Here is a 57,548-nt window from a genome sequence, read left to right as displayed (position 1 = left end):
ACTTTCTCTTTCTTTGATATTGGTCGTGGGAGGTATAGTGGTCGGAGGCGAGGCCGCTGCCTTCGTGAACCTGCCGTCCATGCTGATAACCATAGGCGGAACCATGGGGGCCGTGATAATGGCGAACCCGATGGATCGTATCAAAAAACTGGGAAAGATCACCAGGGTCGCCTTTTTCTCCCAGACTCCTGATTTGGTCTCGTTGGTTCAGACCATAGTCAGCTTTGCCGAGAAGGCCAGGCGAGAGGGGCTGCTGGCCCTCGAGGCCGACGCCTCCGAACTGGACGACGAGTTCCTGGCCAAGTCCATTCAGCTCGTCGTGGACGGCACCGATCCCGAGCTGGTCAAGGCTATCCTCGACACGGAGATCAGCGTTTTGGAGGAGCGACATGCATCCAACAAGGGAATGTTCGACACAATGGGAGAGCTGTTCCCCGCTTTCGGTATGTTGGGAACGCTCATAGGTCTCATAGCCATGCTCAGAAACCTGGACGACCCGGGCTCTCTCGGGCCGGGGATGGCGGTCGCCCTCATAACGACCTTTTACGGTTCCTTCATGGCCAACATCTTCGCTTTGCCTACATCGGCCAAGCTGGCCGCCAGGTCCTCGGAGGAGACGGTGGTCAGGGAACTTATGGTCGAGGGGGTCCTGGCTATTCAGGCCGGAGAGAACCCCAGAATAGTGGAGGAAAAGCTCAAGGTCTTCCTTCCTCCGGAGCAGCGGAAAGAGCTTGAGGAACGGCACGATAACGAAAAGGGCGGAGAGGAATAGCCCATGGCTAGAAAAAAGAGGCGGAAAGAGGAGAAAGGCGGCGCCGGATGGCTTGCGACTTACGGAGATATGGTTACCCTGCTCCTTACCTTCTTCGTCCTGCTTTTCGCTTTTTCGTCCATAGATGTGGAGAAGTTCAAGAAGATGATGGTCTCCTTCCAGGGCGCATTGGGGGTCTTGGACGGAGGTAAATCCCTTCAGGAGGACCCCTTGCCTTACGGAGGTTCCTCCGGCTACGACGCCGGAGAGGAACGTCGTCAGACCCAATCCACGTTCCAGGTGGACAGGGAGCTCCGTTCCTTTTTGAAGGATCAGGAGATGGAGCAGGATGTGTCGGTGATAGTTGACCAAAGAGGCGTAACCGTGTCTCTGTCGGATCAGCTTCTGTTCCCTCTGGGAGGGGTCGATATACGTCCCGAGGGCAAGCGTCTGCTCGCTAAGCTGGGTGAGTTCCTTAAAGGGAGGATTCCCGCTCTGGCGGTAGAGGGACACACCGACGACAGGCCTCTTAGAGGCGGTCCCTACAGGGATAACTGGGGGCTTTCCGCCATAAGGGCCGCTATAGTGGCCTCCTATCTGGTGGATGCCGCCGGAATCTCCCCTTCGATAGTGCAGGCGGTAGGCTACGGTCCTTTCCGTCCGGTGGTACCAAACGACAGCGATGAAAACAGGTCCAGAAACAGACGGGTGGACCTGGTTATTCTCTCTAAGTACCCTAAGCAGTGACGGCGGGGGAGAAGGAGGTCTATATGCTCAAGAGGATTTTATTGATAGCGGTCATAGCCTTGATCGCCCTCGCCCTGGGTGCCGGGGGAGGTTATTTCATGGGGCTTCGTTTCGGTGCCGAGGAGCGGAGCGTTACCGGGGTCTCAAAGGATCTTGAACGTCCCGGGCCCATAGTCGATTTTGGCGATTTCGTCATAAACCTGGCGGACAAAGAACCCCATCTGGTAAACTTCGAGCTGGCCCTTGAGGCGTCCGGCACCAAGGCGGAGACTATCCTGACCGATGGAGGCTGGAGAAGCCACATCAGAAACGAAGTGCTCCTTACGGTGAAAGACCACATCGTCGACGATTTCAGGAGTGCAGAGGGAATCATGGAGCTCAGCGACGACATGAAGCGCCGTGTCAACGCCATACTGCCGTCGGTGGATGGCAAGGTCGCGGTAAGAAGGGTTCTTTTCAGAAAGTTCGTCACTCAGTAGTCCGTGGTCCGTTATGCTTGAAAGGTGGTGAGATCCGGTGACTCCCGATGTACTGTCTCAATCGGAGATAGACTCCCTATTGGACGTCCTTACCAGCGGAGAGGTCGATTTCGAGGAGATATCCCAGGCTTCGGCGGAAAAGAACGTCAAGGGTTACGATTTCCGTCGTCCCGACAAGTTCAGTAAGGACCAGCTCAGGGCTATTCAGATGATTCACGAGTCCTTCAGCAGACAGCTCACCACCAGTCTGTCGACCATGGTCCGCTCTATCGTGACCTGCGAGGTCGCATCGGTGGATCAGGTCGCCTACGAGGAGTTCGTGCGCTCCATGGTTCAGCCCACCGTAATGGGCGTTCTGGAGATGTATCCTCTTGAGGGCAACGCCGTGGTGGAGATGAATCCCAACCTGGTTTTCGCCATAATCGACCGATTGCTGGGCGGAAAGGGAGAGGTTTTCGGAAAGCCAAGGGATCTGACCGATATAGAGTCCACCGTTATAGAACGGGTTTTCATGAGGATGCTGGAGCTCCTCGAGGACAGCTGGAGCACCGTCATAGACGTTCGCTTCCGTTTCGAGAGCATGGAGAGCAATCCCTTCTTCGTCCAGATCTGTCCCGGCACCGACATGGTTTTGCTGGTTACCTTGAGGGTCAGCATAGGCGATGTGGAGGGTATGGTCAGCCTCTGTATACCCTATTTCGTCATGGAACCGGTTATGGATAAGCTCAGCTCTCAGATCTGGTTCGCATCCACCGGCAAGAACAAGGACCAGGATCATAGAGGGTTCCTTACCGCAAGTCTTGGAACGGTGAAGGTTCCGGTCCATCTGGAATTAGGAGACACGGTTTTATCCCTGTTCGATGTCATGAGGCTTCGAGTCGGCGACGTTATTCGTTTGGATTCGATGTTGGACGATCCCGTCATGGTTCGAGTCGGGAGCAGGATCAAGTTTACCGGACGTCCGGGAACCGTTGACGGACGTTATTCCGTGGAGGTTATCGAGGTGGCGGACGACGGCTCGAGCGAGGAAGAGGAGGAGTAATCATGTCTGACGAACTGCTCAGTCAAGACGAGATAAACGCCCTGTTGGAGGGCTCTTTGGGCGGAGACTCCGACGGCGGAGGAGGAGGTGGCTCCCCCGGTCTGACCCAGGCCCAGCTCGAGGCTCTGGAGGATTTGGCCGGGATGTTCTCCGACGCCACGACCGGGGTTATAGGTATGTTGGCCGGACGGGAAGTCTCCGTTCAGATCTCCGAGATAGGCGAAAAGGCTCAGTCCGAGGTGGTGGAGTCCATCGGAGGAAATCGAAACCTGCTCTTCTCCGTCCGTTGCGACGGTTTCGACGATGCTCCGGTATCGGTCGTCATGAACGAGGGCGGGGTAGTTCTTCTCGCCGATCTCATGATGGGAGGCGAGGGCAAGGACCTTCCCGATGAGGCGAACGAGCTGTTCGTCAACGCCGCTCAGGAGGGACTCAGCCAGGTGGTGGGCTCCGCCATGACTTCCCTCAGTGGAAAGCTCAAGGGACGAAAGGCCATTCCCACCGATCCCGCCTCGGAGGTTACCGAGGACGAGTGGCTTCTTTTCCCGAACCTGGAGGGAGATGTCCCCGTTTGGTACGTTTCCATGGAGGTTACCATAGAGGGGCTGGACAGTTTTAAAAGCTTTATCTCCGTTCCGTCGGTTCATGCTTCTGCCTTTGCCGATGCTTTGATTGGAGAGCCGGAGGCTCCTGCTCCTTCTGCCTCTCAGCCCTCTCAGGGAAGCCCGACGGAAGCGCCGACTCAGAGACCAGCTCAACAGCAGGCTCCTCAGCCCTCCGGAAGCGGTGGAGCAGGGATGTCTCAGCCTCCCTCGGGAGAGGCGTCGCCTCCGGTCGACGTTCGTCCCGCTCAGTTTTCTCCGCTTCAGCCTGCCGCCGCCGATTCTTCGCTGCCCTCGAATATCGGCCTCATAGCCGATATTCCCGTCCGGGTTACGGTGGAGCTGGGAAGAACTAGAAAGAGCGTAGGCGAGGTTCTGTCATTTGCTCCCGGTTCCGTGATAGAATTGGACAAGATGGCAGGAGAGCCGGTAGATGTTTTGGTTAATGGAAAGTTGATCGCTAAGGGAGAGGTCGTCGTGATCGACGAAAACTTCGGTGTAAGGGTCACGGAGATATTGAACGTGGGAGAGAAAATCCAGTCGATCGGATCTTGATCTGAAAATGTCTTGAATAGACGAACAGGAGGGGCATTATGGCTACAGTCCTTATTGTCGATGACGCCGCTTTCATGAGGATGATGTTGAAGGATATCCTCACGAAAAACGGTTTCGAGGTAGTAGGAGAGGCGGAAAACGGTCAGGTAGCGGTTTCCATGTACAAAGACCTCAATCCCGATATCGTCACGATGGATATCACCATGCCTGAGATGAACGGAATAGAGGCGGTCAAGGCCATAAAGGCCGTCAATCCCGGCTGTAAGATCGTCATGGTCAGCGCCATGGGACAGCAGTCCATGGTAATAGAGGCGATCCAGGCCGGAGCCAAGGATTTTATCGTCAAGCCTTTCCAGCCTGACCGTGTGGTAGACGCTTTGTCCAAGGTATTGGGCTAATCGAAGTCCCTTGCGCGGAAGATCTATTCTCGTTGCGTCGTTTTTTTCCTTGTCTCTGTCCGTATGCTTTCTCTGCGGGCCGGCCTGGGCCGATGCGTCGTCTTCGATCGAGTCTTATCTGACAAAGATGATCCTAGCCGTCGCCCTTCTAGGAGGCGTCGGCTTTCTCCTCGTCCGTTGGGGGCCGAAGCGCGTGAGGTCCTCTAGAAACGGGCTGGAGGTCCTGACGTCTCTGTCCTTGGGCAGAGGCGTTCTTTATGTGGTGCGTTGCGGCACCGACGTACTCCTCTTGGCGGAAAGCAAGGAGGGTATATCGTTGCTTCGGCGCTATCCTGGTGATGTATGGGAGAAGTTCGATGAAGCAGAACCTGAAAATAGCGATCCTCATTAGTCTGTCGGTCTTCTTCCTGTCGTGCGGGGGTGCTTTGGCCCAGCCGAACCAACCGGAACTCCCTGTGCCGGCTTTGAGGGTCGCGGTAGAGGGGGCGACATCTCCTCAGGATGTCTCCACCTCGCTCCAGATAGTGGCTCTGTTGACCGTCTTGAGCGTGGCCCCTGCGATACTCCTCATGGTAACCTCTTTCACCAGGGTTTTGGTAGTACTGGGATTCGTACGAAACGCCCTGGGACTCCAGCAGACTCCGCCCAACCAGGTCATAGTAACCCTGGCCCTCTTTCTGTCTCTCTTCATAATGGCCCCTACCTGGGACGTGATGTACAGTCAGGGTCTATCTCCCTACATGGAGGGCCGCATCGGTTCGATGGAGGCGCTGGAAAACGTCACGACTCCTCTGCGCCGGTTCATGTTGAGCCAGACGAGGGAGGAAGAACTGTCCCTTATGGTCTCCATGTCGGGGTTGGATAGGCCTTCCAGCGCCGACGACATCCCCAACAAGATCCTTCTTCCCGCCTACATGCTCAGCGAGCTGAAATCCGCCTTTCAGATGGGGATAGTGATATACGTTCCTTTCATAGTGGTGGACATGATAATATCCAGTGTCCTGATGAGCATGGGTATGATAATGCTCCCACCCATGATGATCTCCTTGCCTTTCAAGGTGCTGCTTTTCGTTATGGCCGACGGATGGAATCTGGTGGTTGTCAGCCTTATCAGGAGTTTCCAGTGATGTCTAGAGGGAGGTCTTAGAGATGGAAGCCTTCAGCGTCAGCGATATGTTGATGGAGGCGATCAAGGTTTCTTTGATGGCCTCTTTGCCCATACTTATCGTCGCCATGGTGGTGGGACTTATCGTCGGTATCCTCCAGACCGCCACATCCATTCAGGAGCAGACCCTTTCCTTCGTCCCCAAGATAATCGCCATAATGGGGGCTCTCGTGGTCATGGGACCATGGATCTTCGGGGTGGTCAGAAAGCTGGCCGTGGACCTTCTAGGACAGCTGGATCGTTTTGTAAGATGATGGATTTAAACGCCCTTTTTCGCGTTGTTCCTCTATATATGCTCGTATCGATCCGGTTTCTCGGGATCATCTTCACCGCTCCTGTCTTTCTGGCCTCTTCGTTTCCCATCCCCTGTCTTTACTTTCTGTCCTTCTTCTTCGCCCTTATAACCGTTCCTCAGCTGGGTGGAGTTCTCCCTGAGGTGCTGTTTTCCGGGGTCCTTCCCTTTTTGCTCGCCGCGCTTCGGGAGCTTCTCGTAGGGGCCTCCATAGCCTTCTTGGCCTCCGCTCCTTTCTATGCCCTCCAGATAGCGGGACGGATGATAGGTACCCGTATGGGGTTGGCCATGGTGAGCGTGTTGGACCCCATATCCCAGAGTCAGGACTCCATAATAGGACAGCTTCAGATCCTTATCGGCCTCTGGTTTTTTCTCTATTGGAACGGCCATATACTTCTCGTTAGAGCGTTGATGGAGAGTTTCAGGCTTTTACCCCTCGGAGAGATGGGGCTGACCGTATCGTCCGATCTGGGATTGGCGGAGTGGCTCGGAAAGCTCTTCGTCATGGCATTCAAGTTTGCCATCCCGTTTTACGGGGCTCTGCTTCTGGCGGATATCGGTCTTGGTTTCCTGGCTCGTACCGTTCCCCAGATGAACGTCTTCATCTTGGGGTTGCCTCTTAAAATAGGTCTGGGACTTTTTCTGCTCATGGTCGTCCTGCCTATGACGGTGGACATAATGCACGATCAGATAGAGCCCTATCTTCGAGCGGCTTTGGGAAGTCTGGCGGCATGGCGTTAATATTTAAAACTTTTCGACTTCAGTTTTTCGCCGAGGAGAAGACCGAACCTGCCACTCCCAGAAAGAGGCGTAAGGAGCGGGAGGAGGGGCGAGTCGCCAAGAGCCAGGACCTGGGGGCCTCGGCTGTCATAATAGCCGGTTTAATAGCCGTAATTTTGTTCGGAGGATGGATCTTCGACGTTATACTGTCTTTTATCCGGGAGTGCTTGTTCTTTATCGGAGGTGGAACCTTGGGGCGGACCGGGTGGTTCCACTCTTTGACGATGAGGTCCATATCGGCCTACGGTATGGCCATAGTCCCTATGGTGGTGGGGTGTTTTCTCGCCGCCTTCTTCGTCTCTGTGGCTCAGGTCGGCTTCGTCATGACGTCTAAGCCGCTGATCCCTAAGATGAACAGGTTCAACCCTATATCGGGGCTCAAGAAGGTCATATCCCTGAGGTCCTTGGTAGAGATGGTAAAGGGGATCCTCAAGGCTCTTATACTGGCTATAGTTCTCTATTCCGCCCTGAGAGGGGATCTCGCCGATATGGTGCTTGCCGTAAGATATCCCATCGGTCCTGCCGTTTCCCTCTTGCTGTGGCGAATATGGCTGTTGTGCGTCAAGATGACCTTTTTGCTTTTGGTCATAGCGATCTTCGACTGGTCCTATCAAAAATGGGAGTTCGAGAAGAACATAAAGATGAGCAAACAGGAGATAAAAGAGGAGTACAAACAGATGGAGGGGGATCCTCAGATCAAGCAGAAGATCCGCCAGAAGCAGAGGGAGATGGCTAAGCAGAGAATGATGGCCGACGTTCCTCAGGCGGATGTAGTCATAACCAACCCGACGACATTGGCCATAGCCCTTCAATACGATAGAGAAAAGATGGACGCTCCGGTTGTCCTTGCCAAGGGAAAGGGTTTGCTGGCGCGGAGAATCAGGGAGATTGCCGAGGAAAACGACGTGCCGGTGGTGGAAAACAAGCCTCTGGCCTGGGCTCTCCACGATTCCGTGGAGGTCGGCGAATCCATCCCCGAGACGCTTTACAAATCTGTGGCGGAGGTACTGGCTTTCGTCTATGGTATCGGTAAAAAGAGGTCTTAGTTCTCTGGAAGGGCTCCTTGGTTTCTGGTAAAGTTCTGGAATATCGAATTCATCATCTGATGCAAAACGAGAGGACGCGTGAGTATGGCAGAGGAACGGATGACTATGGTAGAGAGGATGCTTCGCTTTGCAGACGTAGGCGTGGCGGCCCTGATGGTTTTGGTCGTGGTCATGATGATCATACCTCTGCCCACCTGGCTGTTGGACATTCTCCTTACCCTGAACATAACCTTCGGCGTGGTGGTCCTTCTGGTGACCTTCTACGTCAACAGAGCTCTCGAGATATCGTCGTTTCCTTCCATCTTGCTAATAGTAACCCTTTTCCGGTTGGCACTGAACGTATCCACCACTAGGTTGATACTGCTCAAGGGTAACGCGGGGAACATCATCTCCTCTTTCGGCAATTTCGTCGTCGGAGGAAACTACGTCGTCGGAGCGGTGGTATTCCTCATATTGGTCATAATCCAGTTTCTCGTCATAACTAAGGGGGCTGAACGAGTCGCCGAGGTCGCAGCCAGGTTTACACTGGACGCCATGCCGGGAAAACAGATGGCCATAGACGCCGACCTCAACGCCGGTTTGATAGATGAACTTGGCGCAAAGGAAAGACGAAGGGATATCCAGAGGGAGGCTGATTTCTATGGATCGATGGACGGTGCCTCCAAGTTCGTCAAGGGAGACGCCATCGCCGGTCTGATCATAACCATAATCAACATCCTCGGAGGTCTCGCCATAGGTGTCTTTCAGCGAGGATTGTCCCTCGGTCAGGCAGCCGGTGTCTACAGTCTCCTAACGGTTGGAGACGGGTTGGTGTCTCAGATACCGGCTCTGCTATTTTCCACCGCTACCGGCATAATAGTCACCAGGGCCGCCGGTGACTCCAACCTTGGTCGGGACGTGTTCTCGTCCTTTATAAGGTATCCCAGGCCCCTTATGATAGGGACAGCTTTGCTATTCGCCTTCGCCATGGTACCAGGGCTTCCTACATTCCCATTTGTATTCCTCGGGATTTTCCTTGGATTCATGGCCTACGGGGTCTACCGGGAAGCTAAGACCCAGGAAGGGCTGTCCGGCGAGCCCAGGGAAGGTAAGGGCAAGGGGGCCTCTCCTGCAGGGGGAGAGGGAGACCACCCTGCCTCTCAGACTCCCACCTCTCCGGAAGATGTCATGAAACTTCTGGCGGTGGACCCCATGGAAATGGAGATAGGCTATGCGGTGATCCCTCTCGTCGATCCCGCTCAGGGAGGGGACATGCTGGACCGCATCAGTACCATAAGGAAGCAGATGGCCATGGACATGGGACTGGTGGTCCCATCCATCAGGATAAGGGACAACATCCAGCTGAAACCCTCGGAGTATCTCATAAGGGTCAAGGGAGCTCTGGAGGGACAGGGAGACCTCATGCCGGAACACTATCTCGCCATGGACACGGGAAACGTCACAGAGGAGGTCGTAGGTGTTCCCACCACCGAGCCCGCCTTCGGCCTTCCCGCCCTCTGGATATCTCCGGAGCTTCGGGACAAGGCGGAGGCCAGCGGCTACACCGTCGTGGACGCTCCTTCCGTGCTGGCCACCCATCTGTCGGAGGTCATAAAGTCTCACGGTGCCGATCTCATAACCAGACAGGAGGTCCAGAAACTTACCGACATGGTCAAGGAGAGCAACTCCGCCGTTACCGAGGAGATGCTCAGCGTTCTCGGCCTTGGGGACATCCAGAAGGTCCTTCAGAACCTGGTTGCGGAGCATATCCCTATCAGGGATCTGGTGACCATTTTCGAGACCTTGACCGATTACGGAAGGCTCTCTACCTCGGTGGATTATCTGACCGAGAGGGTGAGGGAGAGCTTGGCCCGTATAATCTCTTTGAGGCTCAAGGAGAACGACGTCATAACCGTGTCTACCCTTTCCCCTACCTGGGAACAGAAGATAAGGGACGCCCTGGAGGGCGATCTTGCCAAGGGATGGCGTCTCAACATGGATTCCAGGGAGATTTCCAAGCTGGTTACCTCCGTGTCGGCTAAGTCCGAGGAGGCCATGCTTCAGGGATTCTCTCCCATTCTGCTTGTGAGTCCCGACGTCAGGCTTGTCGTCCGTCGAGTTCTGGAATCCTCGTTGCCCGGTCTGTTCGTGGTGTCTTATAATGAAATAAGCCATGGTATAGATATCAAGTCGTTGGGGATGGTGGAGTAGAGAATGAGGGTTGTCCAACAGATCACCTTTGAGGCTAAAGACGATGCCGAGGCCATAAGGATCGCTGCCGACCGACTGGGCAGAGATGCTGTGGTGCTTTCGACCCGCCCGGTCAACAAGGGGGGCTTCCTGGGGTTGTTCGGAAAGCCCGCTCTGGTCGTGACGGCAGGTATCCTGGAGGAAGACGAGCCCAAGAAGAAGGAAGAGCCTATAGGAGATAGGGTCCGGGCCTTTCAGCAGCTGCTGGAGGGGAAAAGGGACAGTTTTCCTGTCGTCCCTCCGGAGGGACGACCGTCGGGTAAAAAGGAGACCGACGAATCTTCCGTCGGAGAAAGCGAGGATAGGCTTGAGCTTTCCTCGTCTGTGGCAACAGCCTCCCGTCCTTCCATATCGAGGGAGAAGGTTGCCCAGGCCTACGGAAAGGATCCTAATCCCGTAGAGGAAAGGGAGAACAAAAATCTCTCCGATGACGTGGAGAGAATTCAGCGTACATTGTCCTCCGTACTCGAACGGCTGGACCGGGCTTCCGTGTCAGACGATGGGACAGAGAAGCCTCCTGAGCCAAGGTTGGCTCCTTCGTCCAGGGACGATTGTCGGGAGCGTTGGCGTCATATGCTGCTGGAGATAGACATGACCGAGTCCTTCGTGGATACCCTTCTAGAACGCTACGGTGGCTCTCTGGACGATCGTTCTTTTGTTGGTTGGCTAAAGGACTCCATAAGGGCTCCTTTCCGGGACGTCATAAGCGCGTTGGGCGGATCCAGGGTGATGTTTATAGGTCCCACCGGGGTCGGCAAAACCACAACCATAGCCAAGCTGGCGGCGGCCAACTCCCTATGGGAGGACCGAAAGGTCCTCCTTGCGACCGCCGATACCTATCGTATAGCGGCGGTCGAGCAGCTCAGGACCTATGCCAAGATCCTGGGAGTTCCCGTCGAGGTGGTCTTCGACCCTCAGGATCTCAAGGGAATCAGGGAGAAGAGGGACGTGGAGCTTATTCTGCTTGACACTGCCGGGAGAAGCCAGAGAGACTCTCGTAGGCTGGACGAGGCCAAGGAGCTTTACGAGGCTTTCGCTCCCGAGAGCGTCCACCTCGTCATATCCGCCAGTTCCAAATACAGGGACATGCTCGACGTCATAGAGAGGATGGGGAATATGCCCATATCCCACCTCATCTTTACGAAGCTCGACGAGACCCTTACCCTGGGACCGGTGCTTGAGATAGCCCTCAACTTCGATATTCCCATATCCTTTCTGACCGTAGGTCAGAACGTTCCCAACGATATAGAGGTGGCGTCTCCGGATCGTCTCGTGAATATGGCATTAGGCGGTGGATACGGTGATTGATCGCAAAGCTTCCGTGACCGACCAGGCCTCCGACCTGAGGCGTATGGTCGCTTCCATCTCGGAGGAGAAAAAGAACATCAGACGGCCCGGTTTTCTCCGTTCCATAGCGGTCGTGGGAGGAAAGGGCGGTGTCGGAAAGAGCAATATCTCCGTAAATCTGGCCCTGGCTTTGGGAAAGATGGGCCAGAAGGTGACACTCCTTGACGGAGATCTCGGACTGGCCAACGTAGATATTCTAATGGGTATCCAGGCTCCATATAACCTGATCCACCTCGTCAGAGGAGAGAGGTCTCTCGACGAGATCCTGTGCGACGTTGGAGACGGAGTGTCCTTGATACCTGGAGGAACCGGCATAGAGGAGCTGGCCAACCTGGATGAATCTGCCCAGTCTGCCCTGATAAACGCCTTGGCTGAACTGGAGTCCTTCTCCGATATCATGGTGGTCGATACCGGTGCGGGCATCCACAGAAACATGATATCCTTCGCTCTTTCCGTCGATACGGTTATACTTGTTACTACGCCGGAGCCCACGTCCATAAGGGATGCGTACGGACTCCTGAAATCCTTGGTGTTCGGTACCGTTGGAAAACTGGACGTCCGAGTGCTGGTCAATATGGTTTCCTCCGAGGAGGAGGCCCGATCCGTGGCCGGACGTATGCGTTTCGCCGCCAGCCAGTTTCTCAGGGTGGACCTGGGCTATTCCGGATATGTCTTGACCGATAGCAGGCTGTCCGACTCGGTGCGGGCCAGGAAACCTCTGATAAGATTCGCTCCTCGTTCGGACGCGTCCGAATGTTTCCGTAGAATCGCCAGGACCCTTATGTCCGAAGGTGGAGAAGATAGATCGTTCGATCCGGGGCGGGGCGTTAAATCCCTGTTCTTCAAGCTCGCCAGAAGCCTCGGAGTCGACAGGGATAGATAGGGGGTAGAGCATGGAAGCGAAGACCCTTTTAGGCAAAGATCCTCAACTGATAGGCTCCAAAGTGGACATATCCATAGTCGCCGGGCTCTATAAAGGACAGTATCCGTCTCGCTTGGAGGACGGCGATGGGGACGTGTGGAAACTCTCTCATCCCTTCCTTGGAGGCGGGCTGCTGCCTATGTACCGTGGAGTGGAGCTTAAACTTTCTCTGAACTCCGATAAAAGCGTCTACAACGTGACCGGTTCTGTCCTGGGCACAGTCAGGGAGGGATCCGTCGTCCTGCTGGTGGTGAAGGTCTCCGGCGAAGTGCAAAAACTTCAGAGACGTCGCTTCGTAAGGGTTCCCTGTATGCTGGATCTCGAGGTCGCCCCTCTGGGCTTTTTTCTGGACGGTCGTCACGGATGGCTCGATGGTGTCGCCAAGGACGTCAGCCTGGGAGGTGCTAAGGTCGCCTTAAAGGGAAACGTCACGTCTTTCTTTAAAGACATGTCCAGGTCTATCTTGAAATTACCCTTGGACGACGTTGTCTCCTATCTCTCCTGTCGGCTAGTCGTGGTACGATATATGAAAGAACACGATGTTACCGAGTTGGCTCTGGCCTTCGATTTTCTTCCTGCTACGCTGGAGAAATCCTTAGGTCGTTTTATTCGAGAAAAAGAACTGGCGTCCAGGAGGGATGGGCGCTGACGAGGGGAGGGTGATCCGGTGAAAGACATAAAAGTCCTGGTCGTGGACGATTCCTCTTTCATGAGGAAGATTCTCGGGGATATTTTGGAGGAAACGCCGGGTATAACCGTGATAGCCAAGGCACGAGACGGCGTGGACGCTCTGGAGAAAATAGAGCGATACAGTCCCGACGTGGTTACTCTTGACGTGGAGATGCCCAGAAAGAACGGCCTGGAGACCCTAAAGGAGATTATGGATCGTTTCCCCATGCCGGTCATAATGGTGAGTAGCCTGACCAGAGAGGGAGCCTCTATCACCATGCAGGCCCTTGCTCTTGGCGCAGTAGATTTCGTGGCGAAGCCGTCCGGCACCATATCTTTGGACATGAGGGACGTTGGAGACGAACTTAAACAAAAGGTCTTGGGGGCGGCTTTTGCCAGATCTGCCGTTCCAGGCAAGCCCTTTTTGAAAAAAACGGTTCCTCCAGTGTCGTCTTTGAAGCGTCAGGCCACCGTCAAGCCTCCGGTTCCCGGGATGCGTCCGAAACTCGTCTGTATAGCATCTTCTACCGGAGGTCCGCAGGCACTTCAACGGTTGTTGACCGCTTTGCCCTCGGATTTTCCGCTTCCCATAATAGTGGCCCAGCATATGCCCAGAGGTTTTACCGCCTCCTTCGCTACCAGGTTGAACGATCTTTCCAGTATAGACGTGGTCGAGGGGCAGGAGGATACGATCCTCAGGCCCGGTCTGGCGGTCATAGCTCCAGGCGGTTATCATATGATTCTGAGGGGAGGGGGCGGCACTCTTTCGATCGGTCTGTCCGATGCTCCTCCCGTTTTGTCGGTAAAGCCTTCGGCCAACGTGATGTTCCTCAGCGTGGCCGATATCCTTGGAGGGAACGTAGTAGCCGTCATCCTTACCGGAATGGGCAGAGACGGTACGGACGGAGCTCAGGCCCTATCGTCCATGGGAGCATACGTGTTCGGAGAATCTCCGGAAACCTGTGTGGTCTACGGTATGCCCAGGGCGGCGATGGAAGCAGGCGTGGTCAACGAGCAGCTGCCGTTACAGAAAATAGCGCCGGCCCTGGACCGCTTCGTGAGAGAAAATCGATAGAGGAGATGATAGGACATGTCTACCGATATGAGCCAGTACCTGGGAGCCTACCTCGACGAGGCGACCGATAACCTCCAGCAACTGAATGAGCTTATATTGGCGGTCGAGCAGGACCGTCGCAGTCGCGACACGATAGACGAGATATTCAGGACGGCTCACACTTTGAAGGGTATGTCCGCCACGATGGGTTTTAAGCATATGGCCGAGCTTACCCATGCGTTGGAGGACCGTTTCTCAAAGGTCAGAAGCGGCGACGAGGACCTAACCGACGACGATATAGACCATCTTTTTCAGAGCCTCGACCTCATGCAGTCCATGGTTGACGCGATCAGAGACGGAGGAACCGATCAGGACACCGATATCTCTTCCCTGGTAGCTCAGCTGAGAGAGGAAAACGTAGAGCCCTCTTCGGTGGAAAAAGGCACGGAGGAAACGGAGCTCTCTGATCAGGAAAAGGAATGGCTTGTAGACGCTACTAAGATGGGGCTGGCCGTCTACGAGGTCAAGGTGGTCTTGGATAAAGAGTGTCTTCTGAAAGCAGCCAGGGCATATATGGTCGTAAGCCGCCTTGAGGAGATGGGAGAGATCGTGAAATGCGATCCCTCCGTCGACGATCTGGAAAAAGAGCAGTTCGATCACTCTTTCATCGTGTATATAGGAACCAAGGACGAGGCGGACGTCGTTAAAAACGCGGTGATGTCAGTCAGCGAAGTGGTCGAGACCGAGGTTCTGCCCTGGGAGGTGGAGAAAGGGGAAGTATCCGAGGAGGTCGCGGTCTCCGAGGAAAAACCCGCTAAGGCCGCCGCAGCGCCCCCCCAAACTAAGCAGGCGGATGAAGCTCCCAAAACTAAGAAGGCTCCGAAGGCCAAGAAAACCTCTCAGACCGTGAGGGTTGACATAGGTCGCCTGGACAGCCTGATGAATCTGGTAGGCGAGCTGGTGATAGGAAAAGCCCGCATAGAACGTCTGGTTCTCGAGTCCAAGCTGAGGGAGTTCGACGAGCCCCTCTCTCAGCTGGGTAGGATCTCCGGCGACATCCAGGAGCTTGTCACCAAGCTTCGTATGGTCCCGGTTTCCTTCATCTTCGATCGTTTCCCCCGGCTCATAAGGGACATCTCCAAGAATCTCGGCAAGGACGTCGAGCTCGTGATAGAGGGGCAGGAAACGGAGCTGGATCGAACCGTAATCGACGAGATAGGCGATCCCATGGTCCATCTCATAAGAAACTCCGTCGATCACGGGGTGGAGACCCCGGAGATCCGAAAGGCTGCCGGTAAGCCTGCTCAGGGAACCATACGCATCGCCGCCTATCAGGAAGGCAACAGCGTCATAATAGAGGTGGCCGACGACGGAAAGGGCATAGACCCTGTGGCGGTAGGCAAAAAAGCGGTAGAACGCGGGATGGTCACAGAAGAGGCGTTGGCGGAGATGTCCGACGACGAGATAATCCAATTTGTCTTCCTCCCGGGATTCAGCATGGCCAAAGAGGTTACCGATCTCTCCGGCAGAGGGGTCGGTATGGACGCGGTCAAACGCAAAGTCGAGGCCCTGGGAGGACAGTTCGAGGTCCGTTCGAAGGTCGGAGAGGGCACCAACGTCTACATAAGGCTCCCTCTCACCTTGGCTATAGTCCTGGCATTGTTGGTTAGGGTCGGAAACGAGACCTACGCCATACCTCTGGAGAACGTGGACGAAACCATTCTGGTACGTGAAGAGGACATGAAGAGAATGCACGGTCGTCCCGTCACTCTGCTCAGAGGAGAGGTCCTCACCCTGGGAGATCTGGCGTCCACCCTCGACGCGGTAAGGGACGACGAGGAGAGAAACGAGTATCCCGTGGTGGTCGTCAGGGCCGGCAGAAACAAGATCGGCTTTGTTGTGGACGCCCTGGTGGGTCAACAGGAAATAGTGATTAAATCGCTTGGAAGGCTTTTGTCCAAAATAAAGGGAATAGCCGGAGCCACCATCTTGGGAGATGGCAACGTCGCTCTCATACTGGACGTGGCTTCCCTTAAAGTAAGGGCTTAGGAGTAGATAGGGACGATGGAGTATACCGATTTCAGTCCGTTGCATCTTGACGCTATAAGAGAAGTTGTAAATATAGGCGCGGGTAACGCCGCTACAGCTCTCTCCGATATGTTGGCTCAGCCGGTTGATATGGGGGTTCCCAGGGTGGAGCTCGTGTCGATTTACGAGGTATCCGAGCATTTCGGTCCTCCGGAGGACCTGGTTGCCGCAGTCTATACCCATGCGGAGGGAGCCTTCCCCTGCAACCTGATTTTTATACAGGACGAGGAAGCAGCCCAGGGGATGGTGGACGCCATGTTCGTCTCCAGAATGGACACGGACGGAAGGGACTTTCCCCAGGAGATGAGGGACAGCGCCCTCAGCGAGCTCGGGAACATAATCTTGAGTTCATTTCTTAATGCGGTTAGCCGTATGATAGGGTCGGACTCCCTTTCTATCTCGGTGCCGGGAGTGGCCCACGATATGCTGGGGGCCATATTGGAGTTCGTCGCATCCATCTTTGCCCAATCCGGCGAACTGGCCCTTTTGGTAAACACTACCTTGAAGTTGGAACAGGAGGGAGCTGATATCAAGGGAAACATAATGATGGTCCCCGATCCCGGCGCTCTCGAGATCCTTCTCTCCAAACTGGGGGTGCTTTGATGGAAAAAGGGCAACACGTCGGGATGGCCGACACGGTCCTTGTTAAACACCCCGGCAAACTCATCTCCCTTGGCCTTGGGTCCTGCATCGGTCTGGTTCTCTACGACGAGACAGCCAAGGTGGCAGCCATGGCTCACATAATGCTGCCGGAGAGCAGAAAGGACAAGGATACTCCGAAGCCTGGGAAGTTTGCCGACACAGCCGTTCCCATCCTCATCGACATGGTGTTGAAGGCCGGTGCCAAGAAAGAGCGTTTGAAGGCCAAGATGGCCGGTGGATCCCAGATGTTCAACGTCCCGGGATCCAAGTCGGGGTTTCTTGCGGTGGGGACCAGAAACGCCGAGGAGACAGAGAAGAACCTGAAGTCGGCGGGAATAAAACTTGTGGCCTCGGACACTGGAGGAAACAAAGGGCGGAGCGTAGAATTTTCTACGGATGACTGGATATTGATCGTCAAGACCCTGGGCACAGGCAAACAGGGGATATAATATAGTTCCATACCGAGCTTATCTTTCGGTGGATTTCGAGAGGGGGATAATTCCATGCCACCATCCAAAGAGGACGAGGCCCTGTGGCAGAGATATCGGTCGAATCCCTCCGAGAAAGACGAGATAGTAAGCCGCTACATCCCTCTCGTAAAGTACGTCGTGGCACGAATGACCGTGACCCCCCCATCGGGGTTGGATTATGAAGACCTAATAAGTTTTGGATTGATGGGCCTTTTGGACGCTATAGACAGATTCGAGATAGAGAGAGGCTTTTCCTTCCAGACCTTCGCAGTTCCCAGAATAAGGGGAGCTGTACTGGACGAACTGAGAAAATGCGATTGGTTTTCCAGGACCGGTAGGGAAAAGCTGCAACGTCTGGAGAGGGCCACAGAACGGCTTATGATTCAGGGAATAACCCCCGACGACGAGTCCCTCAAAAGGGAGATGGACGTGGACGACAAGACCTACCGGGAGATGCTTAACCTGGCGTCGAGAGGATACGTTGTTTCACTGGACGAGGTCATGTCCCTGGATGAAGGGGACGTTCAAAAAGGGGATCTGCTATCCGACACAGGAACCTCCGCTCAGGAGTTTCTGGAGAACCGGGAAGAGATAGATCTGGTGGTAGGGGCATTGAATCGCCTCTCCGAGAGGGAGCGTTTGGTGCTTTCCATGTACTATCTAGAGGAGATGACCCTTAAAGAGATAGGGCTTGTCCTCGGTGTAACCGAGTCGAGGGTCTCTCAGATACACGGAAAGGCCATCGTCTCGCTGAAGGCTAGGCTTTCGGCATCCAGGTGAGCGAGCCCAGCCTCGGCCATGATTCGATATGGAGGTGTACCATGTCTGAGCGACTGACGATAGAGAAAACCGAGGAGGGAGTTTATCTCTCGGTCGAAGAAGGGGTCTCCCTAGCCGAGGTGTTGGATTTCTTGACCAGAGAGAGGATCTCCAACTTCGAATCCGACGCGGTAGAAAAGGCTCTGGAGACCCCGGGCGAAAAGACCAGAATCGCTCAAGGAGAGGCGAGAAAAGATGCCAAGATAAAGGTCGAGATATCCAGAGACTCGATGATCGCCAAGATCTCCGTGGAACCTCCTGAAGGAGACGCCCCGTGGCCCAAAGTGTCGGATCTTAAAAATGCTCTGGAAACTAAGAACATCATCTATGGAATAGACGAATCGGCTCTACAGTCCATAATCGACGGGCACATATCGGATCAGTGGGTCGACGTTGCCCGAGGCGATGCTGCTATCGACGGCCGTAACGCCGAGGTCGAATACGTAGTGGAGTTCGGAAGCAGTCGCCCTCTAGGCACAAACGAGGGGGGAAAGGTCGATCTCAAGGAACTTTCCTCCGTAACCATAGTCCATAAGGATCAGGTTCTTGCTACCCGTGTGCCTCAGACCGACGGACAAAACGGCATCAACGTGTTCGGAAAAACGGTGAAGGCTAAAAACGGCAAAGACCGCAAACTTCCGGTCGGTCATGGAACGAGGCCATCGGAGGACGGCACCACCCTCTATGCTGATCAAGACGGGCACCTGGTCTTCAGGGGCAGCGTGTTGGACGTTCTGCCGGTATACGTGGTTCCCGGCGACGTGGATTACAGCGTCGGAAACGTCCACTTCATCGGATCAGTAGACGTAAAAGGTGCCGTCAGGGATGGATTCGAGATAAAGACCTCCGGAAACGTCTCCATCGGAGGAGTCGTCGAGGGAGCGGTCATAGAGAACGACGGGGATCTGGAAATCAAAATAGGGGTTTCCGGAGGAAACAAAGGGCACATCCGAAGCGGGGGGTCCCTTACCGCCGGTTATATAGACAAGGCGACCATCCACGTGGACGAAAACCTTCAGGTCAAAGACGCCATCATGCACAGCAACGTATCGGCGGGAAAATCCGTTATCGCCGGGAGCAGGGGAGGCAAAGGGCAGATCGTAGGCGGCAAGGTCCAGGCCGGGATATCGGTCAGCTGTGTTACCCTGGGCAGCCAGATGGGAACGAAGACCGAGGTTCACGTAGGTGTTTCACCCGATCTGGCCAATAGAAAGAACGAATTAGGCTCTCTTATAGAGGAAAACAAGGAAAAACTGAACCAGATAGACACCAACATAGCCTTCTTGAAAAAAATTGAGAAGGCAGGAAAACTGGACACGGAAAAAAGGACCGTAATGCTCAAGCTCACAAAAGGAAGTTTCCAGCTTCGCTCCCTGATAGACGGTTGGACCAAGGAGCTGGAGGAAGTTGAGTTAAAGATAGAGAGAAGCAGATCCGATCCGAAAGTGAACGTCAAGGAGACATGCTATCCCGGTGTGTCCATAACCATGAGGGGGATAACCTACCTTGTGAGGGAAGAGATGCGGTTCATCACCTTCCGATATGACGGCGGGGAGCTTAAACCCCTGCCCTATGATCCGTAGAGAGGCCGAAGGAGGTCGTATGCCGAGATGATACATCCTATAGACCATCAACTGTCTTTCTGGAAGATGGAACAAAACGCTCAGAACCATAAGGACCCGTCATCCTCGGCCCAGCAGGCCCTTCAGTCCGAGGCGGCGGTGGAGGAAGCCGAACACAAAAACACCTCCGTCCAGACCGGGGAGGAGTCGGCCGAGTCCCAGCGGCCCGGTGTCGGAGACAGAGACGCCGGAAAAAACGGAAGACGGGGCGGTGGAGGTAAAAGAGGATCCCGAGACGACGATGGGGACGAATCGGAAAAAAGCGAGGGATTTGAATTCTATGCCTGATAGATCCAGCATAGGCTACGTCAGAGTAGAGGCCGACGGAGACGTTTTCAAAGGGGCTCTGCTCGTGGTGGACGACAGAGGTATACCCTTGGACTTCAGGTATACCGATCCGGTGTCGCCTACAAAACTGGAGAGGGTCCTCTACGGCGAAGCGTTGGACGTATATATTCAGGAGGACGTTATTCTGGGAAGTCTTCTGGAGGCGGTGGAGGAAAAGCCCGATATATGGGTGTGCGAGGACCGTCGAGTTCTTCTCCCGCTGGTCCGTATGTCCAAGTCTTTGTCCGCGTCTATCGACTCCACCTCCAGAGCCCCATTGGACAGCCCCGGGGCTACAGTCCCCCTGCCGGAAGAGAACACCTTCTTGGTTCAGACCGATCTGATGGGGCCACCTTATCGCGTCACCGTCGAAAAAGCGGAGGTGTTGGATAAGGTGGTATCCCTCCTGGTTAATCTGTCCTCGACGATGGAGCTTCTGGAGCCATTCAATCGGATATCCAAGGCAGTGGAAGCTCTGGACTGAGGGTCATGGATCTCGATTCCGTAAAAAGCGGTCTAAAAAGGCTGTTTCTGTCCAGGGTATCGATCCACAGGGCTGTCTTGCCCGAAGGTCCCCGCAGGGTGGCCGTCTCGTCCGCTGACAGATCAGTAGAGGTTCATCCTCTCAGATCTCCGGTCAAGCTCACCGTATCGCGGTGTGCTCAATGGAGGGGCTTGAGAGCTAAGGGTAAAAAACTGGATCTTTTCATTTCGCCTCCCAAGGCCAGGGGAGGGAAGACCTCCCTCTCCTTCGATGTCTCGGTCGGGACCATTAACCTTCGGACCGAAAGAACCGAGGCAAGGAACGGTCTGGCCGTAATAGCCAGAATGCCTTCGTCCCGAAGAAACAGGGTCCATTGGCTTCGCGGCGATCGACGGAAAGATCTCATGGCCGTCTATTACCCCATAATCAAGGATTGCCTCGTAAAAAGTGCGCTGGAGAAAGAGAGCGGCGATCTCTATATCTGGTATAATTCATCCTGTCAAGGAAGTTCCTCTCAGATGTTGTGTCTCGTCTCCGATCCCGGAAAGAGACCTCCTCTGGCGTGGAAATGGATTTGATATAGATTACCTATATTATTATGAGAGATACGAAAGGAGACCCCAAGGGGAACGCAATGGAAGAAAAGAAAAATGTCAAAGAGAACAGTTCGGTAAGCCCGGGAGACGTAGTTACCGGAGTGGTTGAGCAGGTTATGCCTTATGGAGCTTTCGTCCGTCTGTCTACAGGACAGAGGGCCATGGTCCATATATCTCAGCTGTCTCACAACTTCGTCAAAAACGTGTCCGACGTGGTTTCGGCGGAGCAGGAAATCACGGCAAAGGTCATCAAGATCGACGACAAAGGGCGTATCGACCTGTCGATCAAGGCCATGTCCGAACCTCCCGCGCGTCCCAGCAGACCTCCTTTCCGCAAACCAGGCGGATCGGGCGGAGGCCCGTCCGGAGGCTTCTCCAGGGAGAACTCGGCCCCGAAGACTCCGGAAGAGGATTTCGAGAGGAAGCTCTCCAGTTTCCTCAAGAAAAGCGAGGAGAAGATAGCCACCTTGAACAGTGCCAAGTCGAGCGGGAGAGGTGGACGAAAGAAGGGCGGACGTTAGATTTCATGACCGGAAGAGCCCCTTCGCCCAGTAAGCGGGATATCGATATAATTTCTCGTCAGATGGGAGGGAGGCATTTCGATCCTGCTTTTATCGTCGGCGTAGGTCACCGTTGCCGTTGGGGTGCCCCTCAGGTCCTGAGATGTTTTCCTCTTAGGAAGGGATTCCCGTTCCCCACCACCTTCTGGCTATCCTGTCCCTGGCTGGGCCGATCCCTAGGGACCCTGGAGTCTCAGGGAGGAGTTTCCTCCCTGGAAGATTTTCTCCTGTCCAGGAGAGAAGGTTGGCGGGATTTTCAGCTTGAGCACAGGATTCTCCGTCTTGGGCTGATTTCTTCGGGGGAAAGACGTTTCCTGAGGTTACACAGAAGGCCTATCTGGGAGGTTATCAGATCTGGAGGAGTCGGAGGCATACGCTATGTCTCTGCCAGTCGTCCGACCGTGAAGTGCCTTCATCTTCAGGTCGCGTCTTGGCTGGCTTTAGGACGTCACCCCGGTGCGGAGTGGCTGAGGAATAATGTCCCCGATATATGCTGTCCCGACGGAAGATGTCTTTTAAACAGGGCAGACACTTGACAACCTCGGACTGAGACAGTAAGATACCCAAGCGTTCCCGGAATGCAGAAGAGCCGTTAGCTCAGTTGGCAGAGCACCGGACTTTTAATCCGGGTGTCGTGGGTTCGAATCCCACACGGCTCACCAAGCGGTCCCATCGTCCAGGGGTCTAGGACACCGCCCTTTCACGGCGGCGACGCGGGTTCAAATCCCGCTGGGACCGCCATTTTCTGGCCGGTGTAGCTCAGTTGGTAGAGCAGCGCACTCGTAATGCGCAGGTCTGCAGTTCAAATCTGCACACCGGCTCCAGTGATCTCAGGGTTCTCGGTCTCGACCGGGGGCCTTTTTTTTATCTCTCGAAAGGAGATTTCTCGGTGGACGAAAAAAAACTTCTTCTCCTGCGCCACGGTCAGACGGACTGGAACATCGCCTTTAAATACCAGGGCTCAATGGATATACCCCTCAACGAAACGGGAGAGCTCCAGGCGGAAAAGACCGCCGACAGATTGAACGAATGGGTTCCTGACGTGTGTCTCGTAAGTCCGCTTCTAAGGGCCTTCAGAACCGCCGAAATAGTCTCTGAAAGGTGGCGAGGTGGGCCGGAGCTCTCCGTTATGGACGACCTGAGGGAGATCTCCTTCGGAGCCTGGGAAGGCATGTCTGTAGGCGAGGTCATGGATGCCTATTCCGGCGACTACGAGAGCTGGCGGAACGATCCCGGTTCATGGACTCCCCCGGGAGGCGAGCCTTTCGAGAAGGTCCGAGAAAGGGCAAAACGGGTGGTCTCCAGGGTTCTGTCCTGCGACGCAGAGAGGGTGGTGGCTGTAACCCACGGAGGGCTGATTCGAGCGATAGTGGCCTCCCTCTTTTCATTGCCCGACTCCTCTGTCTGGCGTTTCCGTCTGGATAACTGCGCCATGGTGGGGGTCTCCTTCTGGAGAGGAAGCCCATCTTTGATGTTTTTCAACGATAGCCTTCATCAACTTATGGAGGCGGGGACAAAGCTTCCTTTGTCCTTTTAGATAGTCCCCTTTTTTCCCCTTAGCTGGTAAAATAACCTTCGGGACTATTTAGAAAAGGGGGCGTCGCTATGGAGGGAAACCGTCTAGCCGAAGAGGAAGAAAGACGGCTTTGGTCGTCCCTAGAGGACGGAGATCCCTCCGCAAGGGAAGATCTAATATTGGCCTATCGTCCCTTGGTCTTCTGGATCGCCAAGAAGTTCAACGTCGGTGGAGACATATACCCCGACCTGATCCAAGAGGGAATGATGGCCCTCATAAAGGGAGTAGACAGCTTCGACCCGTCCAGAGGTTTCCGTTTCACAACCTACGGTTACTACAGAATAAGAGGTCAGATGTTGAACTATCTCCAGAGGAAGGAGGCCAAGGCCCCCCTCCCCATGGATAGCTTTGACGAGGAACTTCGGGACCCAATGTCGTCGGAGACTATCGACGCCGTTTTGGATTTAAAGGACGGACTGAGACACCTGCCGGAGAGAGAGGCCAGGATACTGTCCGATCTGATAATGGAGGGTCGCAACGCCAAGGATGTGGCAATGGAGGAGAATATAGACGTCAGCCACGTCTACAGACTCAGGAGAAAAGCCTTAGGCTGGCTGAAATCGTGGCTCACTCCGAAGGATGCCACTTCTAGGGGCTGATCGGGGATACTTTTACGCAGGATGATACCTTATTTTGCGGGAGGGTCCTCTTATGGACGGAAAGATAAAAAAGGTTCAACGATGGTTGGAACGTTGTCTGGTGGCATGTAAGTCTCGTTCTTGGGAAAACGCGTTGGCCGATATGGAATGTGCCTCGGCGGAGCTGGAGACGGCTAGGAGAGAGCTTTGGTCCATCGTGGACGGCAGCAGATCCAAGGTCCGAACTCGCCGAATCTCTCGGTCCATAGGTGCCTCGGTCGCTGCGGCCGTGTTCGTCTTGGTGGCGGCCTTTCCTGTCTCTATGCCAGAGCCAGTACGCAGGGCCGTGAGATCCTCTCTCGCATGGGAGGACCAAAAGGCCCTTCTGGAACTGGTCACTAGAGACGAGAGGGAAATGCTGCTTATGTTGAGGAAAAACCTCAGCAGTGCGAACGTCCCGGAACGGGCTCCGGAGACCGCTACGGTTCGGGAAAATCCGTCGGACCGGGTCTCCATGAAGGCAGTAAAGGGTGGATCCTCCGAAAACGAGGTTCCGTTGGATCAATTTATAGAGCTTATGGAGATTGGACAGAGGGCACTGAGGACCGACGACGGTCCCGTCCTGTTGGAAGAGAGATGAACTAATATCCGGAAGGAGAGGGTCTTGTGAGGCGACCGTCGGTATCGTTGCTTTTAGCCATAGGACTGGTAGCTGCGTTTTTTTCCGTAGCCAGCGCTGCGCCAGTGGTCACCATGATAGACGTTCAGGGAAACGAGGAGGTCGTCTCCCAGCATATTCTCGGGGTCGTACAGACAGAGATAGGGGAACCCTTGAATCAGGATGTCCTCAAGAAGGACATAGAGGCCATCTACGGCCTGGGATTTTTCTCCTATGTGGATGCCAAGATAGACCCCTACAACGGAGGTGCGTCTGTCACCTACGTTGTAACCGAGAACCCCGTGGTCGAAAAGGTCGAATTCGTAGGTAATACCGTCTACAGCGAAGAAGACCTCATGAAGCAGGTATTCACCACGCCTGGAACGGTCTTCAATCGGGTCTTTTTCCGCCACGACCTTCAGAGAATAAGGGACAAGTTTCAGGAAGACGGTTACGTCATGATGCGTATCGAGGACGTTCAGGTCGAGGGCGGCATAGTCAAGGTCTACATACTGGAGCCCCGTATCGGAGAGATCGTCATCCAGGGCAACAGAAAAACCAAGACTTACGTCGTCCGTCGGGTCATAGACGTAAAGGAAGGCGACCTTTTCAACTCTATCAGGCTTCGCCACTCCCTCAACAAGATAAGGGCGCTCGGTTATTTCGAGGACGTCAGCGTAGGTTTCGAACCCTCCGAGGACGGCTCGGGAGACATGGACCTCATCCTTACCGTTAAGGAACAGAAGACCGGCAGGGTCTCTTTTTCCATCAGCCACGGCTCCAGCAGCGGCTGGGGAGGCGGTGTTTCCTACGGCGACTCCAACCTGGCGGGCCGGGGCGTGAACCTGGACGTGGGTTTCGAAGCCGGAGATTACGAGGGGTACTGGGCCAGCCTCTCCGACAACTACATGGACGACAAAACCTACGCATGGAAGATCGGTGCCTACAGCAGGGAATACGAGGATAGGTCCTACTGGGACAACAGCATCGCTACCGACCTAGAGCTTTTCGAATACGACGAGAAGCGCACGGGGGGCTACATCGGAGCGGGAAAGAAGTTCAAGGGCGACGATAAGCTCAGCTGGTTCGTCACGCTCGACTGGCACGACAGCGAAGTCGAGTTCAAAAGCGGCTCCAGGGATCAGTTCGATCTCGCCACCGCCAACGGCGGCACCAGCGGAACCACCTTCTCCGTCGAGGGAAAGGTGTCCAGAAACAACCTGGATCCCTACCTCAGCTACAGAAAGGGCGATATCGAGACCATCGCGGTCGAGCACGCCATGGAGCTTCTTGGGGGAGATTGGACTTTCACGAAATACTGGTTCGAGGGCAAGGCCTTTCTTCCCATCAAGGACGTGGAGGATCTGGTCGACATAAACGTCAAGAAAGATAACCCGGTGTACATAGCCGCCAGGATAAAGGCCGGTTCGTCCAGCGGCACCATCCCCTGGATGGAGCGCTACGAGATGGGCGGTTCCACCACCCTGAGGGGGTACGAATCGGGTCAGTTCAAGGGAGAGGAAATGCTTCTCGGTAACTTCGAGCTCCACGTTCCCATAGAGGAGGCCTTCTCCTTCGTCCTGTTCTACGATATAGGGAACACCGAGATGAGCTTCTCCGACATGATAGACGACTACGGTTTCGGGGTGAGGGTCAACACCCCTCTGGGCAATCTGCGTCTGGACTATGCGAACGGCGATGACGACTCGCAGTTCCATTTCGGGTTCGGCGAAATTTTCTGATCGAGGTCGAGAGAAGGGCCTTAGGGGGGCTGTGGCGGCCGTCACTGTCGCCCTGGCCCTCCTTTTTTCGTCCTTGGTCTTGCCTGCGTTGGGATCCGAGATAAAGGTCTTCGGTGCACCGCTATGGATCTCCGACGCAGCGGAGAGGGCGGTGGATGCCGTATGGTCCGAGCTTTCTAGAAGCGGACTATCCCGCTCTCGGGCGGTGGACACCCTTGGGCTGGTCTCCGGCCGGCTTTTCAACGGTTACGAAGTAGACGTCATCAAAAACGGACGGAGCAATCCGTCCATAGTCCTGTCGGCCAAAAAGGTCCTTCCCTGGCAGGTCAAGTTCCGATCTCCGGAGCTGAGAGAGCCCTTCTCTCTATGGATGGCAGACGACCTCGAATCTGTCGAATCGGAAATGCTGGACAAACTGTCCGGCGTGCCCTATCAGGCACTGACCTGGGGAGACGACGCTTTCAGAGCGGAGCTTCGATCCGTTATGGAAGATAGAATGCCTGGCTGGAGAGGCGGAGCCGTCGTCCGACTTAAGGATGGCGGAGTTCTCCTCGAGTTGACCGTCACGCCCGAGCCTCCCTACGTCTTGGCCACAGATCCGGCCATATATTCCGGAACTTTGCCCAACATACTTATGGACAGGCTGAAAGAGTCTTTGCTGAAGGATCTTTCTCCTGTGATGGGGCTTCCCGTATCGTGGATCGAATCTCACGGCGAAGCCTTGGACCTATGGGCCAAAGCCATGGTAGAGAAGAGAAACACCGTCTCCAACTCCAGGTCCGACGTCAGCCTATCTGTGGTTCCCAGTCAGATAACTAAGGTGGACGCCCTGGTGGAGAGTCGACGTTACGTCCTCAGGGCCTGGCTGGCCGCTCAGGCCGGTGCAAACGGCAGATCTCCCGAATTGGGGCTTCATCTGGGCCGTTTCGTCAAGCTGGTTCCCCGCTGGGAGTCGGAGCTTTACGGAGAATTTCTGGTCGACCTGGAAAACTGGAGCCTCGAGAGCCGTATGGGCCTTAGATGGGGTCTGGTCGATCCGATCTGGATAGGTGTCGAATACGTCGATCCCGACGACGATCTTTGGTATAGGTTGTGGGTTAGGGGAAACAGAAAAGGACCTTATTTCTGGTGCCGTTACAGCGAGAACGACGAAAGCCAGCTGGCCCTGGGATACAGGATAAACCAGGTCGTCTCGGTGGAGATCAATTACGACGACCGTTACGACGATCGGTGGAGTCTTCGTGCCGTAGGAGATCTGTAAGATCGGTCGTCGAGAGGAGAGAGAGCTTTATATGTCTTACAGTCTGAGTCAGCTTTCCGAGATACTGGAGGGCCGATGTATAGGAAACGGGGACGCCCTGATCGGCAGAGTCTCCACCCCGGAGGATGCCTCCGGGGACAGCATAGTGGTGGTTCTGGACGGAAGGGTCTTGAAGGACATTCCCGACGGGGTGTCGATAGTCGGTAAAGAAGAGGTTTTTTCCGACGGCAGAATAGGCATTTCCGTTCGGGAACCACGACTGGCCATGGCCGTCCTTCTCGGGCTTTTTCAGGAAAAAGCGACCGTTCCGGCGGGAATAGACCCCTCGGCTGTGGTCCATCGATCCGCCCACGTGGACGAAAACGCCTCCATCGGACCTCTTTGCGTTCTGTCCGAGGGGGCTTCCGTATCGGCAGGGGCGGTCCTCAGGGCGAACGTCTTCGTGGGTAAGGGAGTCTCCATCGGCGAGGACTCGGTGATAGAGCCAGGTGTCGTTATATATAGGGGATGTTCCATTGGCAAAAGGGCCTTTATCCATGGCAACGTCGTTATAGGAGCGGACGGCTTCGGTCATATACCGGCCTCTAAAGAGCGTCGAATCGTCAAGGTTCCACAGATAGGCGGAGTTCGGATCTGCGACGATGTCGAGATAGGGGCCAATACGTCCATCGATAGAGGCACCATAGGAGATACGGTAATAGGCGATGGGACAAAGATAGACAACCACATACAGATAGGGCACAACGTCTTTATCGGTAAAGACTGTCTATTGGCCGCTCAGGTGGGAATCGCAGGCAGCGCGGTTTTGGAGGACAGGGTCGTTATGGCGGCCCGATCCGGGGTGCAGGACCACACCAGGATAGGGTCGGACTCGGTGGTCGCCGCCTTGGGAGGGGTCACCAAAGACCTCCCCTCCGGCTCGCTCGTCTCCGGCTTCCCCGCCAGGGATCACCGTTCCCAGCTCCGACAGGACGCCTATACCGCTAGAATAGGGGATCTCTTCGACAGGGTGAAGCGCCTAGAGCGGTTTCTATCGGAGGATAGTTGACGTGTTTTCCAGGTATTTTCTCGATCGAGAGGTCCTTTTCCGAGGGGTAGGGCTCCATTCCGGTATGGACTGTTCCGTTCGGGTATTCCCATCGGGCAAAAAGGGAATTAACCTCTATCGAGACGGATCGCTCATTCCACTAGATCGTCTTGACTGGGACGGAGACGGAAGAGGGACCGTTCTTACTCTGTCCGACGGCTACAAGGTCCGGACGGTTGAACACCTGTTCGGAGCCATTGCCGGATTGGGGCTGGACGAGATCGCCGTGGAAGTCGTCGGAGGAGAGATTCCGGCCATGGATGGCTGCGCATCGTCCTTTGCGGAAGCCCTGTTGAATGCGGGGGTGACTGAAGACGGATTTCTCGACCCCCTGAGGCTGGACGGACCGATAGCGGTAGACGATCGATCCTCGGGAAGATCGGTGGTGGCACTGCCCTACGACGGATTGAGGGTGACCTATGTTATCGACTATCCCGGCACTGCCATAGGAACTCAATGCCTCTCTATGGACCTTAGCCGTGATAATTTTATCGACCGGATAGCATCATGTCGAACCTTCGCCATGATGGAGGACGTCGAGACCCTTAGAAAAAACGGACTCTCACTGGGAGGCTCGCTGGAAAACGCCATGGTGGTGGACGGACGGAAAATCCTGGCCAAGGGCGGACTTCGATTCGAAGACGAGTTCGTTCGTCATAAGATACTGGACCTATTGGGAGACCTGGTTTTGCTCGGTCGTCCCCTTGCCGCCCACGTCATAGCCATTAAAGCCGGCCATTCAATGCATCAGAGACTGGTAAAAGAGATAGCTAAAAGAAGAATATCGGAGGATTGATCGTTATGTTCGACATCAACAAGATAATGGAGTTCCTTCCCCATCGTTACCCCTTCCTTCTGGTTGACCGCATATTGGAATCAGACCTCGAGCGGGTGGTTGGCCTAAAGAACGTTACGATAAACGAGCCTTTCTTCATGGGCCATTTCCCCGGGGAACCGGTCATGCCCGGAGTTCTCATAATCGAGGCAATGGGGCAGACAGGAGCGGTGGTTCTGCTTTCAAAGCCCGAGTTCGAGGGCAAGGTGATATACCTCACGTCGGTGGTAAAGGCCCGTTTCCGTCGCCCCGTAAGGCCCGGAGATCAGCTGATAACCACCGCTACTCTGACACGTCTTAGAGGCAAGGTCGGCAAGGTGTCCACCGTGGCAAAGGTCGGAGACGACGTGGTCGCGGAGGCCGAGCTCGGATTCGTAGTGGACGACAGGTTGGAGTAACCCCATCGTGTCGGTCCAAATACACGCTACAGCAATAGTATCGCCGGAGGCCGAGATAGGGGAGAACGTGGTAATCGGACCCTATTCCGTGATAGACGGGAAAGTCTCCATCGGTTCCGGAACGGTCCTGGGCTCTTTCGTCCGAGTCATGGACTTCGTGTCCATAGGGGCCGACTGCCGCATATGGGAGAACGCCGTCTTGGGCGGAGAACCTCAGGACCACGACTTCAAGGGAGAGATATCCTGGGTAAGGATAGGAGACGAGGTCGTCCTTCGTGAAGCCGTTACGATCAACAGGGCTTCCGGAGAGGGTAACGAGACCGTAGTAGGCGACAGGTCCATGCTGATGGAGGGGGTCCACGTGGCACACAACGTCCGAGTCGGCAAGGATGTCACGGTAGCCAATAAATCGGGGCTTTCCGGTTACTCCTCTCTTGGAGACGGAACCGTCATGAGCGGGCTCTCCGGGCTGCATCAGTTCGTGTCGGTAGGCAAATACTGCATGGTAGGGGGCGCGTCCAAGGTAGTTAAGGACGTACCTCACTACGCCATGGTGGACGGTCATCCGGCCAAGGTATACGGCCTGAACGTAGTCGGCCTCAGACGGGGCGGTTTCACCTCCGGGCAAAGACTGGATATAAAGAGAGCCTACAGAACCCTCTACAGGTCCGGTCTTAACATAAGGGATGCCACTGCGCTTCTGAGGGAACAGATGGGAGACGACCCTCTCATAGGAGATATGCTCGACTTTATCGATGCCGGTAAAAGAGGGCTATGTCCCTGGGCTCGGCGATGAAGAAGATCGAGCTTCTAGCCATGGACGTAGACGGTACTCTGACCGACGGAGGCATCTACATATCCGCCGACGGTAAGGAGACCAAGAGATACGACGTCAAGGACGGCATGGCCATAGTTAACTTCATGAAAAGAGGTGGAACGGTGGCCCTCATCAGCGGCCGTTATTCCAAGGCCACCGCACTGAGAGCCTCCGAGCTCGGCGTGACCCACGTCTACAACGGTTCGTCCGATAAAATAGGCGACCTCAAGGCCCTGGCCGAATCCATGGGTATCACAGAAGACCAGGTGGCTTACGTAGGTGACGACGTCAACGATATCGACTGTCTAGTATGGTCCGGTATGGGAATCGTCGTAGCCGACGGAACGGCGAAGACCAAGACCGTAGCCGACTGGATAACCTCGGCCCAGGGAGGCAGGGGGGCAATCCGGGAGGTAGTGGATCGCCTGATAGCGGAGGGACTGCGTTGAAACCAAGGATACTGGACAGGTTCATACTGAAGGAGCTGGGAAGCTCCTTCCTCTTTGGGGTGTTGACCTTCACCGTGATACTGGTGGCAGGTGACCTGCTCTTCAAGATAGCCGATATGCTCATCGAAAAGGGCATCTCCCTGTCCACGGTGCTCAAACTTTTCGTATATAAACTGCCGTCGGTGGTGGTGCTGACCCTTCCGATGTCATGTCTCCTGTCCACATTGCTTTCCTTCGGACGTCTGTCCTCCAACAGCGAGATAGTCGCCCTGAAGGCGTCGGGCATATCTTTTCAGAGGATCGCCCGACCGGTACTGTTTGGAGCCTCGCTGGTCGCCATCTCCGCCTTCTTCATGAACGAGACGGTGGTCCCTATAGCCAATCGGGCCGCCGAGAACATCCTGATGTACGATGTGGTAAAGCAGAAGCCAACCCTTCTTAGGGAGAGGATGTTTCTGAAGGACGAGAGCGGGGGCAAGCTAAACAGGGTTATATATGTGGGAAGACTCAGGACGAGAAAGGGCTCCATGGAAAACGTCCTTGTACAGGAGTTCGACGACGGACGGCTGAGCAGGATAACCACAGCCGACGAGGGAAACTGGAGAGACGGGGTGTGGACCCTCTCGGACGGGAAAGCCTTTTCCGTGGATAAAGAGGGAAAGGTGGGTTTTCTGTTCGGCTTCAAGGAGCAGAGGCTTCCCCTCGATTTAACCCCTACCCAGGTGGCCCGTTCCTCTCTTAAGCCAGATGAGATGAGTCTGTCTCAACTGAGGGAACACATAGCGATAATGAAGGCCCAAGGGGCAAATCTGGTCCCTTTATGGGTGTCCTATCATCTCCACATAGCCATACCTTGGGCCAGCCTGGTGCTCGCCCTTATAGGAGCGGCTCTGGGAGTCCGACCTCAAAGGCGGGGCGGCATGGGAGTCGGTTTCGGACTCAGCGTCCTGATTGTCTTCGCCTACTACGTGGTCATGTCCATGGGCCGGGCTCTTGGAGAGAGCGGACACATTCCTCCTCTTGTCGCTGCCTGGCTGGCCAATGTGGTGTTTCTCGGTTTCGGAGGACTGTTGACCTTGAGGGCCAACCGATGAGGGGCTCTTCGAAAAAAGGCAAAATGGCCCTTGTGGCCGGAGAGGGCGATCTGCCTCTGGTCATATTGAAAAACCTGGTCGCCTCCGGAGAGACTCCGGTGGTCTATGCCATCCGGCCGGACTGGCAGGATATAGAGGCGTATGGCCTGTCGGTGATACCGGTGAAGGAGATCAACCTGGTCAAAATCTTCGGGAGCCTCGTTTTTCGTCGGATAAAGAGGCTCCTACTGGCCGGTTACGTCTCCAAAACCGTCATCTACGACGACTCCGCCGACAGCGAGATAAAAGGGATAGTTGCTGGCCTGGACGACAGAAACGACCATGCCCTTCTGGGGGCCGTTATAGATCGCGTAGAGAAGCTGGGCATATCGGTGCTCGGCTACGACTCCATACTTCCCGACATGATAGCTTCAGAGGGACATATCGCCGGCCCGGAGCCCTCTGCCTCCGATCTTGCCGACGTGGACTACGGCAGAGCCGTCCTCGGGCGTCTGCTGCCTCTGTCCTTCGGCCAGTCGCTGGTGGTCTGTCGGAGATCGGTGGTGGCGGTGGAGGCCATGGAGGGAACGGACGAAACGATCACAAGGGCCGGAGGGATATCCGGGGCCGGTGTCCTGGTCAAGGGAATGAGGGCAGATCAGGACCGTAGATACGATATCCCGGTGGTGGGGACGAAAACCCTCGAGTCCATGGCGGAGTCCGGCCTATCCTGTCTGGCTGTCGAGTCGGGAAACGTCTTGATAATGGACCGTGAGAAACTGTCCGAGGCGGCCTCCAGGCATGGGATCTCGGTGATAGGGATGGCATCGTGTCCATCTTCCTGAGCTGTGGAGAGGTCTCGGGCGACATTCTGTTATCCTCCCTGACCGGAGCCCTGAGAAAATCGGGATACTCCCGTCCGCTTTGGGGTATGGTGGGGGAAAGAGGAGTCGCGTCCGGAGTTGAGCCCCTATGGAAAAGCTCGGAGCTACACATAATGGGCGTCTCCGAGGCATTGGCGGCTCTGCCCAGACTGTATAAACTGGCCGACCGTATCGTCAGGGAGGTATGTCGCAGGAAACCCGAGGCGGTCGTCGTGGTGGACAGTCCGGACTTCCATATTCCCATGGTGAGGCGGCTTCGTAAAAGCGGTTACTTCGGACCGGTGGTCTACCTGTCTCCCCCTACCGTGTGGGCCTGGAGAAAAAGACGGGTAATCCATCTGAGGGAGCTTTTCGACCTTAATCTGCCTCTTTTCGAATTCGAACACAGTCATCTGGTTCGCAACGGCGTCTCATCCGCCTGGATAGGCCATCCTATGGTGGATACCTTCCCCCCTCCGGTTGCCCCTTCGGAGCCGGACTCGGTGGCGTTGCTTCCAGGAAGCAGAGGTTCGGAGATCCGTCGGCTTATGCCGATTCTGGTGCCTCTGGCCCGTCGACTCGAAGACCTAGGAATGAAGCCCGTCTTCTCCCTTGCGCCGGGACTCTCTCGATCCTCTCGCGATTCGGTCTTGGAGGAAATAGGGAATTTCGAGCTTTACCGGGGAGAGGCGAGGGAACTTCTCGGAAGATGTGGCATGGCCGCAGGAGCCAGTGGCACAGTGGCGGTAGAGGCAATGATGTCCGACAGATTCATGACAGTCCTGTATCGGGCCGGAAGTCTGGAGTGGTTCATATACGACAACTTCGTACGCCTTCCCTTCGTGTCGATACCGAACGTCATGGTCCGTAGGAAGGTCTACCCCGAGCTGTTACAGGAGAGGTGCAATAGCTCGGAGATACTCTCCTCCCTCGTATCATACCGTTCAGATCGTAGCATACGTCGTCGGGTCCATGGAGACCTGGAAAGGTGTCGTTCGATGATGGGCTCGACCGGGGCGGCCGATTTCTGGGCCGAGAGGATATCGAGGCTGTGAGCTCCCCGACCGCGGCTTTGTTCGCCAACGGTCCCGGCGAGCTCTGGGGATGGTGCAGGCCCCTGGCCCGAGAGATGTCCTTCAGAGGGTGGAATATCCATCTTCATCTGCTGAGGTGCCCCTTTGCGACAGGCCGAGAGAGGGAAGTGGCTCTATCTATGGAGGGGATCGACGTCGTCACAGGACCGTCCGACCCTATAGGTTCCTTCGGGAAACTTTTCAATGACCGATGCGACGTGGTTATACAGCTTGGAGGGGATCTGATGTTCGGCCGCGCCATGGCGGCCTTTCATAGGATCCCCTTGGCCTGTTATTCCTACGGCTACAAGAAGGGGCTGGACAGATGCGACCTTAAAGCTACTGCCTTCGACGGGATGGCCCGTTCCATGGGGAAATCGGTTCAGGTGGTGGGAGATCTGGTCTCGGACGGCCTCAGGATGGACCCTGAGGCTCCCACTCCGTGGCGGGATGGGGGCGGGAAAAGAGTCCTCCTTTTCCCCGGTAGCCGACCCTGGATAAGGGACGTCGCCAGAGGCTATCTGTCCGAGATGGTGCCTCCTTTGGTCGATAGACTGAACCTACAGGTGGCATCCATGTTGTCTCCCTTCTCTCGTCAGGAGGAGGTCGAAAGCTGGAGGAACGCCGGACTGAATCCCTTCACGGGAGCCACAGGGGCGGCCCTGGCCGATGCGGACCTGGCCGTTACCCAGCCCGGAACCAACACCCTGGAGCTTCTCGACAGAGCGGTTCCATCTATAGTGGCCATCCCCTTCGATTTTCTGAGGTCAATTCCCCTTAGCGGGATCAAGGGGTGGCTTTTCTCTCTGCCAGGCGGATCCTCTCTCAAGGAAAAAGTCCTTCGTCGCGCCGCCCGAAAGAGAGGCTTTGTCGCCTGGCCCAATCGTCTGGCGGAAGAGGAGATAATGCCCGAGCTGGTAGGGGATATCTCTCCGGTCCAGTTGGCCGACGCCGTTGCGAATATCTTGACCGAAGAGGGGAAACTGAGTAAACAGAGGGTTCGTCTGGAAAAACTTAGAGGCGAGGTGGACTCGCCTTCCTCCGTTTTCTGCGATTTGATCGAAAGGTTGGTATAGCCGATATGAAGCCGTCCCGTTCCATGGAGATCTATCTTAGGGTACTCTCCTACGCAAAACCCTACACCAAACGCATAGCGTCGGCTCTCTTTTGCATGTTCGTGGTGTCCGGATGTGCCGTCGTTCCCCCTTGGCTAATGAAAAACGTGGTGGACGATGTACTCATAAGGAAGGATCTGTTCATGCTCAACGTGATCGCAGTGACCCTGGTCGCTGTCTACGTGGTGAAGGGCGTGGCGTCCTACGGTCAGAAATACCTCATGACCTGGGTCGGCCAGAGGGTGGTGCTGGACCTTCGACTTCAGGCCTACATGGCCTCTCAGTATATGTCACTCAAGTACATAAACGGTCACAGAGTGGGAGAACTGATATCCCGGGTTACCAACGACGCTACCGTGTTGCAGTCCACCGTTACCAATGCCGTGGTGGACCTGATCGTTCAGGGAGTGACCACCCTCGGTATGCTCGGCTTTTTGATATACATAAACTGGCGGCTTACCCTGGTGACCTTCGCCGTGCTTCCCCTCACTGTGTGGGTGATAGACAGGGCCTCTAAAAAGCTTAGAAAGGTGGGGCACGACATCCAGGAGAACCTGGCCGGTCTTTCCGCCCTGGCGGAGGAGGCCCTGTCGGCGATCCGGATAGTCCGGGCCTTCGCCACCGAGGATCAGGAACGGCTGCGCTTCGAGCGTCAAAACATGGCCAACTTCAAGGCCCTCATGAGAGGAACCCAGGTCAACGCGATCTTGTCCGGTGCAGTAGAGGTCCTTCTAATAGCCGCTTTGGCCGCCATCTTCTGGCTGGGAGGCCGGTCCGTCGTGGACGGCGAGATGACCCCAGGCGACCTCATCGCCTTCCTGGGATATCTCGGCTTCATGGCCCATCCTGTGACGGTCCTGACGAGGGTTATAAGTCAGCTTCAGCACGGTCTGGCATCGGCAGAGAGGATTTTCGAGCTTCTGGACAACAGGGAAAGGGTGGAACAGCCCGAAAACCCGGTCGTTCTCAGCCCCGTCGAGGGGGCTGTGGATTTCAGAGACCTCTGGTTCCGCTACGACGACGAGTGGGTCCTCCGGGGCATATCCCTTTCGGTGAAACCAGGAGAGACCGTCGCTGTGGTGGGATCCACCGGCTCAGGAAAGTCCACCATGGTTGACCTCATACAGCGTTTCTACGATCCCGAGAAGGGTTCGGTGGAGATAGACGGACACGATGTCAGATCGCTGGACCTTACCTCCCTGCGCCGTCAGATCGGCGTGGTTCCCCAGGATCCGATCCTCATGAAGGGTACCTTCCGTTACAACATCTCCTACGGCTACGACGACGCGACGGATGAGGAGATAGTGAAGGCCGCCGAGATAGCGGGTATATCGGAGTTCATAGAGTCACTCCCATCGGGATACGACTCGGAGATCGGCGAGAGGGGAGTCACCCTGAGCGGAGGACAGAGACAGAGGGTCGCCATAGCCAGGGCCATAGTGAGAGACCCGAGGATACTCATAATGGACGAGGCCACCTCCTCCCTCGACGCCCAGGTGGAACAGGCCATTCAGAAGGCTATGGACAGGGCCATGGAGGGGCGGACCTCCTTCGTAATAGCCCACAGACTCTCCACCATAAGGGGGGCCGACAGGATATTGTTCCTGAAGGACGGGGTGATCGTGGAGGATGGAACCCATTCGGAACTCTCCAGCTCCGACGGACCCTACAGCAGGCTCTATGCCATACAGCACGGAGAGCGGCGGTGATGGTGCTTTTCAAAAGCTATCTGGCCCACGCCAAGGGAGAGAAAAAACTTTCTCCCTGGATGTGCCTGGCTCCATTGGGATGGCTGGCCTCTCTCTTCGTCAGGTCGAGAAACTGGGCCTTCGATAGGGGAATATCCCCCTCCAAGGAACCGCCTCTTCCTGTTATAAGCGTGGGCAACGTAACCCTCGGAGGGACGAACAAAACTCCCTTCGTCGAGATGATCACCAGAGGACTCTCGAAAAGAGGGCTCAGACCAGGAATAGTCAGTCGAGGATACGGAGGAAGCACCGAGGGCCCCCACGTTTTCAGAGGGGGCAAAGCCGACAGAAATCGGGTAGGAGACGAGCCTCTTCTGTTGTCCAACAGGCTTCCGGAGATCTTCGTGGCTGTGTCCAGGGATCGATTCGGAGACATCAGGGCCCTGGGCAAAAGAGGGGTTCAGATCGTGGTGGCTGACGACGGCTTTCAGCACAGAAAGCTGGGACGGGATCTGGACGTCGTTCTGGTCGACGCAGCCTGTCCTTTCGGCAACGGCAGGCTGGTCCCGGGAGGCATACTCAGGGAGCCGGTGGAAAGCCTGAGACGGGCCCACATAGTGGTCATGACAAAGGTGGACCAGGCCTCTCCCGAGGCGGTTCAAAGGCTCTACGACCGGCTGTGTCGGGTGGTCCCTAAACGAAAGATCTTCAGATCCTCTTTGAGGATAGAACGCTGGTGTCTCTGGAACGGGGCTGGGTTCGAGGAGGTCCAAAAACCGTCGGGTAGGTCCATGGTCGCCTTTTCCGCCATAGGTAACCCTGGAAGCTTTCTATCCACCCTGTCCGGTCAGGAAGTGGAGGTCCTAGAGGAAATCCGTTTCAAAGACCATCACAGATATACCTCGGAAGACCTGGAGAGGATCGAAAAGACCTATCTGTCGTCGGGAGCCTCCGGGGTGGCCTGTACGGAAAAGGACGTCTACAACCTACCTAGAGGATGGAAGCCCCCCTTTCCCCTCATGGTTCCCTTCCTGGAGACCGAGGTGGAGGACGAAGAACGCTTCTGGAGGGCCGTGACCGACGGACTCAGACCGAAGGTAGTGGTGGCCTCCAACGGATACGGCGAGGACGCCATGGCCTCCCTTCTGGCCCGAAAGGTAAAGGAAGCGTTTCCTGTGGCGGAGGTTACAGGCTTTCCCCTGGTAGGAAAGGGAGAGCAATATCTGCAGAGGGGAATAAAGGTCGGTTCGTCCCCTTCTGTGACCCCGACGGGAGGAGTCATAAAATACCGTATCGCCGATCTGCTTGCCGACGTCCGCTCCGGACTGTTCGGCCATATCAGAAGACAGCTTAAGGCCTGGAGGAAGAGGAGCGGCTGCATACGTACCCCCCTGTGCGTCGGAGACGTCTATCTGCTGCTTCATACCCTTTGGGGACAGGGACAGTCTCCCCTTTTGATAGCCACGGCCAAGACCAACTACCTTCACGGCCACTGGATGGCGGAGAGGGCCCTTCTTAGAGGACGGGCCAGGACCGTCTGGACCAGAGACGAGGAGACCGCCGAGGATCTTTCCAAAGCCGGCGTGTCCGCTCGTTTCCAGGGCAATCCAATAATGGACCTTATAGGGGATAATGAAGAGGGCGACTTCTCCTGGCCCTCCGAGGGCGACAGGGTTCTCATACTTCCGGGAAGCCGCAACAGGGCCTACGAGGACGTTCGACTGCTTTTGAAGTCTGTGGTCATAGTCGCGGCCCGGAGGGACTGTCGTTTCGTGGCGGTTCTGGCTCCGACCCTTGATCTTCGTAAAATGGCTCTGGGATGTCCGGGCTGGACCCTGGAAGGCCGGACTCTGAAAGGTCCGAACTCGGTGGAGGTCCACGTTCACCGAGGACCTGTGGCGGAGGTCGCTGCAGGAGCTCAGGTCCTGCTTGGACTGGGTGGAACGGCGAATCAGGTCTGTGCCGGGTTGGGAGTTCCGGTCGTCTCCATATTGGAAAAGGGAAAGTTGGTCCAGCAAAAACTGCTTGGAGAGGCCGAATGGCTCGTGTCGCCGGATCCGGATAGACTGGCGGAGGCCGTCCTCCTGGTTCTGTCGGACGAAACCCTGGCCCGCACCATGGCGGAGGCCGGTAGAAAAAGGCTTGGAGCCTCCGGTGCTCTGGACAGCGTCGTTCGCTACTGCTCCCGTGTGTTGGGCTGGTCCGTCCGTTGCGAGGTTTACTCCAGACTAAAGGAATCACTGGAGAATAGAGGAGAGGAGAGATCCAATGGTTACCGAGATAGAGATCGGCAAAGTTAGAATAGGAGGCGGCCCTTTGGCCGTCATAGCCGGTCCGTGCTCACTGGAGAGTCTTGAACTGTCCATGGAGACCGGAAAGAGGATAAAGGAGATCTGCGTAGACTTGGGCTTGAACTACATATTCAAGGCCTCCTACGACAAGGCCAACAGGACCTCCATACACAGCTACAGAGGTCCGGGACTCGAAAAGGGCCTTCGTTGGCTCTCGGAGATAAAGGAAACCCTGGAAGTACCGGTCATAACGGATATACACGAGCCCTGGCAGGCCGCCCCTGTGGCGGAGGTGGCAGACATTCTTCAGATTCCGGCCTTCCTCTGTCGTCAGACCGATCTACTGGTGGCAGCCTCTAAAACTGGGAAAACCCTCAATGTCAAGAAGGGACAGTTCATGTCCCCCTACGACATGAAGGCGGTGGTCAGCAAGTGCAACGAGGCGGGAAACGATAAGGTAATGCTCTGCGAGAGGGGAACCACCATGGGATACGGCCAGCTCGTGGTTGACATGAGATCGCTTCCCATAATGAGGTCTATGGGGTGTCCCGTCGTTTTCGACGCCACCCACAGCGTTCAGATGCCCGGTGGCAGAGGTGACACCTCCGGCGGCGATCGCCGTTTCGTTCCCGCTCTGGCTAGAGCCGCTGTGGGGCTGGGGATAGACGCCCTCTTTCTGGAGGTCCATCCTAACCCCGACGAGGCGCTCAGCGACGGTCCCAACATGGTTCCCCTGGACAGGCTTAAGGACATCCTTACCGGCATAAAGGCCCTGGACGACCTGGTCAAGGCCGACCTGGGTGTATTTTCCTTGGACTGGGAGGGCGATGGAAAATGATGAGCCTTCCCAGCGAGAGGGATTGTCCCGTTTTCGACGACGAGAAACTGGTCGAGATAGGGCGGCAGGTCCTTCTGGAGGAGGCGGAGGAGATAAAAAAAGCGGCCTCCAGGATGGGCCCCGAGCTTGCCAAGGCGGCCCGAATCGTGCAGGGATGTCGGGGAAGGCTGGTCATCTCCGGTCTTGGAAAATCTGGGCACATCGGCAGAAAGATCGCCGCGACCCTGGCGTCCCTCGGCACACCCTCTTTTTTCCTCCACGCCGCCGAGGCGGCCCACGGGGACCTGGGAATGGTTCGTCGGGAGGACGTGGCCTTTCTCATAAGCCACAGCGGTACCACCTCGGAGGTGGTCAAGCTCATCCCCTTTTTCAGACGGCTGGGAGCTCCGGTCATAGCCCTAACCGGTAGCCTCGAATCGCCTCTGGCCAAGGGTGCCGACGTGGTCTTGAACGCCTCGGTGGAAAGGGAGGCAGATCCTCTCAACCTGGCCCCAACCAGCAGCACCACGGTCCAGCTGGCCATAGGAGACGCCCTGGCCGGTGTCGTGACGGAGATGAGATGCCTCCGTAAGGAGGACTTTGCGCTTTTCCATCCGGCCGGAGCCTTGGGCCGTCAGCTGTTGCTCAAGGTATCAGACGTCATGGGATCCGGTCCCAAGCTGCCGGTGGTCAAGGCCGACGTGGCGGTCAAGGAGGCCCTCTTCGAGATAACCAGCAAGAACTACGGAGCCACCACCGTCGTGGACGACCAGGGGACCCTGGTGGGTGTCTTCACCGACGGAGACCTGAGAAGGCTCATAGAGAGACAGGGAGTCTCCGCCCTGGAGGAGAACATCTCGGACGTCATGACCGTGGGGCCCAGGACAATAGGGCCGGACCATCTGGCGGTGGAGGCCGTACGTATAATGCAGGACGTCGAGGTCTCGGTTCTCATAATAACCGAGGAAGATCGTCCGGTGGGCATGGTTCACCTTCACGAGCTTCTTCAGGCCGGGCTCTCCTGACATGTCCCTGTCGCTGCAACTGTATAGGGGAGCCGCCGCTCTCGGCTTCGCCCTGGCATCTCCCTGGCTGGAACGTAAATACGCCGGAGTCGGCCTGAAGGAGAGACGGGGAATATACGACCCCTCGCTTATGTCCCAGCTCAGGAAAAGAGGCAGGCCCCTCTGGGTCCATGCGGTGTCGGTGGGGGAGGTTCAGTCGGCGGCCCCGTTTCTTAGAAGGGCCAAGGTAGCCCTGGAAAAGCGTCCGGTGATACTGTCCACCATAACCCCGACCGGAAGGGAGATGGCGGGACGGTTGCTCCAAGATGTTCCCGACAGGGTGATCTCCTATCCCTGGGACAGCCCAGTCCTGTTGAACAGGGCCCTGAATGCGCTTCGTCCAAAGGTCTACGTAACGGTGGAGACGGAGATCTGGCCGGGGATGCTCTGGGAGATGAGCCGTCGGAACGTGCCTGCCTTTATGGTCAACGGCAGATTCTCCGACAAAACCTATCTGTCCATGAGGCGTTTCAGGTCCTTCTGGAGGGAGGTCCTCTCCTGCTACACCGGAATGATGGTTAGATCCCGGTCGGACATGGAAAAACTGATCGATCTGGGGGTGGAAGAGGAAAAAATAGAGATAACCGGAGACTGCAAGGCCGACGCCCTGATGGAGAGAAAGGCCGAACTGGACAAAGACGAAATTCTCGCGACCTTGGGAGACGGAGGCCCGATCGTCCTGGCCGGAAGCACCCACACCGGCGAGGACGAAATAGTTATTAAAGCCTTCCGGAAGGTGCTGAACCGCTATCCCGACGCCAGGCTCGTAATCGTGCCGAGACATCCCGAGAGATCCCGCCGCATTGCCCGATCGGCGTCGGATTTGGGGCCGGTCAGCCTATACAGCCGCATCGAACCGGGATGGCGCACCCTGGTGGTGGACGTCATAGGGGTGCTCTTCGGCCTCTACTCCGTTGCGGACTGTGCCTTCGTTGGGGGCAGCATAGCTCCCAGAGGCGGACAGAACATAATGGAGGCCGCCCTTTTCGGGGTGCCCTTCTGCCAGGGACCTCACTACGAGGACTTCGTGGAGGCAACTGATAGCATGGTAAAGATGGGGATATGTACCATGATATCCGACGAGGATACCATGGCAACGGCGTTTCTGAGAGATCTGGACGGCAGACGTAGAAAAAAGGTCGAGGCCGATTGTCGAGACTATTTTCAAGGTCTCGAATCGGCGGCAGACCGTTCCTGGGAGATAGTGGCTCCATATCTAAACTAAAATAACCTACATCGGGAGGGAATCGATCATGACGATAAACAGAGAGCTTATAGACGGATTTTACGCCAACCTGGACGACCGATCCAAAAAGGCGGTAGACGACGCTGTGGCGAAGATGGTGGAGGTCAAGAAAAAGGGCGGTAACATAGTCGTGGCCTCCGGCAGCGGACCCAACATCCACGAGGGAGTCACCACCCTTATAGCCGAGCTCATGGACAAGGGCATAATAGACGGAGTCACCACAAGTTCCGCCGTGATAGGCCACGAGATGGCCGGTTCCCTGGACAGGGTAAAGATGTGCGACGCCTCTCAGCTCGGCCTGCCGGAGGAGAAGATGCCCAGAGGCAACGTCTTCGAGTTCACCAGGATGACCGACGAGGAGAGAGAAGCCCTTCGTAGGGAAATGGTGTTGGACGAGGATCTTCTGGCTAAGGAAGACGAGGTGGAAGGTCACGACGTGGTCAAGGCGGCTGGCAACATGGCCTACCCAATGGGGCTCTGGAACGAGACCTTGGCCTCGGAAATACTGGAGATAGCCAGAACCTACGGCCTCCCCTTCGAGACCGTCGCCGGATGGGGGGCGGACCGCAAGACCATGATAGGCATAGGAGCCGAGAAGGGGCTTCCCGTGATAGTCAGCATCCCCCAGATGGTTGGAGGGGGCAACATCGGTCTCGCCATAGGAGACAGCATCCCCATATCCAACCGCAGCATGAGACTGGCCGGGATGCTGGAGGATGCCGACATAATAATAGAGTCGGCCATAGCCCTCTCCCAGGAACTACACGACGGTCCCTTCGAGAACTACACCGGTCACGGCATATGGGCTTGGTGGAAGGGACTCCATACCTATCATCTCAGGGAAAAGACCCTCATCCGTATAGACCTGGACGAAAACCTCAGAAAGGCCCAGGACCAGCAGAGGGAGAACGCCAGGATCCAGGAGGCCATAGACAAGGGGCTTCCCAAGACCAAGATCTCCGGCATACCCTTCAGGATGGAGATGTCCGCCTTCGCCCGCCACGAGGGAAGCATTCCCGTGATAGGCGACATAGGCGAGATCTGGCCGGTCATGGCCCTAAAGGTCGCCGACGAGCTGGGCATTAAACTTGACTTCATGAGCTACAAGCAGGAGACAGAGGAAGGAAAGGCCATGAGAGAGTGGATCGTCGAGAACGTCCGTCCCATAGATCCCGCCAGGATGAGAGCCAAGGCGGGGGAATACCGCCTCTCTCGGTCGTAACATGGAGATAGTGGCGGTAATACCGGCCCGTTACGGCTCCTCCCGTCTGCCCGGCAAGCCCCTTTGTGACCTGGGAGGCAAGCCGGTCATACAGCACGTCTACGAGAGGGCCATGTCCGCCGGTCGGATAAGCCGGGTCATGGTCGCCACCGACGACGAGCGGATCGCCCAGGCGGTCCGCTCCTTCGGCGGAGAGGCGGTCATGACCTCTCCGGACCATCCCAACGGCACCTGCCGGGTGGCCGAGGCCATAAAGGGCGTTTCCTGCGACGGAGTCGTCAACGTCCAGGGAGACGAACCCTTCATGGATCCCGCCCTGGTGGATCAGGTGGCCCTCTGTCTCTTCGAAAACCCGGAGATCCCTATGGTATCCCTCAGATACCCCCTGGCGGAGGAGGAGATAGACAACCCCAACAGGGTCAAGGTGGTGGTGGACCAGGCGGACAGAGCCCTCTACTTCAGCCGGTCTCCCATCCCATACAGAAGAGTTCCCGGCGCCACAGTCTACGGACACCTGGGAATATACGGTTACAAAAGGACTTTTCTGGATCGGTACATTTCCCTGGATGCCACCCCTCTATCGGAGAGCGAGTCTCTGGAACAGCTCAGGGCGATCGAACACGGTTACGACATAATGGTCCCTGTGGCACGGGGAAGGCACGCCCCCGGCATAGACACCGATTTGGATCTTCTGTGGGCTAGGAAAGAATTAGAAAAGGAGATTTCATGAGAACCCTTTATCTGGAGCCCTTCGCTGGCATAGCGGGGGATATGTTCATAGGAGCCATGATCGACCTGGGGCTCTTCTCTCAAGGTGAGTTCATCTCGGCCATGAAGGGGCTGGACCTGGACGACTACGGCTTTTCCATCGAAAAAGGTCTTAGACGGGGAATCTCCGGCACCGATTTCAAGGTAGAGGTTCGTTCCGGCGATCATCATGACGGTCATGACCACGGCCACCGTCACAGACATCTGTCGGACATACTGTCCATACTGGAAAGATCCTCCCTGCCGGAAAACGTCAAGAACAGGTCCGAACGGGCCTTCCGGATGCTGGCTCAGGCGGAGGCCTCGGTTCATGGCGTCGATCTCGAGTCCATACATTTTCACGAGGTCGGAGCGGTGGACTCCATAGTGGATGTAGTAGGATCCTTTATGGCGTTGCATATGGCCGGGGCGGATCGGGTAGTCTCGTCGCCGGTCAACGTCGGTTCCGGAACGGTGAAGTGCGCCCACGGGGTTCTGCCCGTTCCTGCTCCCGCCACCGCCAGGCTTCTCGAGGGAATACCGGTTATCTCTCAGGGGGACCCCCTGGAGAGAACCACCCCCACAGGAGCCCTCATACTGAAGACCTCGGTGGAATCCTACGGATCTCTTCCAAACGGCCGCATAGTCGCCACAGGCTACGGCCTGGGGGACAAGGACACCGAGCTTCCCAACGCCCTGAGGATAACCCTGCTGCAAGAGGAAGAGGACGAAAAAGAAAAACTTCCCTGGATTCCCGGGGAAGCCGTCGTTCTGGAGGCCAACGTGGACGATATGAACCCCCAGGACTTCGCCTCCGCCATGGAAAAGCTCTTCGATGCCGGAGCCTGGGACGTTTTCCTGACATCTATCATGATGAAAAAACAGCGTCCTGGAACCAGAATAACCTGCGTGTGCTCTCTTGAACTGGAAAGACGGTGTGCCGAGATCATATTGAAAAACACCTCCACCATAGGGCTTAGATGCCGCAGGGAGAACAGATACACCCTGAGAAGGGATGAAACGATGGAGCTCACGTCCCTCGGGCCGGTCAGGCTGAAAAAAGCCTACTGGGGAGACAGGATAGTGAAGAGAACCATCGAATACGACGACTTGAAAGACATATCGGAAAGACATAACATACCCTTGATGGAGTTGAGAGACAGACTTACGTCAGAACTGGGGGTATGGACAGATGAAAACTGACAGATCCGACGGCCCTTCGCTTGTGTTGATCCTCTCGGACGGAATAAGAGGTCACCTGCACCAGAGCGAGGGCATAGCAAGATGGATATCGAAGGATACCGGTGCCGATATCGTAAAGATGGATGTGCCGAAATACGGAGGGGGCAGGAGGGCTTTTCTGCTCAAACTTTTGGGTCGAAGGCTTCCCAAACTGGACAGACTCGGAACGAGACGATGGCTTCACTGGACCGGAGAAAAAGGGCTGGATCTTTTGGAGGGCTACCGCAAGGCCCTGGACGAGAGGGGCCTGTCCGGTTCGGACAGCCTGGTGATCTCCACCGGCAGCTCCGCCGCTCCATTCTGCCTTGCCCTTTCAAGGGTCATGGGGGGAAGATCCTGCGTGGTTATGACCCCCTCGGTCATAGGGGTCGAGCCCTTCGACTACGGCGTGGTCCCGAGCCACGACGGAATATGTGCAGGCTCCGCCATTGAAACCCTGGGAGCTCCGAACTTCGTCAGCCCGGAGGATCTGGAGAGATCGGCGGAGAAACTCCTGAGAGATAATCCCGGATCCGAGGAAAAATGGGGCATCCTTGTCGGTGGAGACGACCAGAACTACCGGCTCGACGCCACCTGGGCGGACATGACCGTAGGGGTATTGCTTCGCATTGCCGAGGAAAGAGGGCTGTCTCTCTACATCACCACATCCAGACGCACCTCTTTGGAGACGGAAAAACGCATAAGGGAAATCTGCAAGGACAACGATAGGGTGTCCATGCTCCTTCTCGCCTCGAAGAGCGACGAAAATCCCGTCCCGGGAATACTCGGAACCTGTGACAGGGTATTCTGTACCGAGGACTCCGTGTCCATGATATCCGAGGCGGCTACCTCGGGATCCAAGGTATACCTCCTGAGGGTGGGAAGACAGCCGGGATGGAGACGGTTCGCCCAGAAGCTTACGGTACGTCTCATAAAATGGAAAATCCTGCCGGAGAGGTTTTTATGGGGAACCCCCAGGTTCGATGAAATGATAGAGAGTTTCGTGAAAAGAGGGCTTTTAACCGAGATGCCCTCGGACGTCATGGCCTGGCGTCCTATGCTGAACCGACCTGTCGACAAGGCTCCGGAGTTCAACGAGGCCCGTCGAGCCGCCGACTGGATATTGGAGAACTGGAAATGAGGATAGTCCACCTCCTGCCGGGGCTGGACGTCGGAGGGGTGGAGCGTCACGTGGTGGACCTGGCCTCGGAACAGGCAAGGTCGGGGCACCATGTGACGGTGGTGTCCGGCGGTGGACGGATGACGTCGGAACTCCATCCCGGAGTCACCCATATAAAGCTTCCCATACACGTAAAAGAGCCCTTCACCGGGGGCGTCTGTGCGTTGAGACTGGCTATTATGGCCCGATCCAGGAAATGGGATATCCTCCACGCTCACTCCCGGGTCCCCGCCTGGGTGGCCTGGTGGACCTCCGTTCTGTCCGGGATTCCCTTCGTCGTGACCTGTCACGCCATATACTCGCTGAACGCCGGCCTGATCCCATATCGTCACGCCGACGGCGCCATCTGCGTATCTCAGGCGGTAAAGGATCACCAGATAGATTGGCTTCCCCGGCGTTCGACGGTCATAAAAAACGGCATAGTCGACCCGGGCGTTCGATGGGCTCCTCACGATGATAAGGGGCCCTTTCGTTTTCTCTTCATCGGTCGCCTGACCAGTGTAAAAGGGATAGACTTTTTGATAGACGTCCTTCTCTCCATGACGGATCGAGACGACTGGATCTTGGACGTAGCCGGAGAGGGCCCTCTGGAGGTCCAGCTTAAAGAGAGGACAACTTCGGCTCGATCGGGCGATAGGATAAACTTTCTGGGATACAGGGATGACGTGGTCGACCTGATGGCCCGGTGCGATTGCTGTCTTTTTCCATCCAGAAGCGAGGGAGCGGGGCTGGTCCTTTTGACCGCTCTGACCATGGGAGTTCCCCTTATAGCGTCGGATCTTCCAGCCTTCAAAGAGAACTTGCCCCCGAATGCAATGGTCTCCTTGAATAAAGAACGCTGGAGCGAGGCTCTCGGAGCCTCGCTGGACGGTAAAGCCGTTTTTTCGGAAATTAGAAGAAACTTTTCTCTTTCCGATATGGTGGAGGAGATGGAGGGCCTGTATCTCGAAGTCAGAAAACGAAAAGAGGTTGAGTCGTCATGAAAAAAGCCCTTATAACCGGAATAACCGGTCAGGACGGAGCGTATCTGTCTAAATTTCTACTGGACAAAGGCTACGAGGTCCACGGAATGAAGAGGAGGTCCTCCCTGTTCAACACCGGTAGAATAGACCACCTGTTCAGAGATCCCCACGACGAAAAAAGAGGCCTTATCCTCCACTACGGAGACCTGACCGATTCGTCCAACATAGTCCGTCTGCTTCAGGAGATAAAGCCGGACGAGATATACAACCTGGCTGCCCAGAGCCACGTCAAAGTATCCTTCGAGACGCCGGAATACACAGCCAACGGCGACGGGCTGGGAGTCCTTCGTATCCTGGAGGCCATCCGCATACTGGGGCTGGAGAAGACGACACGCTTCTACCAGGCCTCCACCAGCGAGCTCTACGGCAAGGTCCAGGAAATCCCCCAGAGGGAGACCACACCCTTTTATCCAAGAAGCCCCTACGCCGCCGCCAAGCTTTACGGCTACTGGATAACGGTCAACTACCGGGAGGCATACGGCATCTACGGATGTAACGGCATACTGTTCAACCACGAATCGCCCCTTCGGGGAGAGACCTTCGTCACCAGAAAGATAACCAGGGCGGTTTCCCGGATATCCCTGGGCCTTCAGGACAAACTCTACCTTGGCAATATGGACGCCAAAAGGGACTGGGGCCACGCCAGAGACTACGTCGAGGCCATGTGGCTCATGCTACAGCAGGAAACCCCGGATGACTTCGTAATAGCAACAGGTGAAACACACTCGGTCCGTGAATTTGTGGAACTGGCCTTCAAGGAAGTCGGGATACCCATAGAGTGGCGTGGGACCGGAGTGGACGAAGCCGGATTCGACCCCTCCACCGGGAAGGTCCTGGTCGAGATCGACCCCAGATACTTCAGGCCCACGGAGGTGGAACTTCTCCTAGGCGACCCCACCAAGGCAAAGGAGTTGCTGGGTTGGGAGAGGCGAGTCACCTTCCCCGAGCTGGTCAAGGAAATGGTCTCCCACGACCTGGACCTGTTCAAAAAAGACATCCTTTGCCGGGACGCAGGATACCAGGTATGTCCCTCCATAGAGGACCTGTCTTGATCTAAAAAAGGGTGGTGAGCCTGTGCTTAAATCGATGGACATAGAAAATCTGACCGTTTTTACCAAGGCTAATGTAAGTTTCTCTTCCGGCCTTAACGTGATAGTCGGCGAAAATGGAACTGGAAAAAGCCACCTCCTAAAGGCTGTCTACAGCCTGCTGGCAGTCTCAGCGGAGGGAGGAAGAAAGTCCAAGGGGACGGCTCCTACAAAAAACTATCTCCAGACCGCTATTGCCGAAAAACTGGTGAGGGTCTTCTGCCCCGAGAGCCTGGGGCGGCTCATCCGTCGTCGCCAAGGCAGGGCCAGGTGCGACATCTCCCTTGAGTTTGGCGATCCTCGCTACAATATCTCCTGTAGTTTTTCATCCAACAGCAAGGCAGAGGTCTCGGTGGATAAGGTTCCGTCCTCCTGGAACGAGATAGAACCGATTTTCTTTCCTACTAGAGAACTTATGTCGCTCTATCCAAATTTTGTGGCTACCTACGATAGACATTATCTGGAATTTGAGGAAACTTGGCGAGATACCTGCTTGCTTTTAGGGGCCCCTCTCAGAAAAGGACCGAGAGAGAAAACAATAAAAATGCTCCTTGAGCCCTTGGAGGAAGGAATGGGAGGAAAGGTAGTTCTCTCCGATGGTCGCATGTATCTCCAAAAAAGCGATGGTCGGATGGAGATGCACCTAGTGGCAGAAGGACATCGAAAGTTGGCTATGATAGCTCATTTGATAGCTTCTGGCGTGCTTCTGGACAGAGGATACCTTTTCTGGGATGAGCCTGAGGCCAACCTGAATCCTAAACTGGTGAAGCTGGTGGCAGAGACGGTCCTGAGGCTCTGCAAACAGGGTATACAGGTATTCTTGGCAACTCACGACCTTTTTTTGCTCAGAGAACTGGAGCTAAAAAGATACGATCATGGGGAAAATCTCATTAGATTTATAGGGCTTCACGAAGGTGAAGATGGCGTATCGATAGGACAGGGTGACGCTATCGAAGACATAGGAGATTTAGTCTCTCTCGATGAAAACGTGGATCAGTCCCAGAGATATCTCTCTATGGAGAGGCAGGAATAGCCGTGAAATCCTGTGTGGTTGATTCTCTGGTTTTTGATTTTCCAGATGACTGGGAGGTAGCAAAATTCGACGACTGGACCTTTTATAGAGAACATTTTTCAAGGATGAAAGATCATATCAAAGCGTCTGATCTGATAGCTTTGAGCCCGGGAAAGGTCCTATATTTGATCGAGGCCAAGGATTATCGGGCTCATTCTAGAATATCCACTGAGCCGATCCATGAAGTTATCCTGAATAAATCGCTGAGTACCCTTGCTGCTCTTCTCCCTGCTGCTTTGAATGGGAATGTTTTAGAAGAAAGAGAAATGGCTCAGCGATGTCTTAAAGCGCAGAAGATACGGATTGTATTCCATCTTGAACAACCTCTTAAAAAGAGCAGGCTTTTTCCGGTTGTCATCGATAGTGCTAACTTGCTAGGTATCCTTAGAAAAAAGCTAAAGCCTATCGATCCTCATCCTAAAATACAGAGCATGGGCGATGATTGCGCGCATGATCGATTCTGGAGCGTGCGAAACGCATGAAAAAACAAGATATAGCGGAACAAAGAACATACGTAGCGGGTCACAGAGGTATGGCCGGCAGCGCCATCGTCCGAGCCCTCGAAGACCGAGGAGCCAAAGACATAATAACCAAAACCCACCGAGAGCTGGACCTGCTGGACCAAAGAGCCACCGAGGACTTCTTTCGGGCCAACCGTCCCGAAGTGGTGATCCTGGCCGCCGCCAGAGTAGGAGGAATAGGGGCCAACATAGCCGACCCCTACGGATTCCTCTACGAAAACCTCCAGATCCAGAACAACGTCATAAACGGAGCGGCCGCCAACGGCGTGAAAAAACTGGTCTTCCTGGGAAGCTCCTGCATATACCCCAGGGAATGTCCTCAGCCTATGAAAGAGGAATACCTCCTAACAGGCCCATTGGAGCCCACCAACGAAGGCTACGCCCTGGCCAAAATAGCGGGTCTCCGGCTCGTCCAGTACCTGAGCAGACAGTACGGTATAAAAGGCCTCTCCGTCATGCCCTGCAACCTCTACGGCCCGGGAGACAGCTTCCACCCAGACCACTCCCACGTAATAGCCGCCCTGGTCAGGCGATTCGTGGAGGCGAAGAGGGAAAAGGCCCCCGCCATAACCCTGTGGGGAACCGGCAGCGCCAGACGGGAGTTTCTCCACGTCGACGACATGGCCAGGGCCGTGACCCTCCTCATGGACGTATGGGACAGCCCGGAGATAATCAACCTGGGCAGCGGAGAGGATATATCCATAAAAGGCCTGGCGGAGGAGATCAAAAAAGCGGTTGCCTACGACGGAGAGATACTATGGGACTCCTCCAAACCCGACGGAATGCCGATAAAGCGGCTGGACGTCTCGAAGCTGAGAGGACTGGGCTTCGAGCCCCGAATACCGCTAAGCGAGGGAATCGCCCGGATGATAGACCAATACGAAAAGCTGAGAGAGGAGAGACAAAACGGTGTATAAAGTCCCTCTAGTGAAAAACACCTTCCTCCAGGAGGAAGAGACAAAAAAAGCCCTGTCCAAGTTCGTCCTGGACGCCCAGATCCTGAGCATGGGAAAAGAATGTCGCAAGTTCGAGGAAAGTTTCGCCGCATATCAGGGACGAAACAGGGCGGTGCTCTTCAACAGCGGAGGGAGCGCCAACCTGGCCCTCCTCCAGGCCCTTAAAAACATGGGCAGACTGAAAAACGAGGACCTTATAGGCTTCTCCGCCGTCACATGGTCCACCAACACCATGCCCATAATACAGCTGGGCATGGTCCCTGTGGCCTTGGACTGTTCCAAGGAAACCTTGAACGTCGAGCCCGAAAAGCTTGAGAGATGCCTCAAAGACCAACCCCTGAAAGCCCTCTTTATAACCAACGCCCTGGGCTTTGCTGGAGACCTGGATGTCATCCGGGACATCTGCCGGGAAAGGGGAATAATCCTCCTAGAGGACAACTGCGAATCCCTGGGGTCCGAGCTTAAAGGGACGAAGCTCGGCAACTTCGGTCTCGCCTCCACCTTCTCCTTCTTCGTCTCCCACCACATGTCCACCATCGAAGGCGGCATGATCTGCACCGACGACCTTGAGCTCACCGCTATGCTTAAACTCGTCCGTGCCAACGGCTGGGACAGAAACCTGGAGGAAGAGGAAAAAAAGACCATCCGGGCGCAATATCGGGTTCAGTCCGAACTGGACGCCAAATACACCTTCTACGACCTGGGCTACAACCTCAGGCCGACGGAAATCACCGGATTTTTGGGCCAACAGCAGCTGATTCACCTTCCTGCTTCAATCCTCAAAAGGCAGGATAACTACGTAAAGGTGGAGAGGGCTATAAAATCCAACCCAGACCTCCTGACCTTAAAGAGAGACCACCTGACGGTCCTCTCCAACTTTGCCATACCAATACTGTGCAAAACCCCGGAGCTAAGGGAAAAATACGGCGAAAAACTGGAGCAAGCGGGAGTGGAGATAAGACCCTTAATAGCGGGCAACATCCAAAGACAGCCCTTCTACGGCAAATACGTCCCCACAAGTAGAGAACTCAAAGGCGCCGACTTTATCCACCGCTGTGGCCTCTACTGCGGCAACCACCCGGACTACTGCCAGGAGGAACTGACCATACTGGAGGACATATTAGGGGGAGGAAAATGACCCAGATAAAAGCCCTCATACTGGCAGGAGGAGGAGGGACCAGACTGTGGCCCCTCTCCAGGGAAGAGGTCCCAAAACAGTTTTTGAAACTCGCAGGAGACCACAGCCTCCTCCAGACCACCATAAAAAGGCTCCTGCCCCTCTGCGGCCAAGAGGGCATAAAAATAGTGGCAGGGGAGAGATGGGACAGCCAGATAGCCTACCAGGCCTCCGACGTCGGCTTGAAAGGAAACATACACGTCCTGGAGCCGGAGGGCAAAAACACCGCCCCCGCCATAGCCCTTGGGCTGGCCCATCTGATGGAAAAAGGTGCAACCAGGGAAACTCCCGTCCTGGTCTGTCCCAGCGACCACATAATCCAAAACGAAAAAGCCTTCCAAGACGCCCTGAAAACGGGGCTGCTAGCGCTGGAAGAGGGGAAACTGGTAACCTTCGGTATAGTCCCGGACGCCCCGGAGACCGGCTTCGGCTACATAAAAAAAGGCGAAGACCGAGGAGGCTGGAACGACATATCCCAGTTCGTCGAAAAACCGGACCTGAAAAAAGCAGCGGAATACGTCCAAAGCGGTCAATACCTGTGGAACGGCGGGATATTCCTCTTTCGTGCCGGGGACATGATAGACTCCTTCAAAGAACACCTCCCGGAGATAGCCAAACTCATGGAAGGCGGGGAGAGGACCATGATCGAGGGATTCAAAGACCTTCCCCCCGTCTCCATAGACTACGGCATAATGGAAAAAGCTCCCTCAGTGGCGGTGGTCCCACTGGACGCCTGCTGGTCCGACCTGGGGAGCTGGGACGCCATCTATCAGCAGGGGGAAAAAGACGGCAACCGCAACGTCCTCAAAGGGGACGTACTGGCCGATCGATCGGAAGGATGCCTGGTCCAAGGGGACAGACGGCTCATAGCCCTGTCGGGGGTCAGCGACCTGCTGGTGGTGGACACCGCCGATGCCCTGTTCATAGCCCCTAGAGGGACATCCCAATCGGTCAAAGACGTAGTCTCCACACTGAAAGGGCGGTCCAGACCGGAGATAACTCAGGCCCCCGAAAGCGCCAGGAGATGGGGAGACTATAGAATCCTCCACGAAGGGGACGGCATAAAGGTAAAGAGGATAAACGTCCACCCGGGAAAGGCCCTGAGTCTCCAGTATCACCACCACAGGACGGAACACTGGATAGTGGTAAAAGGCACCGCCCAGGTCGAGAGGGACGAAGAGACCTTCTACCTTCACGAAGGGGAAAGCACCTTCATCCAGAAAAATCAGCTTCACAGGCTCATAAACCCCGGAAAGATCCCCCTCGAGATAATAGAGGTCCAAAACGGGCCATATCTGGGGGAGGACGACATCGTGAGGATAAAAGGCGAACCTAATGGACGAGACCAAGAGGCCTAAAGTAGCGACGTTGCTCCTGTCCTACGACTACGGTCTGCCCGAAAGGGGTCCGTCTCTGGAGAGGGGGCGCTTCTTCCCCGCTATCTGTGACTTTGCCGACGTAGCTCCCTTTTGGCTGGAGGAAAACGGCTACCCGGACGACCTGGAGGGCCTCCAAGGCAGAATAGTGGAATTCGTCGAAAAAGAGCGTCCTGACGTGGTCTTCACCATAACCATGAGGGACGAAATATCCTGCAAAACCCTGGACAGACTTAAAGAGCTGTCCTTCGTGGTCAACTGGTTCTGCGACGACCAGTGGAGGTTCGACGACTACTCCTCGAAAAGGGCTCCTCACCTGTCCGGGGCCATGACCGTGGACCTCTACTCCCTGCCTAAATACAGGGAAATGGGCGTTCCTGCGGTCTGGGTCCCCTGGGGTATAAGGGACTTCGCGGAAGAACCGTCCTTGCGGGACGTAAAGTACGAGTTCGACGTCTCCTTCATAGGAGGAGCGGACAGAAACCGCAGGTGGTGGATAAAGAGGATAGAGGCCCTCACCGGACTTTCTGTGGCCTGCTTCGGATCGGGCTGGAAAGGTGGTAGGGTATCGGACCAGGACGTTATGGACATCATGCTTAGATCCAGGATAAACCTCAACCTCTCAAACAGCAGGAACAACGACATCCGCTTCGTCCTCTCCTCTCCTGTGAACGCCCTAAGATACCTCCGGTCCGGCAAAAACCAAGAGCAGGTAAAGGCCAGAAACATAGAGATTCCGGCCTTCGGAGGATTCGAGCTGTCCTGCTATGCCCCAGGGATCGAGAGATACTTCTCCATAGGGGACGAGATAGACCTGTTCACCTCGCCGGAGGAAGCTGCGGTGAAAATATCCTACTACCTTCTCGATGAAAAGCGGAGGGAGTCCATGAAGCTAAAGGCTTACCGCAGGGCAAAAAGGGACTACCATCTTGGGGCGGTCATCCTGGAAGGCCTTAAAAACCTGGGGGTGTCGTTTTGAATCTCGCCATAGTCATGCCGTCGATCTACGGTCAAAACAGGGCCTTCGACCCCGACAGCCCCCTAAACAGGGACGACTGCCTTGCCCACCTTCGCCATCTCAGAGAGAGACTTAAGGGCATGGGCATATCTCTATCCACCTACGACAAGGTATCCCCTGAGGACACCTGGGGATACCTTTTTCTGGACTACCAGGATAAGTTCATGGAGGAGCTGGATCGCCGGGGCTACGGAGGACATAGATATCTGGCCATATTCGAGTCGGAGGTCATAATAGGGGATAACTGGGACCGGGAAAAACACCGAGCCTTCGACGCCGTCTTAACCTGGAACCGGAACGCCTTCTCAAACCAGGATGGCGGTCCACGCTATATACCCTACATGTGGCCCAACGACCTGACCCCACCTGTGGACGTTCCCTCAAAGAAGGAGAGGCAAAAGCTCTGTGTCCTCATGGCGGGGAATAAATGGAGCTCAGATCCGAGAGAGCTATACTCGAGCAGAAGGGATACCATCCGGTGGTTTGAAAAGCACCATCCAGATGAACTGGACCTATACGGCCCCGGCTGGAACTCCCCCCCTCTAAAGAGGGTCGCCAACACGGTAAAGGCCATAGGCCGAAAGCTGCGGGGACGGCCCACCGGTCCTATAGGGGACCTATGGGAGACCTTCTCCTGCTATCGTGGGATAGCACCATCCAAGAGGAAAACCCTGCCGAACTACGCTTTCTCTATCTGCTACGAAAACGCCCAGGGCATACCGGGCTACATCACAGAGAAGATATTCGATTGCTTACTCTCCGGCGTGGTCCCTGTGTACATGGGGTGGGAGGGCGTTCAGGAGGTCATACCGTCTGAGTGCTACGTGGACAGGAGGACATACAGCTCTCATGAGGAGCTTTACCGATACCTTGTCTCCATGTCGGAGGATGAATACCGAGGCTATTTGGACGGGGCGTCGTCTTTTCTCACAGGGCCGCTATCGGACCGTTTCAGCTTAGACGCCTTCGCCGACGCCATCGTAGAGGGCATAGAGCCGGACTTAGCGAAAGAGGGGAACAAACCATGAAGGTAGTCATACTGGCAGGAGGCTTTGGGACCAGGATAAGCGAGGAATCCCACCTGAAGCCCAAGCCCATGATCGAAATAGGCGGAAAGCCCATACTGTGGCACATAATGAAAATCTACTCCCACTACGGTTTCGACGACTTTGTCGTATGTCTGGGTTACAAAGGGCAGGTCATAAAGGAATTCTTCGCCAACTACTACCTCCACATGTCCGACGTCACCTTCGACTTTCGTGACTCCAACCGGCTCACGGTACACTCCAACGCCGCCGAGCCGTGGAAGGTCACCTTGGTGGATACCGGACTGAACACCATGACAGGAGGCAGGGTCAAAAGGGTGGCCCCCTACCTGGAGGACGACACCTTCATGCTGACATACGGCGATGGGGTCAGCGATGTTTCCATAGATAGGCTGTTGGAGTTCCACCGCTCCCACGGAAAAACCGCCACCGTAACGGCGATCCAGCCCGCCGGTCGGTTCGGTGCCCTGGACATGGACGAAAAAGGCTCGGTCAGTGGATTTCAGGAAAAGCCAAAAGGGGACGGAAGCTGGATAAACGGCGGATTCTTCGTCTTGGAGCGGAGCTTCCTGGATCGACTGGGAGGCGACGACACGGTCCTCGAGAGGGCCCCTCTCGAGGGAGTGGCAAAAGACGGCCAGCTCATGGCCTACAGACATAGAGGCTTCTGGCAGCCTATGGACACCTTGAGAGACAAGATGAAGCTCGACGAAGCCTGGGAGACTGGACAGGCACCGTGGAAGATATGGTGATGGATCTTGAATAAAATAAATAAATCCTTCTGGAACGGACGATCTGTGTTCGTGACGGGCCACACCGGGTTTAAAGGAGGATGGTTATCGCTCTGGCTGTCTTCTCTGGGAGCCCGGGTTCACGGCTATGCTCTGGATCCTCCTACGTCGCCCTCCTTTTTCGATGCCTTGAAGCTCGGCGACATGATCGACTCCACCATAGGAGACGTGAGGAACCTAGATCTCATGATAGCCGAGATGAAAAGGACTAGTCCCGAAATAGTCTTTCACATGGCTGCTCAACCGCTGGTCAGGGAATCCTACAAAAACCCTATAGAGACCTACGACATAAACGTGATGGGCACTGCCAAGGTTCTGGAAGCGGTTCGCAAAACCCCATCGGTACGGGCCGTAGTGGTAATAACCACCGACAAATGCTACGAAAACGGCGAACGTATATGGGGCTACAGGGAAGACGAACCGCTGGGAGGATACGACCCCTACTCGAGCAGCAAAGCCTGCTCCGAAATAGTAGCCTCGGCCTATCGTCGCTCCTACTTCAACCCTGACGACTATGACAGGCACCGGGTCGCCCTGGCAACGGCTAGGGCCGGAAACGTCTTGGGCGGAGGCGACTGGGCCAAGGACAGACTGATCCCTGACTGTTTTAGATCCATCCTTGCCGGTGAGCCGGTGATTATCCGAAGTCCCCATGCGGTTCGTCCATGGCAGCACGTTCTGGAACCTGTGTCGGGCTATCTTCGTCTTGGAAGACTGCTCTATCAGGCTGGACCGGAATACGGAGAGAGCTGGAACTTCGGCCCTGTGGACAGAGACGAACAGACGGTCGAAAA

The 57,548-nt window shown here is 55.6% G+C and carries 60 protein-coding genes and 3 tRNA genes (2 of these 63 cut by a window edge); all 63 read left to right on the top strand.

Annotation, left to right across the window (positions count from 1 at the left end; translation table 11 throughout):
• A protein-coding gene (locus L2W48_RS06475; protein ID WP_236098090.1) for a motility protein A crosses the window boundary here: on the top strand, positions 1-772 show its 3' portion. Its footprint begins 23 nt before the window's first position; 772 of the gene's 795 nt are visible here — the last part of the coding sequence; the start codon falls outside the window, past its left edge; its stop codon occupies positions 770-772.
• A 3-nt stretch (positions 773-775) separates the two neighbouring features.
• On the top strand, positions 776-1,498 hold the full coding sequence (locus L2W48_RS06470) for an OmpA/MotB family protein (RefSeq protein WP_236098092.1): 723 nt from the start codon (positions 776-778) through the stop codon (positions 1,496-1,498).
• Between the two features lie 23 nt (positions 1,499-1,521).
• Positions 1,522-1,977 carry a flagellar basal body-associated FliL family protein gene (locus L2W48_RS06465; RefSeq protein ID WP_236098095.1) on the top strand — a complete coding sequence of 152 codons (456 nt, stop codon included), beginning with the start codon at positions 1,522-1,524 and terminating at the stop codon, positions 1,975-1,977.
• Positions 1,978-2,014: 37 nt separating this feature from the next.
• On the top strand, positions 2,015-3,019 hold the full coding sequence (gene fliM / locus L2W48_RS06460; protein ID WP_236098097.1) for a flagellar motor switch protein FliM: 1,005 nt from the start codon (positions 2,015-2,017) through the stop codon (positions 3,017-3,019).
• A gap of 2 nt (positions 3,020-3,021) precedes the next feature.
• Positions 3,022-4,176, top strand: coding sequence for a flagellar motor switch protein FliN (gene fliN, locus L2W48_RS06455; protein ID WP_236098099.1), 1,155 nt, complete (start codon positions 3,022-3,024; stop codon positions 4,174-4,176).
• Between the two features lie 38 nt (positions 4,177-4,214).
• Positions 4,215-4,574: a response regulator gene (locus L2W48_RS06450; RefSeq protein ID WP_255700338.1), complete on the top strand. Its 360-nt coding sequence runs from the start codon at positions 4,215-4,217 to the stop codon at positions 4,572-4,574.
• Between the two features lie 193 nt (positions 4,575-4,767).
• Complete coding sequence (locus L2W48_RS06445; RefSeq protein WP_236098101.1) at positions 4,768-4,965, top strand: flagellar biosynthetic protein FliO; 198 nt, start codon at positions 4,768-4,770, stop codon at positions 4,963-4,965.
• Positions 4,931-5,701, top strand: a complete 771-nt coding sequence (fliP, locus tag L2W48_RS06440; RefSeq protein ID WP_236098103.1) for a flagellar type III secretion system pore protein FliP — start codon at positions 4,931-4,933, stop codon at positions 5,699-5,701. Before L2W48_RS06445 ends, fliP begins: the two co-directional genes overlap by 35 nt.
• A gap of 22 nt (positions 5,702-5,723) precedes the next feature.
• Positions 5,724-5,993, top strand: a complete 270-nt coding sequence (locus L2W48_RS06435) for a flagellar biosynthetic protein FliQ (RefSeq protein ID WP_005658954.1) — start codon at positions 5,724-5,726, stop codon at positions 5,991-5,993.
• On the top strand, positions 5,990-6,772 hold the full coding sequence (locus tag L2W48_RS06430; RefSeq protein ID WP_236114774.1) for a flagellar biosynthetic protein FliR: 783 nt from the start codon (positions 5,990-5,992) through the stop codon (positions 6,770-6,772). The genes L2W48_RS06435 and L2W48_RS06430 overlap by 4 nt, the downstream gene beginning before the upstream one ends.
• Positions 6,763-7,857 carry a flagellar biosynthesis protein FlhB gene (flhB, locus tag L2W48_RS06425; protein WP_236098108.1) on the top strand — a complete coding sequence of 365 codons (1,095 nt, stop codon included), beginning with the start codon at positions 6,763-6,765 and terminating at the stop codon, positions 7,855-7,857. The genes L2W48_RS06430 and flhB overlap by 10 nt, the downstream gene beginning before the upstream one ends.
• An 84-nt stretch (positions 7,858-7,941) precedes the next feature.
• Entirely contained in the window at positions 7,942-10,047 is a 2,106-nt protein-coding gene (gene flhA, locus L2W48_RS06420; protein WP_236098110.1) for a flagellar biosynthesis protein FlhA, read from the top strand.
• Positions 10,048-10,050: 3 nt separating this feature from the next.
• Positions 10,051-11,394, top strand: a complete 1,344-nt coding sequence (gene flhF / locus L2W48_RS06415; RefSeq protein WP_236098111.1) for a flagellar biosynthesis GTPase FlhF — start codon at positions 10,051-10,053, stop codon at positions 11,392-11,394.
• A complete protein-coding gene (locus tag L2W48_RS06410) occupies positions 11,387-12,316 on the top strand; it encodes a MinD/ParA family protein (RefSeq protein WP_236098112.1) in 930 nt (309 codons plus the stop codon). The genes flhF and L2W48_RS06410 overlap by 8 nt, the downstream gene beginning before the upstream one ends.
• A gap of 10 nt (positions 12,317-12,326) precedes the next feature.
• Positions 12,327-13,004 (top strand): flagellar brake protein, encoded by a 678-nt coding sequence (locus L2W48_RS06405; protein WP_236098113.1) that lies wholly within the window; start codon positions 12,327-12,329, stop codon positions 13,002-13,004.
• Positions 13,005-13,022: 18 nt separating this feature from the next.
• Entirely contained in the window at positions 13,023-14,099 is a 1,077-nt protein-coding gene (locus L2W48_RS06400; RefSeq protein ID WP_236098115.1) for a protein-glutamate methylesterase/protein-glutamine glutaminase, read from the top strand.
• A gap of 15 nt (positions 14,100-14,114) precedes the next feature.
• A complete protein-coding gene (locus L2W48_RS06395) occupies positions 14,115-16,127 on the top strand; it encodes a chemotaxis protein CheA (RefSeq protein WP_236098116.1) in 2,013 nt (670 codons plus the stop codon).
• Between the two features lie 15 nt (positions 16,128-16,142).
• Positions 16,143-16,769: a chemotaxis protein CheC gene (locus L2W48_RS06390; protein WP_236098117.1), complete on the top strand. Its 627-nt coding sequence runs from the start codon at positions 16,143-16,145 to the stop codon at positions 16,767-16,769.
• The gene (locus L2W48_RS06385; RefSeq protein WP_236098119.1) at positions 16,769-17,257 is read left to right on the top strand and encodes a chemotaxis protein CheD; all 489 of its coding nucleotides are present in this window, start codon (positions 16,769-16,771) and stop codon (positions 17,255-17,257) included. Before L2W48_RS06390 ends, L2W48_RS06385 begins: the two co-directional genes overlap by 1 nt.
• Before the next feature lie 54 nt (positions 17,258-17,311).
• Entirely contained in the window at positions 17,312-18,058 is a 747-nt protein-coding gene (locus tag L2W48_RS06380; RefSeq protein WP_236098120.1) for a sigma-70 family RNA polymerase sigma factor, read from the top strand.
• 41 nt (positions 18,059-18,099) lie between these two features.
• A complete protein-coding gene (locus L2W48_RS06375) occupies positions 18,100-19,680 on the top strand; it encodes a flagellar assembly protein A (RefSeq protein ID WP_236098122.1) in 1,581 nt (526 codons plus the stop codon).
• 27 nt (positions 19,681-19,707) lie between these two features.
• Positions 19,708-20,007 (top strand): hypothetical protein, encoded by a 300-nt coding sequence (locus tag L2W48_RS06370; protein ID WP_236098123.1) that lies wholly within the window; start codon positions 19,708-19,710, stop codon positions 20,005-20,007.
• Positions 20,000-20,530, top strand: coding sequence for a hypothetical protein (locus L2W48_RS06365; protein ID WP_236098125.1), 531 nt, complete (start codon positions 20,000-20,002; stop codon positions 20,528-20,530). Before L2W48_RS06370 ends, L2W48_RS06365 begins: the two co-directional genes overlap by 8 nt.
• Positions 20,531-20,535: 5 nt before the next feature.
• Entirely contained in the window at positions 20,536-21,108 is a 573-nt protein-coding gene (locus tag L2W48_RS06360; protein WP_236098126.1) for a hypothetical protein, read from the top strand.
• 56 nt (positions 21,109-21,164) lie between these two features.
• Positions 21,165-21,647 (top strand): S1 RNA-binding domain-containing protein, encoded by a 483-nt coding sequence (locus tag L2W48_RS06355; protein ID WP_236098624.1) that lies wholly within the window; start codon positions 21,165-21,167, stop codon positions 21,645-21,647.
• A gap of 5 nt (positions 21,648-21,652) precedes the next feature.
• On the top strand, positions 21,653-22,222 hold the full coding sequence (locus L2W48_RS06350; RefSeq protein WP_236098127.1) for a DUF501 domain-containing protein: 570 nt from the start codon (positions 21,653-21,655) through the stop codon (positions 22,220-22,222).
• Between the two features lie 50 nt (positions 22,223-22,272).
• Positions 22,273-22,348 (top strand) — tRNA-Lys (locus L2W48_RS06345).
• A 3-nt stretch (positions 22,349-22,351) separates the two neighbouring features.
• Positions 22,352-22,427: transfer RNA gene (locus L2W48_RS06340), tRNA-Glu, on the top strand.
• A 7-nt stretch (positions 22,428-22,434) separates the two neighbouring features.
• A tRNA-Thr gene (locus tag L2W48_RS06335) sits at positions 22,435-22,510 on the top strand.
• Positions 22,511-22,575: 65 nt separating this feature from the next.
• Positions 22,576-23,223 (top strand): histidine phosphatase family protein, encoded by a 648-nt coding sequence (locus L2W48_RS06330; RefSeq protein ID WP_236098129.1) that lies wholly within the window; start codon positions 22,576-22,578, stop codon positions 23,221-23,223.
• Between the two features lie 68 nt (positions 23,224-23,291).
• Positions 23,292-23,861 (top strand): sigma-70 family RNA polymerase sigma factor, encoded by a 570-nt coding sequence (locus tag L2W48_RS06325; RefSeq protein ID WP_236098131.1) that lies wholly within the window; start codon positions 23,292-23,294, stop codon positions 23,859-23,861.
• A 52-nt stretch (positions 23,862-23,913) separates the two neighbouring features.
• A complete protein-coding gene (locus L2W48_RS06320; RefSeq protein WP_236098133.1) occupies positions 23,914-24,480 on the top strand; it encodes a hypothetical protein in 567 nt (188 codons plus the stop codon).
• Between the two features lie 26 nt (positions 24,481-24,506).
• Positions 24,507-26,240: a BamA/OMP85 family outer membrane protein gene (locus L2W48_RS06315; RefSeq protein WP_236098134.1), complete on the top strand. Its 1,734-nt coding sequence runs from the start codon at positions 24,507-24,509 to the stop codon at positions 26,238-26,240.
• A 31-nt stretch (positions 26,241-26,271) separates the two neighbouring features.
• A complete protein-coding gene (locus L2W48_RS06310; RefSeq protein ID WP_236098135.1) occupies positions 26,272-27,501 on the top strand; it encodes a hypothetical protein in 1,230 nt (409 codons plus the stop codon).
• A 31-nt stretch (positions 27,502-27,532) separates the two neighbouring features.
• Positions 27,533-28,549: a UDP-3-O-(3-hydroxymyristoyl)glucosamine N-acyltransferase gene (lpxD, locus tag L2W48_RS06305; protein ID WP_236098137.1), complete on the top strand. Its 1,017-nt coding sequence runs from the start codon at positions 27,533-27,535 to the stop codon at positions 28,547-28,549.
• Between the two features lies 1 nt (position 28,550).
• Positions 28,551-29,384 carry a UDP-3-O-acyl-N-acetylglucosamine deacetylase gene (lpxC, locus tag L2W48_RS06300; protein ID WP_236098139.1) on the top strand — a complete coding sequence of 278 codons (834 nt, stop codon included), beginning with the start codon at positions 28,551-28,553 and terminating at the stop codon, positions 29,382-29,384.
• Positions 29,385-29,389: 5 nt separating this feature from the next.
• The gene (gene fabZ / locus L2W48_RS06295) at positions 29,390-29,821 is read left to right on the top strand and encodes a 3-hydroxyacyl-ACP dehydratase FabZ (RefSeq protein WP_236098625.1); all 432 of its coding nucleotides are present in this window, start codon (positions 29,390-29,392) and stop codon (positions 29,819-29,821) included.
• Between the two features lie 7 nt (positions 29,822-29,828).
• Positions 29,829-30,617 carry an acyl-ACP--UDP-N-acetylglucosamine O-acyltransferase gene (lpxA, locus tag L2W48_RS06290; protein ID WP_236098141.1) on the top strand — a complete coding sequence of 263 codons (789 nt, stop codon included), beginning with the start codon at positions 29,829-29,831 and terminating at the stop codon, positions 30,615-30,617.
• Positions 30,614-31,087, top strand: coding sequence for a KdsC family phosphatase (locus L2W48_RS06285; protein WP_236098142.1), 474 nt, complete (start codon positions 30,614-30,616; stop codon positions 31,085-31,087). The genes lpxA and L2W48_RS06285 overlap by 4 nt, the downstream gene beginning before the upstream one ends.
• Entirely contained in the window at positions 31,084-32,181 is a 1,098-nt protein-coding gene (lptG, locus tag L2W48_RS06280; protein ID WP_236098144.1) for an LPS export ABC transporter permease LptG, read from the top strand. The genes L2W48_RS06285 and lptG overlap by 4 nt, the downstream gene beginning before the upstream one ends.
• Entirely contained in the window at positions 32,178-33,005 is an 828-nt protein-coding gene (locus L2W48_RS06275) for an LpxI family protein (protein WP_236098145.1), read from the top strand. The genes lptG and L2W48_RS06275 overlap by 4 nt, the downstream gene beginning before the upstream one ends.
• Positions 32,990-34,078 (top strand): lipid-A-disaccharide synthase, encoded by a 1,089-nt coding sequence (locus L2W48_RS06270; protein ID WP_236098146.1) that lies wholly within the window; start codon positions 32,990-32,992, stop codon positions 34,076-34,078. Before L2W48_RS06275 ends, L2W48_RS06270 begins: the two co-directional genes overlap by 16 nt.
• On the top strand, positions 34,012-35,172 hold the full coding sequence (locus L2W48_RS06265; protein WP_236098147.1) for a glycosyltransferase family protein: 1,161 nt from the start codon (positions 34,012-34,014) through the stop codon (positions 35,170-35,172). The genes L2W48_RS06270 and L2W48_RS06265 overlap by 67 nt, the downstream gene beginning before the upstream one ends.
• 23 nt (positions 35,173-35,195) lie before the next feature.
• A complete protein-coding gene (locus L2W48_RS06260; RefSeq protein WP_236116516.1) occupies positions 35,196-36,920 on the top strand; it encodes an ABC transporter ATP-binding protein in 1,725 nt (574 codons plus the stop codon).
• The gene (gene lpxK / locus L2W48_RS06255; protein WP_236098150.1) at positions 36,920-39,199 is read left to right on the top strand and encodes a tetraacyldisaccharide 4'-kinase; all 2,280 of its coding nucleotides are present in this window, start codon (positions 36,920-36,922) and stop codon (positions 39,197-39,199) included. Before L2W48_RS06260 ends, lpxK begins: the two co-directional genes overlap by 1 nt.
• A complete protein-coding gene (gene kdsA, locus L2W48_RS06250) occupies positions 39,168-40,028 on the top strand; it encodes a 3-deoxy-8-phosphooctulonate synthase (RefSeq protein WP_236098152.1) in 861 nt (286 codons plus the stop codon). Before lpxK ends, kdsA begins: the two co-directional genes overlap by 32 nt.
• Entirely contained in the window at positions 40,025-41,032 is a 1,008-nt protein-coding gene (locus L2W48_RS06245; RefSeq protein ID WP_236098154.1) for a KpsF/GutQ family sugar-phosphate isomerase, read from the top strand. The genes kdsA and L2W48_RS06245 overlap by 4 nt, the downstream gene beginning before the upstream one ends.
• Position 41,033: 1 nt before the next feature.
• Positions 41,034-42,296, top strand: a complete 1,263-nt coding sequence (locus L2W48_RS06240; RefSeq protein WP_236098156.1) for a 3-deoxy-D-manno-octulosonic acid transferase — start codon at positions 41,034-41,036, stop codon at positions 42,294-42,296.
• A gap of 28 nt (positions 42,297-42,324) precedes the next feature.
• Positions 42,325-43,539, top strand: coding sequence for a hypothetical protein (locus L2W48_RS06235; RefSeq protein WP_236098157.1), 1,215 nt, complete (start codon positions 42,325-42,327; stop codon positions 43,537-43,539).
• 1 nt (position 43,540) lies between these two features.
• Positions 43,541-44,269 (top strand): 3-deoxy-manno-octulosonate cytidylyltransferase, encoded by a 729-nt coding sequence (gene kdsB / locus L2W48_RS06230; protein ID WP_236098158.1) that lies wholly within the window; start codon positions 43,541-43,543, stop codon positions 44,267-44,269.
• Positions 44,266-45,489, top strand: coding sequence for a nickel pincer cofactor biosynthesis protein LarC (larC, locus tag L2W48_RS06225; RefSeq protein WP_236098160.1), 1,224 nt, complete (start codon positions 44,266-44,268; stop codon positions 45,487-45,489). The genes kdsB and larC overlap by 4 nt, the downstream gene beginning before the upstream one ends.
• A complete protein-coding gene (locus tag L2W48_RS06220) occupies positions 45,479-46,648 on the top strand; it encodes a mitochondrial fission ELM1 family protein (protein ID WP_236098162.1) in 1,170 nt (389 codons plus the stop codon). Before larC ends, L2W48_RS06220 begins: the two co-directional genes overlap by 11 nt.
• On the top strand, positions 46,645-47,670 hold the full coding sequence (locus L2W48_RS06215) for a glycosyltransferase family 4 protein (protein WP_236098164.1): 1,026 nt from the start codon (positions 46,645-46,647) through the stop codon (positions 47,668-47,670). Before L2W48_RS06220 ends, L2W48_RS06215 begins: the two co-directional genes overlap by 4 nt.
• Positions 47,667-48,761 (top strand): GDP-mannose 4,6-dehydratase, encoded by a 1,095-nt coding sequence (gene gmd / locus L2W48_RS06210; protein ID WP_236098165.1) that lies wholly within the window; start codon positions 47,667-47,669, stop codon positions 48,759-48,761. The genes L2W48_RS06215 and gmd overlap by 4 nt, the downstream gene beginning before the upstream one ends.
• Positions 48,762-48,783: 22 nt before the next feature.
• The gene (locus L2W48_RS06205; protein WP_236114770.1) at positions 48,784-49,830 is read left to right on the top strand and encodes an AAA family ATPase; all 1,047 of its coding nucleotides are present in this window, start codon (positions 48,784-48,786) and stop codon (positions 49,828-49,830) included.
• 14 nt (positions 49,831-49,844) lie between these two features.
• Entirely contained in the window at positions 49,845-50,351 is a 507-nt protein-coding gene (locus L2W48_RS06200) for a hypothetical protein (RefSeq protein ID WP_198003009.1), read from the top strand.
• On the top strand, positions 50,348-51,307 hold the full coding sequence (locus tag L2W48_RS06195) for a GDP-L-fucose synthase family protein (RefSeq protein WP_236098168.1): 960 nt from the start codon (positions 50,348-50,350) through the stop codon (positions 51,305-51,307). Before L2W48_RS06200 ends, L2W48_RS06195 begins: the two co-directional genes overlap by 4 nt.
• Positions 51,300-52,484: a DegT/DnrJ/EryC1/StrS family aminotransferase gene (locus L2W48_RS06190; protein WP_236098169.1), complete on the top strand. Its 1,185-nt coding sequence runs from the start codon at positions 51,300-51,302 to the stop codon at positions 52,482-52,484. The genes L2W48_RS06195 and L2W48_RS06190 overlap by 8 nt, the downstream gene beginning before the upstream one ends.
• Positions 52,481-53,881 carry a mannose-1-phosphate guanylyltransferase/mannose-6-phosphate isomerase gene (locus tag L2W48_RS06185; protein WP_236098170.1) on the top strand — a complete coding sequence of 467 codons (1,401 nt, stop codon included), beginning with the start codon at positions 52,481-52,483 and terminating at the stop codon, positions 53,879-53,881. Before L2W48_RS06190 ends, L2W48_RS06185 begins: the two co-directional genes overlap by 4 nt.
• Positions 53,859-54,878 (top strand): glycosyltransferase family protein, encoded by a 1,020-nt coding sequence (locus L2W48_RS06180; RefSeq protein ID WP_236098172.1) that lies wholly within the window; start codon positions 53,859-53,861, stop codon positions 54,876-54,878. Before L2W48_RS06185 ends, L2W48_RS06180 begins: the two co-directional genes overlap by 23 nt.
• Positions 54,875-55,945, top strand: coding sequence for a glycosyltransferase family 10 domain-containing protein (locus L2W48_RS06175; RefSeq protein ID WP_236098174.1), 1,071 nt, complete (start codon positions 54,875-54,877; stop codon positions 55,943-55,945). Before L2W48_RS06180 ends, L2W48_RS06175 begins: the two co-directional genes overlap by 4 nt.
• Positions 55,942-56,715, top strand: a complete 774-nt coding sequence (rfbF, locus tag L2W48_RS06170) for a glucose-1-phosphate cytidylyltransferase (protein ID WP_236098176.1) — start codon at positions 55,942-55,944, stop codon at positions 56,713-56,715. The genes L2W48_RS06175 and rfbF overlap by 4 nt, the downstream gene beginning before the upstream one ends.
• A gap of 6 nt (positions 56,716-56,721) precedes the next feature.
• Positions 56,722-57,548 carry the 5' portion of a CDP-glucose 4,6-dehydratase gene (gene rfbG, locus L2W48_RS06165; RefSeq protein ID WP_236098178.1) on the top strand. The gene runs 268 nt beyond the window's last position, so only the first 827 of its 1,095 coding nucleotides appear in the window; its start codon is at positions 56,722-56,724; its stop codon lies off the right edge, out of view.

Origin of the sequence: Dethiosulfovibrio russensis (genome assembly GCF_021568855.1) — a bacterium.
In the GTDB taxonomy this organism is placed as follows: Bacteria; Synergistota; Synergistia; order Synergistales; family Dethiosulfovibrionaceae; genus Dethiosulfovibrio; species Dethiosulfovibrio russensis.
The sequence above is the reverse complement of the archived record's forward strand: the minus strand, read 5'-3'. Positions and strand labels throughout refer to the sequence as shown.

Excerpts from the sequence above, each read along its gene's own strand:
- L2W48_RS06470 (WP_236098092.1), top strand. The coding sequence starts at position 776 with ATGGCTAGAAAAAAGAGGCGGAAAGAGGAGAAAGGCGGCGCCGGATGG.
- L2W48_RS06465 (WP_236098095.1), top strand. The coding sequence starts at position 1,522 with ATGCTCAAGAGGATTTTATTGATAGCGGTCATAGCCTTGATCGCCCTC.
- fliN (WP_236098099.1), top strand. The coding sequence starts at position 3,022 with ATGTCTGACGAACTGCTCAGTCAAGACGAGATAAACGCCCTGTTGGAG.
- L2W48_RS06450 (WP_255700338.1), top strand. The coding sequence starts at position 4,215 with ATGGCTACAGTCCTTATTGTCGATGACGCCGCTTTCATGAGGATGATG.
- fliP (WP_236098103.1), top strand. The coding sequence starts at position 4,931 with ATGAAGCAGAACCTGAAAATAGCGATCCTCATTAGTCTGTCGGTCTTC.
- L2W48_RS06435 (WP_005658954.1), top strand. The coding sequence starts at position 5,724 with ATGGAAGCCTTCAGCGTCAGCGATATGTTGATGGAGGCGATCAAGGTT.
- L2W48_RS06430 (WP_236114774.1), top strand. The coding sequence starts at position 5,990 with ATGATGGATTTAAACGCCCTTTTTCGCGTTGTTCCTCTATATATGCTC.
- flhB (WP_236098108.1), top strand. The coding sequence starts at position 6,763 with ATGGCGTTAATATTTAAAACTTTTCGACTTCAGTTTTTCGCCGAGGAG.
- flhA (WP_236098110.1), top strand. The coding sequence starts at position 7,942 with ATGGCAGAGGAACGGATGACTATGGTAGAGAGGATGCTTCGCTTTGCA.
- flhF (WP_236098111.1), top strand. The coding sequence starts at position 10,051 with ATGAGGGTTGTCCAACAGATCACCTTTGAGGCTAAAGACGATGCCGAG.
- L2W48_RS06405 (WP_236098113.1), top strand. The coding sequence starts at position 12,327 with ATGGAAGCGAAGACCCTTTTAGGCAAAGATCCTCAACTGATAGGCTCC.
- L2W48_RS06395 (WP_236098116.1), top strand. The coding sequence starts at position 14,115 with ATGTCTACCGATATGAGCCAGTACCTGGGAGCCTACCTCGACGAGGCG.
- L2W48_RS06390 (WP_236098117.1), top strand. The coding sequence starts at position 16,143 with ATGGAGTATACCGATTTCAGTCCGTTGCATCTTGACGCTATAAGAGAA.
- L2W48_RS06385 (WP_236098119.1), top strand. The coding sequence starts at position 16,769 with ATGGAAAAAGGGCAACACGTCGGGATGGCCGACACGGTCCTTGTTAAA.
- L2W48_RS06380 (WP_236098120.1), top strand. The coding sequence starts at position 17,312 with ATGCCACCATCCAAAGAGGACGAGGCCCTGTGGCAGAGATATCGGTCG.
- L2W48_RS06375 (WP_236098122.1), top strand. The coding sequence starts at position 18,100 with ATGTCTGAGCGACTGACGATAGAGAAAACCGAGGAGGGAGTTTATCTC.
- L2W48_RS06370 (WP_236098123.1), top strand. The coding sequence starts at position 19,708 with ATGATACATCCTATAGACCATCAACTGTCTTTCTGGAAGATGGAACAA.
- L2W48_RS06365 (WP_236098125.1), top strand. The coding sequence starts at position 20,000 with ATGCCTGATAGATCCAGCATAGGCTACGTCAGAGTAGAGGCCGACGGA.
- L2W48_RS06360 (WP_236098126.1), top strand. The coding sequence starts at position 20,536 with ATGGATCTCGATTCCGTAAAAAGCGGTCTAAAAAGGCTGTTTCTGTCC.
- L2W48_RS06355 (WP_236098624.1), top strand. The coding sequence starts at position 21,165 with ATGGAAGAAAAGAAAAATGTCAAAGAGAACAGTTCGGTAAGCCCGGGA.
- L2W48_RS06350 (WP_236098127.1), top strand. The coding sequence starts at position 21,653 with ATGACCGGAAGAGCCCCTTCGCCCAGTAAGCGGGATATCGATATAATT.
- L2W48_RS06325 (WP_236098131.1), top strand. The coding sequence starts at position 23,292 with ATGGAGGGAAACCGTCTAGCCGAAGAGGAAGAAAGACGGCTTTGGTCG.
- L2W48_RS06320 (WP_236098133.1), top strand. The coding sequence starts at position 23,914 with ATGGACGGAAAGATAAAAAAGGTTCAACGATGGTTGGAACGTTGTCTG.
- lpxD (WP_236098137.1), top strand. The coding sequence starts at position 27,533 with ATGTCTTACAGTCTGAGTCAGCTTTCCGAGATACTGGAGGGCCGATGT.
- fabZ (WP_236098625.1), top strand. The coding sequence starts at position 29,390 with ATGTTCGACATCAACAAGATAATGGAGTTCCTTCCCCATCGTTACCCC.
- L2W48_RS06285 (WP_236098142.1), top strand. The coding sequence starts at position 30,614 with ATGAAGAAGATCGAGCTTCTAGCCATGGACGTAGACGGTACTCTGACC.
- L2W48_RS06275 (WP_236098145.1), top strand. The coding sequence starts at position 32,178 with ATGAGGGGCTCTTCGAAAAAAGGCAAAATGGCCCTTGTGGCCGGAGAG.
- L2W48_RS06260 (WP_236116516.1), top strand. The coding sequence starts at position 35,196 with ATGGAGATCTATCTTAGGGTACTCTCCTACGCAAAACCCTACACCAAA.
- lpxK (WP_236098150.1), top strand. The coding sequence starts at position 36,920 with ATGGTGCTTTTCAAAAGCTATCTGGCCCACGCCAAGGGAGAGAAAAAA.
- kdsA (WP_236098152.1), top strand. The coding sequence starts at position 39,168 with ATGGTTACCGAGATAGAGATCGGCAAAGTTAGAATAGGAGGCGGCCCT.
- L2W48_RS06245 (WP_236098154.1), top strand. The coding sequence starts at position 40,025 with ATGATGAGCCTTCCCAGCGAGAGGGATTGTCCCGTTTTCGACGACGAG.
- L2W48_RS06240 (WP_236098156.1), top strand. The coding sequence starts at position 41,034 with ATGTCCCTGTCGCTGCAACTGTATAGGGGAGCCGCCGCTCTCGGCTTC.
- L2W48_RS06235 (WP_236098157.1), top strand. The coding sequence starts at position 42,325 with ATGACGATAAACAGAGAGCTTATAGACGGATTTTACGCCAACCTGGAC.
- kdsB (WP_236098158.1), top strand. The coding sequence starts at position 43,541 with ATGGAGATAGTGGCGGTAATACCGGCCCGTTACGGCTCCTCCCGTCTG.
- larC (WP_236098160.1), top strand. The coding sequence starts at position 44,266 with ATGAGAACCCTTTATCTGGAGCCCTTCGCTGGCATAGCGGGGGATATG.
- L2W48_RS06220 (WP_236098162.1), top strand. The coding sequence starts at position 45,479 with ATGAAAACTGACAGATCCGACGGCCCTTCGCTTGTGTTGATCCTCTCG.
- L2W48_RS06215 (WP_236098164.1), top strand. The coding sequence starts at position 46,645 with ATGAGGATAGTCCACCTCCTGCCGGGGCTGGACGTCGGAGGGGTGGAG.
- gmd (WP_236098165.1), top strand. The coding sequence starts at position 47,667 with ATGAAAAAAGCCCTTATAACCGGAATAACCGGTCAGGACGGAGCGTAT.
- L2W48_RS06195 (WP_236098168.1), top strand. The coding sequence starts at position 50,348 with ATGAAAAAACAAGATATAGCGGAACAAAGAACATACGTAGCGGGTCAC.
- L2W48_RS06185 (WP_236098170.1), top strand. The coding sequence starts at position 52,481 with ATGACCCAGATAAAAGCCCTCATACTGGCAGGAGGAGGAGGGACCAGA.
- L2W48_RS06180 (WP_236098172.1), top strand. The coding sequence starts at position 53,859 with ATGGACGAGACCAAGAGGCCTAAAGTAGCGACGTTGCTCCTGTCCTAC.
- rfbF (WP_236098176.1), top strand. The coding sequence starts at position 55,942 with ATGAAGGTAGTCATACTGGCAGGAGGCTTTGGGACCAGGATAAGCGAG.